The sequence below is a fragment of the Streptantibioticus silvisoli genome, assembly GCF_027947535.2.
Taxonomy (GTDB): Bacteria; Actinomycetota; Actinomycetes; order Streptomycetales; family Streptomycetaceae; genus Streptantibioticus_C; species Streptantibioticus_C silvisoli.
Genome location: NZ_JAAGKO020000029.1, coordinates 57,672 through 104,835 on the forward strand (window position 1 = coordinate 57,672; position 47,164 = coordinate 104,835).

At 72.5% G+C, this 47,164-nt stretch carries 38 protein-coding genes and 1 pseudogene; 20 read left to right on the forward strand and 19 right to left on the reverse strand.

Going from position 1 to position 47,164, the window contains the following annotated elements:
* Nucleotides 1-6: 6 nt before the first annotated feature.
* Both POF43_RS19990 and POF43_RS34930 read left to right on the forward strand, forming a co-directional pair.
* Nucleotides 7-345: pseudogene (locus POF43_RS19990) on the forward strand (MFS transporter); the annotation flags it as partial.
* A gap of 152 nt (nt 346-497) precedes the next feature.
* A complete protein-coding gene (locus POF43_RS34930) occupies nt 498-2,339 on the forward strand; it encodes a choice-of-anchor P family protein (protein WP_271323064.1) in 1,842 nt (613 codons plus the stop codon).
* A gap of 271 nt (nt 2,340-2,610) precedes the next feature.
* Here POF43_RS34930 and POF43_RS20000 read toward each other — a convergent pair whose 3' ends face one another.
* Together POF43_RS20000 and POF43_RS20005 are read right to left on the reverse strand one after the other, a co-directional pair.
* Nucleotides 2,611-2,967 (reverse strand): STAS domain-containing protein, encoded by a 357-nt coding sequence (locus POF43_RS20000; RefSeq protein WP_271323061.1) that lies wholly within the window; start codon nt 2,965-2,967, stop codon nt 2,611-2,613.
* A complete protein-coding gene (locus tag POF43_RS20005; protein WP_271323060.1) occupies nt 2,964-4,301 on the reverse strand; it encodes a PP2C family protein-serine/threonine phosphatase in 1,338 nt (445 codons plus the stop codon). Before POF43_RS20005 ends, POF43_RS20000 begins: the two co-directional genes overlap by 4 nt.
* Nucleotides 4,302-4,509: 208 nt before the next feature.
* Between POF43_RS20005 and POF43_RS20010 the strand changes: the two genes are divergently transcribed.
* From POF43_RS20010 to POF43_RS20020, 3 genes are all read left to right on the forward strand, one after another.
* On the forward strand, nt 4,510-8,682 hold the full coding sequence (locus tag POF43_RS20010; protein WP_271323059.1) for a SpoIIE family protein phosphatase: 4,173 nt from the start codon (nt 4,510-4,512) through the stop codon (nt 8,680-8,682).
* Nucleotides 8,682-8,969 (forward strand): STAS domain-containing protein, encoded by a 288-nt coding sequence (locus POF43_RS20015; RefSeq protein ID WP_271314111.1) that lies wholly within the window; start codon nt 8,682-8,684, stop codon nt 8,967-8,969. The genes POF43_RS20010 and POF43_RS20015 overlap by 1 nt, the downstream gene beginning before the upstream one ends.
* 181 nt (nt 8,970-9,150) lie before the next feature.
* Entirely contained in the window at nt 9,151-9,990 is an 840-nt protein-coding gene (locus POF43_RS20020; RefSeq protein WP_271323058.1) for a phytanoyl-CoA dioxygenase family protein, read from the forward strand.
* Between the two features lie 168 nt (nt 9,991-10,158).
* Here the strand turns inward: POF43_RS20020 and POF43_RS20025 are convergent, their stop codons facing one another.
* Nucleotides 10,159-10,851 (reverse strand): TetR/AcrR family transcriptional regulator, encoded by a 693-nt coding sequence (locus POF43_RS20025; protein ID WP_271323057.1) that lies wholly within the window; start codon nt 10,849-10,851, stop codon nt 10,159-10,161.
* Nucleotides 10,852-10,904: 53 nt separating this feature from the next.
* Here POF43_RS20025 and POF43_RS20030 point away from each other — a divergent pair, with 53 nt between their 5' ends.
* On the forward strand, nt 10,905-12,023 hold the full coding sequence (locus POF43_RS20030) for an FAD-dependent oxidoreductase (protein WP_271323056.1): 1,119 nt from the start codon (nt 10,905-10,907) through the stop codon (nt 12,021-12,023).
* Here POF43_RS20030 and POF43_RS20035 read toward each other — a convergent pair.
* On the reverse strand, nt 11,941-12,609 hold the full coding sequence (locus POF43_RS20035) for a TetR/AcrR family transcriptional regulator (protein WP_271323055.1): 669 nt from the start codon (nt 12,607-12,609) through the stop codon (nt 11,941-11,943). The two genes, POF43_RS20030 and POF43_RS20035, sit on opposite strands and share 83 nt — an antisense overlap.
* Before the next feature lie 109 nt (nt 12,610-12,718).
* Between POF43_RS20035 and POF43_RS20040 the strand changes: the two genes are divergently transcribed.
* From POF43_RS20040 to POF43_RS20050, 3 genes are all read left to right on the forward strand, one after another.
* Entirely contained in the window at nt 12,719-13,744 is a 1,026-nt protein-coding gene (locus POF43_RS20040) for an aldo/keto reductase (RefSeq protein ID WP_271314116.1), read from the forward strand.
* A 302-nt stretch (nt 13,745-14,046) separates the two neighbouring features.
* Nucleotides 14,047-14,232, forward strand: a complete 186-nt coding sequence (locus tag POF43_RS20045) for a hypothetical protein (RefSeq protein WP_271324930.1) — start codon at nt 14,047-14,049, stop codon at nt 14,230-14,232.
* A gap of 178 nt (nt 14,233-14,410) precedes the next feature.
* A complete protein-coding gene (locus POF43_RS20050) occupies nt 14,411-14,932 on the forward strand; it encodes an HAD domain-containing protein (protein WP_271324931.1) in 522 nt (173 codons plus the stop codon).
* A gap of 291 nt (nt 14,933-15,223) precedes the next feature.
* Here the strand turns inward: POF43_RS20050 and POF43_RS20055 are convergent, their stop codons facing one another.
* Nucleotides 15,224-15,859 (reverse strand): TetR/AcrR family transcriptional regulator, encoded by a 636-nt coding sequence (locus POF43_RS20055; RefSeq protein WP_271315246.1) that lies wholly within the window; start codon nt 15,857-15,859, stop codon nt 15,224-15,226.
* Nucleotides 15,860-15,946: 87 nt separating this feature from the next.
* Between POF43_RS20055 and POF43_RS20060 the strand changes: the two genes are divergently transcribed.
* Complete coding sequence (locus tag POF43_RS20060) at nt 15,947-16,363, forward strand: nuclear transport factor 2 family protein (protein ID WP_504993282.1); 417 nt, start codon at nt 15,947-15,949, stop codon at nt 16,361-16,363.
* Nucleotides 16,364-16,549: 186 nt separating this feature from the next.
* Here POF43_RS20060 and POF43_RS20065 read toward each other — a convergent pair whose 3' ends face one another.
* Nucleotides 16,550-17,374 carry a TetR/AcrR family transcriptional regulator gene (locus POF43_RS20065; RefSeq protein ID WP_271324933.1) on the reverse strand — a complete coding sequence of 275 codons (825 nt, stop codon included), beginning with the start codon at nt 17,372-17,374 and terminating at the stop codon, nt 16,550-16,552.
* Nucleotides 17,375-17,465: 91 nt separating this feature from the next.
* On the opposite strand from POF43_RS20065, the gene POF43_RS20070 reads away from it, so the two are divergent.
* On the forward strand, nt 17,466-18,509 hold the full coding sequence (locus POF43_RS20070) for a medium chain dehydrogenase/reductase family protein (protein WP_271324934.1): 1,044 nt from the start codon (nt 17,466-17,468) through the stop codon (nt 18,507-18,509).
* A gap of 492 nt (nt 18,510-19,001) precedes the next feature.
* A complete protein-coding gene (locus POF43_RS20075) occupies nt 19,002-19,289 on the forward strand; it encodes a hypothetical protein (RefSeq protein ID WP_271324935.1) in 288 nt (95 codons plus the stop codon).
* A gap of 406 nt (nt 19,290-19,695) precedes the next feature.
* Here the strand turns inward: POF43_RS20075 and POF43_RS20080 are convergent, their stop codons facing one another.
* The 5 genes from POF43_RS20080 to POF43_RS20100 all read right to left on the reverse strand — a co-directional run bounded on the left by POF43_RS20080 (nt 19,696) and on the right by POF43_RS20100 (nt 23,420).
* Complete coding sequence (locus POF43_RS20080; RefSeq protein WP_282704683.1) at nt 19,696-20,547, reverse strand: class I SAM-dependent methyltransferase; 852 nt, start codon at nt 20,545-20,547, stop codon at nt 19,696-19,698.
* A 156-nt stretch (nt 20,548-20,703) separates the two neighbouring features.
* Nucleotides 20,704-21,063 carry a hypothetical protein gene (locus tag POF43_RS20085; RefSeq protein WP_271315250.1) on the reverse strand — a complete coding sequence of 120 codons (360 nt, stop codon included), beginning with the start codon at nt 21,061-21,063 and terminating at the stop codon, nt 20,704-20,706.
* Nucleotides 21,064-21,293: 230 nt separating this feature from the next.
* Nucleotides 21,294-21,548 carry an alpha/beta hydrolase family protein gene (locus POF43_RS20090; protein WP_282704687.1) on the reverse strand — a complete coding sequence of 85 codons (255 nt, stop codon included), beginning with the start codon at nt 21,546-21,548 and terminating at the stop codon, nt 21,294-21,296.
* Complete coding sequence (locus POF43_RS20095) at nt 21,509-22,630, reverse strand: DPP IV N-terminal domain-containing protein (RefSeq protein WP_271323720.1); 1,122 nt, start codon at nt 22,628-22,630, stop codon at nt 21,509-21,511. The genes POF43_RS20090 and POF43_RS20095 overlap by 40 nt, the downstream gene beginning before the upstream one ends.
* A gap of 421 nt (nt 22,631-23,051) precedes the next feature.
* Complete coding sequence (locus tag POF43_RS20100; protein ID WP_271315252.1) at nt 23,052-23,420, reverse strand: VOC family protein; 369 nt, start codon at nt 23,418-23,420, stop codon at nt 23,052-23,054.
* Here POF43_RS20100 and POF43_RS20105 point away from each other — a divergent pair.
* Complete coding sequence (locus tag POF43_RS20105) at nt 23,410-23,625, forward strand: hypothetical protein (RefSeq protein ID WP_271323719.1); 216 nt, start codon at nt 23,410-23,412, stop codon at nt 23,623-23,625. The genes POF43_RS20100 and POF43_RS20105 overlap by 11 nt on opposite strands.
* On the opposite strand, the gene POF43_RS20110 is transcribed toward POF43_RS20105, so the two are convergent.
* Entirely contained in the window at nt 23,615-24,517 is a 903-nt protein-coding gene (locus POF43_RS20110) for a helix-turn-helix domain-containing protein (protein ID WP_308217749.1), read from the reverse strand. The two genes, POF43_RS20105 and POF43_RS20110, sit on opposite strands and share 11 nt — an antisense overlap.
* A gap of 853 nt (nt 24,518-25,370) precedes the next feature.
* Nucleotides 25,371-25,889 (reverse strand): P-loop NTPase family protein, encoded by a 519-nt coding sequence (locus POF43_RS20115; protein WP_271323717.1) that lies wholly within the window; start codon nt 25,887-25,889, stop codon nt 25,371-25,373.
* A gap of 471 nt (nt 25,890-26,360) precedes the next feature.
* Here POF43_RS20115 and POF43_RS20120 point away from each other — a divergent pair, with 471 nt between their 5' ends.
* A complete protein-coding gene (locus POF43_RS20120; RefSeq protein WP_271317293.1) occupies nt 26,361-26,915 on the forward strand; it encodes a methanogen output domain 1-containing protein in 555 nt (184 codons plus the stop codon).
* Entirely contained in the window at nt 26,912-28,510 is a 1,599-nt protein-coding gene (locus tag POF43_RS20125) for a PP2C family protein-serine/threonine phosphatase (RefSeq protein WP_271323716.1), read from the forward strand. The genes POF43_RS20120 and POF43_RS20125 overlap by 4 nt, the downstream gene beginning before the upstream one ends.
* 852 nt (nt 28,511-29,362) lie before the next feature.
* Here the strand turns inward: POF43_RS20125 and POF43_RS20130 are convergent.
* Nucleotides 29,363-29,758: a hypothetical protein gene (locus POF43_RS20130; RefSeq protein ID WP_271317291.1), complete on the reverse strand. Its 396-nt coding sequence runs from the start codon at nt 29,756-29,758 to the stop codon at nt 29,363-29,365.
* Nucleotides 29,759-31,320: 1,562 nt separating this feature from the next.
* Between POF43_RS20130 and POF43_RS20135 the strand changes: the two genes are divergently transcribed.
* From POF43_RS20135 to POF43_RS20155, 5 genes are all read left to right on the forward strand, one after another.
* Nucleotides 31,321-32,778, forward strand: coding sequence for an MFS transporter (locus POF43_RS20135; RefSeq protein ID WP_271325746.1), 1,458 nt, complete (start codon nt 31,321-31,323; stop codon nt 32,776-32,778).
* Between the two features lie 154 nt (nt 32,779-32,932).
* Nucleotides 32,933-34,939 carry an amino acid adenylation domain-containing protein gene (locus POF43_RS20140; RefSeq protein WP_282704684.1) on the forward strand — a complete coding sequence of 669 codons (2,007 nt, stop codon included), beginning with the start codon at nt 32,933-32,935 and terminating at the stop codon, nt 34,937-34,939.
* Nucleotide 34,940: 1 nt separating this feature from the next.
* Complete coding sequence (locus POF43_RS20145; RefSeq protein WP_282704685.1) at nt 34,941-35,750, forward strand: thioesterase II family protein; 810 nt, start codon at nt 34,941-34,943, stop codon at nt 35,748-35,750.
* Between the two features lie 54 nt (nt 35,751-35,804).
* Nucleotides 35,805-37,901 carry a cytochrome P450 gene (locus POF43_RS20150; RefSeq protein WP_282704686.1) on the forward strand — a complete coding sequence of 699 codons (2,097 nt, stop codon included), beginning with the start codon at nt 35,805-35,807 and terminating at the stop codon, nt 37,899-37,901.
* A 55-nt stretch (nt 37,902-37,956) separates the two neighbouring features.
* Nucleotides 37,957-38,613 carry an HD domain-containing protein gene (locus tag POF43_RS20155; protein WP_271326105.1) on the forward strand — a complete coding sequence of 219 codons (657 nt, stop codon included), beginning with the start codon at nt 37,957-37,959 and terminating at the stop codon, nt 38,611-38,613.
* A gap of 95 nt (nt 38,614-38,708) precedes the next feature.
* On the opposite strand, the gene POF43_RS20160 is transcribed toward POF43_RS20155, so the two are convergent.
* From POF43_RS20160 to POF43_RS20180, 5 genes are all read right to left on the reverse strand, one after another.
* Nucleotides 38,709-39,284: a cytochrome P450 gene (locus tag POF43_RS20160; RefSeq protein ID WP_271323989.1), complete on the reverse strand. Its 576-nt coding sequence runs from the start codon at nt 39,282-39,284 to the stop codon at nt 38,709-38,711.
* Nucleotides 39,285-39,461: 177 nt separating this feature from the next.
* Nucleotides 39,462-42,335 carry an RICIN domain-containing protein gene (locus POF43_RS20165; RefSeq protein WP_271323990.1) on the reverse strand — a complete coding sequence of 958 codons (2,874 nt, stop codon included), beginning with the start codon at nt 42,333-42,335 and terminating at the stop codon, nt 39,462-39,464.
* Between the two features lie 241 nt (nt 42,336-42,576).
* A complete protein-coding gene (locus POF43_RS20170; RefSeq protein WP_271315144.1) occupies nt 42,577-43,659 on the reverse strand; it encodes a Gfo/Idh/MocA family protein in 1,083 nt (360 codons plus the stop codon).
* A 445-nt stretch (nt 43,660-44,104) separates the two neighbouring features.
* On the reverse strand, nt 44,105-45,523 hold the full coding sequence (locus tag POF43_RS20175; RefSeq protein WP_271323991.1) for a glycoside hydrolase family 6 protein: 1,419 nt from the start codon (nt 45,521-45,523) through the stop codon (nt 44,105-44,107).
* Nucleotides 45,524-45,635: 112 nt separating this feature from the next.
* Nucleotides 45,636-46,967, reverse strand: a complete 1,332-nt coding sequence (locus tag POF43_RS20180; RefSeq protein ID WP_271323992.1) for a glycoside hydrolase family 5 protein — start codon at nt 46,965-46,967, stop codon at nt 45,636-45,638.
* Between the last annotated feature and the right edge of the window lie 197 nt (nt 46,968-47,164).

Consider the following 47,164-nt stretch of genomic DNA (forward strand, 5'->3'; position numbering starts at 1 on the left):
GCGCCCTTCCTCGACCTGGACTGGCGGTCGGTGTTCCTGATCAACCTGCCCATCGGAATCGCGGCACTGACCGTCGCCGCGAAGTTCGTGCCCCAGAAGGAGAGCGACCGAACGGTACGGGTCGACGTGACCGGCGCCGCCCTGGTCGTGGCGTCCTGTGCCCTGCTGGTGCTGCCGCTCGACCGGGGACAGCAGGAGGGCCGGCCGCTGTGGACGTGGCTGTCCATGGCCGCCTCGGTGATCGGTTTCGCCCTCTTCGCCCTCCAGCAGCGCCGCACGGCATCACCCCCGAAGCCGCGGCCGACCCCGCACGCCCCGGCTTGGCGCTGCGTGCGCGGGGGCGTGGGGCCGCAACGCGCGCCGGTGCCCCGCCTCCGTGAGCCGCCCGGCGACGGCGTGCGGACGGCCCCGGACGGAGAGTCCTGGAGCGGGCGCCCGTCACGCCGGTCCGCCGGGCCGGGGGAGTGCGCCGCGTCGTCGACCCGTGGAGGCACACCGTGCATCAGCCCGGACGCCGTATACCGCACCGCATACGCCGCAGAACCCCGCGCCGCCTCACCACCGCGGTCGCCCTGGCCGCCGCCCTCGCCGCCGCGCCCCTGGCCGCGGCCGGCCCCGCGATCGCCGCCACCGGAGTCCCCGCCACCGGAGTCCCCGCCACCGGAGTTCCCGCCACCGGCGCTCCCGCCGCCGCGACTTCGGCCACCACACCGGCCAACGCCCCCGGCCACCCCGGGAATCCGGCACCGCCGGTCCCGGTGTTCACCGAGGACTTCGAGCACGGCCAGGGCGCGGCGCCCTCGACGCTCACCGGCTACACCGGTGCGCCGCCGGTCGCCGAGACCTACACCGCCGACCCGGCGTGGCTCAGCGGGTGCAACGGCTACCTGGTGTCGGGCGGTACGACCGCCACCGACCCGCCCGGCAGCGGCTGCGGGCCGACCGCGTGGGCGGAGGTGAAGAAGCTCGCCGGCGCGCTGGGTACCTGGGCGGGGAGCGATCCCGCCACCAACCACGCCGTCACCGCGTACACCCAGGGCGACCCCGGGGCCGGCAAGGTCCAGCTCCAGACGGTCGGGCCGATTCCGCTGACCGACACCGGACGCTTCCTGACGTTCTCCGTGGACGTCGCCGCCGAGAACTGTTTCGCCGCGCACCCGCTCCTGTCGTTCTTCCTGCTCGACGGCGACCGCGCGCTGCCCACCTCGACCGCGCCCATCGACGCCTGCGCCCACCCGCAGTCCACCGTGGGCGGCATCGGGGTGGGCACGTACAGCAGCAACGGCTCGGTGTTGTTCGACGGCTCGTCCGCCGGCATCCGGCTCGTCAACGACCAGGCGAGCGGCGACGGCAACGACGGCGCGTTCGACAACGTGCGGCTGCTGGACGCCACACCGCAGCTCGACGTGGGCCTGAGCCCGTCGAGCGTGCCGGTGGGCGCACCGGCGACCCTCACGTTCACCGTGACGAACACCGATGAACTGGCCGCGAAGGACGGCTGGTCGTTCACCGCACAGCTGCCCGCCGGGTTGAGCCTCGCCGACGGCTCGACCACGGACTGCGGCGGCGGCACCCTCACCGCGGGTCCCGGCGGCGCACTGGCCGTCAGCGGTGATCTCGCCGCCGGGCAGGCATCCTGCGTGGTCACCGCGCACGTCACGTCGCTGACCCCCGGGTCCTACCAGGTGTGCGGTGCGAACATCACCGACCGGGTGGGCCTGGACGCACCCGGGTGCGCGGCGGTGACGTTCACCGCTCCGCTCTTCGACGCCCGCGCGAACGCCGCCGACGTCGTCTCCCCGCTCGCCGGTGTCGGACCGCTCGTGCCGTCGTCGCACTCGTGCGTGATCGCGCCGGGCACGGACTCGCACTCCCTGCTGACGGCCTCGCTCGGCGTCCTCGGGTCGCTCGGCGCGCTGAGCAGTGACGCCTCCGGCACGGTCGCGGCGGACGGCACGAGGACGGCGGCGGCGCACGCCTCGATCGCGAACGTGAGCCTGCTGGGCGGCCTGATCACCGCCGACGCGCTCACCACGCAGGCGTCGGCAGCCGTCGCGGTCACCGCGAACGGGCCCGGCGGCGTCACCCTCGCGGGGGACGCGACCTTCACCGGGCTGCGGATCGCCGGCGTCACGCTGCCCGTTCACCCGGCGCCGAACACCACGATCGCGCTGCCGCTGGTCGGCTCGGTCGTACTCAACGAGCACGTCACGCTCTCCGGGGGGCGGGGCATCACCGTCAACGCCCTGCACGTCACCTTGCTGACCGGCGTTCACCTCACCCTCAGCACGTCCACCGCCGCGCTGCCCACCGGCCCGGCGACCTGCCCCGCCGTCTGATCCCGCCAACCCCGAACCCCGCCGCGCCGTCCGGTGTCCGCCGGGCGGCGCGGTCGGGGCGCGGGTGCGTCACCGCGGCGCGGCACTCACCCTTGCGCTGTCGCAACGGCCTGTGCGCGTTGACGGCTCCGGCACGTGAACGACCGCCGCCGCCGCCGAGCGGGCGACGGCGGAAGCGGTGCCCGCCGGGGGCTCGCACCGGGCGCGGCTGCCCGGCGCGTGGTCACCGACCCCCGCGCCGCGCGCCGCTTCCCGATCCGCCGGGCAGACCCTAGGCCCGCAGGGCGTTGATCGCGTCGTCGACGGTGGGCTGGAAGGTGAAGAGCTGGTCGAGGCCCACGATGCCGAAGACCCGTGTCAGGTCGGCGTTCAGCCCGACGACGAACAGGCGGGTGCCGGTCTTCTGCGCGCGCTGGTAGGCGCTGACGAACACGGTGATGCCCGTGGAGTCGCAGTAGGTCAGCCCCGAGGCGTCGATCAGCACGGGGGCGTCGGGGCCGAAGGGCGTTTCCTGGACGACCCGGGTGAACTCCGGTGCGGTGTGGTGGTCGAGTTCGCCGGCCACGGCCAGCACGAGGGCGCCCTGGGAATGGGTGTGCCGGGTGGCGGTCAGAGTGCGGTCGGTCACCTGTTCTCCTGGGCGGACTGGGGAATGGAGCAGGGCGGGACGGACAGGGCGAGCAGCGCGGTGTCGTCGCTCACCCCGGTTCCCAGATCGGTGAAGAGTCCGTGCACCGTAGCAAGCAGGTCCTCGGCGCCTCGGGCCGCACGGGTGGCCAGGTGGCGGGTCAGACCCTCCTCGCCGAGCATGCTGCCGTCCGCGGTGCGGGCCTCGATGAGCCCGTCGGTGTACAGCAGCAGGGCGTCGCCGGGGGCCAGGCGCGTGGTGGTCTGCACGAAATGGGGGTCGGGCAGCAGCCCGATGAGTTGGCCGCCGGCGGTGGAGACCGGTTCGACGGTGCCGTCCGCGCGCACCGCCAGGGTCGGCGGATGGCCGCCGCCGGCCAGCGTCACGGTGAAGGACCCGTCGGGCTCGGCGTCGAGCACGCCGAACACGGCGGTGCAGAACCGGGGGGTGTCCCCCTGGTACTCGCCCTTGAGGACCGTGTCGAGGTTGGCCAGGGCGGTGCAGGGGTCGGGGTCGTAGATGGCGGCGGCACGCAGCGTGTAGCGGGTCAGCGAGGTCAGGGCGGCGGCGGCGGCGCCCTTGCCGCACACGTCGCCGAGGAAGAACGCCCACCGGCCGTCGTCGAGCGGGAACAGGTCGTAGAAGTCGCCGCCGACCTCGTCGACGGACGCGGTGTGGTAAGCGGCGGCCGCCCGGAGTCCGGGCACGGTGGGCAGCGCCGGGGGCAGCAGGGTCCGCTGGAGCGTGCGGGCCAGGCGTTCGGCGTCGGCGCGCCGCTCGCGTTCGGCCGCGACCGTGTGCTGGGCGGCCAAGCGCAGTTCGAGTTGGTCCATGACGAGCGCGGCCAGTTCCTGCAGGCCCGCGAGCTGGTCCTCGGTGGGCCGGCGGGGGCGGGTGTCGAGCACGTTCACGCTGCCCAGGCGGTGCCCGTCGGCCGTGGTGATCGGCGCGGCGGCGTAGAACCGCACTCCCAGCTCACCGCGGACGAGGGAACTGCCGGCGGTGCGCGGGTCGTCGAGGGCGTCGGTGACGACGTACGGCCCCTGGTGCGGGATGACGGGAGCCGACAGGTCCGGGTCGCGGGCGATCTCCGCCACGTCCCGGAGCCCGTGCGCGGCCTTGAACCACACCCGGTCGCTGTCCACGATCGCCACGGTGGCCATGGGGGCGTCGAAGATGCGGGCCGCGAGGGAGGCGATCTTGTCGAAGGTCCCGTCGGACGGGGTGTCCAGGATGTCGTAGCGGCTCACCGCGGCGAGCCGTCGCCGTTCGTCCGTCGCGGCGGCCGTGGCGGCCTCGACGTCGTGGAGGAAGGCGTCCTCGACCCCCGTCATGCGCCTTTCCGCCCCTTCTCGGTGGCCGCGCCCGGCAGTCCGGGGTGCGGCTGTCCTATTCTACGGATCACGTCAACGAGTTGTCCGGGTTACCCGGCCGCCGTGCGCCGTCTCACAGGCCGTGGATATCTTGACGCGCAGGGGGCCGCACAATGGATGCCGACGGGCGGCGCTCGGGCAGTGGCTGTCGTGAACGAAGGGGTGGGCAGTGACGCGTTCGGAGGACGCCGGGCCGCAGGTGGCGGGGCAGGTCGGGGCCGGCGTGTTCACCGCCGACCCGACGATAGGCCGGGACCTGGCCCTGGTGGACTGGGCGGCGACCACCCCGCTCGGTGATCCGGACAGCTGGCCGCAGAGCCTGAAGACGGCCGTGAGCATCCTGCTGTCGTCGAAGTTCCCGATGTGGATGGCCTGGGGGCCGGACCTCACCTTCTTCTGCAACGCCGCCTACCGGCGCGACACGCTGGGCCGCAAGTACCCGTGGGCGCTGGGACGCCCGGCGAGCGAGGTGTGGGCGGAGATCTGGAACGACATCGGCCCGCGCATCGACACCGTGCTCACCACCGGCGAGTCCACCTGGGACCAGGCGCTGCTGCTGTTCGTGGAGCGCTCCGGGTACCAGGAGGAGAGCTACCACACGTTCTCCTACAGCCCGTTGCGCGACGACACCGCCCAGGTGGTCGGCATGCTGTGCGTGGTCAGCGAGGAGACCGAACGGGTCATCGGCGAGCGGCGGATGGCCACGCTGCGCGACCTCGGCTCCGACCCCAGCGTGGTGCGTACCGAGCAGGAGATGCTCGACTTCGCCCGCCGCCAGCTGAGCCGCAACCCGGCCGACCTTCCGTTCACGCTGACCTACCTCTTCCAGGAAGACGGCAGCGCCCAGCTGGCCGCGGCCACCGGAATCCGGGCCGGCCACCTCGCCGCGGCGCGGACCCTGCCGCAGGGCTCCGAGGCGGTGTGGCCGGCGGCTGCCCCGGCCCGCGGCGAGCCCGCGCTGGTGGCGCTGGACGGCGCCGCGTTCACGGATCTGCCGACGGGGGAGTGGGCCGAGGCACCCCGTGAGGCGCTGGTGGTGCCGCTGCGGCAGCAGGGCGGCGCCCCGTACGGATTCATGGTGGTCGGCCTGAACCGGTACCGGACCCTGGACGACGCATACCGCGGCTTCGTCGAACTGATCGCCGGGCACGTCGCCACCGGAGTGGCCAGCGCCCGCAGTTACCAGGCGCAGCAGCGGCGCGCGGAGGAACTCACCGAACTGGACCGCGCGAAGACGACGTTCTTCTCCAACATCAGCCACGAGTTCCGCACCCCCCTGGCGCTGATCATGGGACCGGTGGAGGAGCTGCGGGACCGCCTCACCGGCGCTGACCCGGGCGTACGGGAGGAGTTGGAGGTCATCCACCGCAACGGGCTGCGGCTGGGCAAGCTGGTCAACACCCTGCTGGACTTCTCCCGCATCGAGGCCGGCCGGATGCAGGCGAGCTACGAGCCGGTCGACCTGGCCACGGTCACCGCCGAACTCGCCAGCGTCTTCCGCTCCGCCGTCGACCGGGCCGGCCTGGAGTTCCAGGTCGACTGCTCCCCGCTGCCCGAGCCGGTCTTCATCGACCGCAGCATGTGGGAGAAGGTCGTCCTCAACCTGCTCAGCAACGCGCTGAAGTTCACCTTCGACGGCTCGATCCGCGTCGCCGTGCGCGCCGGGGACGGCGCGGCGGTGGTGACCGTCACGGACACCGGCATCGGGGTCGCGGCGGACGAGATGCCCAGGCTGTTCGAACGATTCCACCGCATCGAGAACGCGCGCTCGCGCTCCAACGAGGGCAGCGGCATCGGCCTGGCCCTGGTGAAGGAACTGGTGGGGCTGCACGGCGGCGAGATCGACGCCGCGTCGACCGAGGGCCGGGGCACCCGGTTCACCATCCGGCTGCCGTTCGGCTCCGCGCACCTGCCCGCCGGTGTCCTGCTGCCCCGGGCGGACGGCGGCGCGGCCCCCGCCGTGACCGACCCCTTCGTGCAGGAAGCCCTGCGCTGGCTGCCCGGCGAGGAGATCGCCACCGCGCCCGCCGGGGTCAAGAGCGCCGCGGACGGCTGCGCCGACGCACCGGCCTCCGGCTCGTCGCTCCGGGCGGAGGTGCTGGTCGCCGACGACAACGCCGACATGCGCGAGTACCTCTCCCGCCTGCTGCGCGGCGCCGGCTACCGGGTCAGCACGGTCGATGACGGCCGGCAGGCCCTGGAGGCGGTACGGGCCAAGGCGTTCGACCTGGTGGTCAGCGACGTCATGATGCCCCACCTGGACGGTCTCGCCCTGGTCGCGGCGCTGCGCGGCGACCAGCGCACCGCCTCGCTCCCCGTGCTGCTGCTGTCCGCCCGGGCCGGGCAGGAGGCGTCCATCGAGGGCCTCCAGGCCGGCGCGGACGACTACCTCGTCAAGCCGTTCGCGGCCGCCGAACTCCTCGCCCGGGTGCGGGCGAACATCGAGCTGGCGCGGCTGCGCAACCACCACGCCCGCTGGCGCACCGCACTGGTCGACTCGTTGCAGGAGGCGTTCTTCGTCTGCGACGAGGAGGGCGCCGTCATCGAGATCAACGCGGCGTTCACCGACATCATCGGATACGGCCCCGAGGGTCTGCCCTACCGGCCGATCCACCCCTGGTGGCCGGACGCCGCCACCGACTCCGCGGCGCATCAGCAGGTCGGCGAGGCATTCGCCCTGCTGCTCGGCCGCACCAAGGGCTCCTACACCATCCCGATCACCCGTCGCGACGGACACCGGCTGTGGGTGACGGCCACCTTCAACCAGGTCGACGAGCCCGACACCGGGCGCCGGGTGACCGTCGGCACCTTCCGCGACGTCACCGCCGAGCACTTCGCCATCCAGCGCGAAAGCGCCCTGGCCGCCCTGAGCACCTGCCTGTCCCGCGCCACCAGCCTGCCGGAGGCCCTGGCCGGCGCGTTGGGCGAACTGCGGAAGATCTGGCGTGCCCGGTCGGTGGTGGCAGCGGTCTTCGACCACGGCGACGAACCCGTGCTGACCTCCACCGACGCCGCCCTGAGCTGGCCGACCCTGCCCGCCGGACGCCGGGAGACGGTCGACCAACTGCGCCGGGGGCCCGTTCTCACCCCGGTCGCCGACCACACCGGGGCCGGCATCCTGCTGGAGTACCCCGACGGCCCGCTCGCCCTGTGGATCGACCTGGGCGAGAACCGGCCCTTCACCGGTGAGGACCAGCTGCTGCTGTCCCTGCTGGCCGGCCACCTCGCCCAGGGGCTGAACCGCGCACACCAGATCGACCAGCAGCGCGAGACCGCCATCGCCCTCCAGCGCGCCATCCTCGGCCCCTCCCAGCTGCCCGACGGGTTCGCCGTCCGCTACGAGCCCGCCACCCAGCCCCTGGAGGTCGGCGGCGACTGGTACGACACCGTCACGCTGCCCGACGGCCGTATCGGCATCGTCGTGGGCGACTGCGTCGGCCGGGGCCTGGAAGCCGCCAGCGTCATGGGTCAACTGCGCAGCGCCTGCCGTGCGTTGCTGCTCCAGCAGGCCAGCCCCGCGCAGACGCTGATGGCCCTGGACCAGTTCGCCGCCGGCGTGCCCGGCGCGATCTGCACCACCGTCTTCTGCGGCGTCCTGAACGCGGACACCGGGCAGTTGACGTACTCCAGCGCCGGTCATCCGCCCGGCATCCTGGTCCAGCCCGACGGCACCACCCGGCTGCTGGAGGACGGCCGCTCCCTGCCGCTGGCCGTCCGCCCCGGCAACCCGCGCCCCGAGGGCGCCTGCACCATTCCGGCCCGCTCCACGCTGCTGCTGTACACCGACGGGCTCGTCGAGCGGCGCCGCCGTCCGCTCACCGCCGGCATCGACCAGGCGAGCGAAGCCCTCCAGGACGGCCGGGACACCGCGGTCGACGACCTGGCGACCGACGTCATGTCGCGGCTGGCCCCCGCCGACGGCTACGACGACGACGTCGCCCTGCTGCTCTACCGCCACCCGGCCCCGCTGGAGATGTCCTTCCCCGCGGAGTCGTCCCAGCTCGCCCCGGTCCGCAAGACGCTGCGCGGCTGGCTCGACCAGTGCGACCTGCCGCCCAACACCGTGCAGAACGTGCTGGTCGCCGCTGGCGAGGCGTGTGCCAACGCCATCGAGCACGGCCACCGCGACGCCCCCGGCGACACCATCTACTTCCGGGCTGAGGCGTACGTCGACAACCTGCGGCTGACCATCGCCGACACCGGGCGCTGGAAACCGCCGCAGCCCGAGCTCAACACGCACCGCGGTCGTGGGATGGGCCTGATGCGCGCACTGATGCAGCAGGTCACCGTCACCCCCGGCCCGTCCGGTACCACCGTCGACATGCACACGAGGATCGCCTGATGACCACGCCCTTGACCCTCACGTCCGGGCGACGGCCCGACGGCACCGCGCTGCTGACCGCGGTCGGCGAGATCGACATGAGCAACACCAAGGAGCTGGCCGCGGCGCTCGCGGACACCCCCGGCCTCCTCGTGCTCGATCTCACCGGCGTGGAGTACCTCGACAGCGCCGGCCTCAGCGTGCTGTTCCCGCACGCCGAGCGCATCGAACTCATCAGCAATCCCCTCCTGGACCCGGTCCTGAGCGTCTCGGGCCTTTCGGGCCTCACCAGGGGCCACGACGGGTAGCGGTCGCCGCGGCCGGGGCGGCACCGAACACCCCGCCCACCGCCGGGCGGTGCGGAACCGGGCGCGGCGGCCGAGGCGGTGTCGCCGCTTCCTTCCGCGCGGGGACTGCCGTTGTCAGACGCCTTACAACGTTGCAAGGTGGTAGCGCGCAGAGCCCGTACGTTCGCTCCAGGAGCCGCAGATGCCGATCCAGGACCGCCCCTCGAACGCCTTGCCGGAACTTGCCGCCGCCCTGGCCGAGTTGCGGGAGGCGGGCATCACCGCCTGCCGGGGTGCCTTCACCACCGCCTGGGCGGACCGGATGCGGGAGGACGTCGAGGCGGCGTTCGAGGCGGCGGCGGCCCGACCGGGCGGGGCCGTCGGCCGCGGCCCGCACCGCTACTACGTGGAGATCCACCCGGAGCAGCTGCGGGGCTTCGCCGAGCTGGCCGGGCACCCGTGGGTGCGGTCCGTCTGCGAGGCGGTCCTCGGGCCGGAGTACGAGATCGTGGAACTCGGGTTCGACATCCCCTTCGCCGGAGCCGTCGACCAGCCCTGGCACCGTGACTTCCCCTCCCCGCCAGCCACCTGGCGCGACCACGTTTACACCTCGCTGGCGTTCAACCTCACCGCGGTGGACACCCGTGAGGACATGGGCCCGTTCGAGATCGCCCCCGGAACGCAGTGGGAACGCGGCGACGACTTCGAGCACGCGATGTTCCCGTCCCGCGAGACGTACCCGCGGTACGCCGCCGCCGCCCGGCGCAAGCTCCCGCGGCGCGGCGACATCTCCGTCCGCTCGGCGCTGACCGTCCATCGCGGTACCGCCAACCGGTCGAGCGACGCGCGGCCGGTCCTGGTGCTCGGCGTCGACGCCCCGGGCGCGGGCAACGCCGGACACCACGACATGGCCGTCACCCCCGGCTACCGGGACGCGCTTCCCGCCGGCGTCCGCGACCATCTGCACTGCGCCGTCGTCGACCGGCTCACCCCGATCGTGCAGAAGCACACCATCGAAGGACTGGTCATGGGCGCCGACTGAAACCCCGCCCGCCGCCCTCGGACCCCGGGGCCACGGAGGCTTCGCCGGTGCCGTTCGTTTCGCACAGGCGGGTGGGGCCGGTTCGGGGGAGTGGCGTGCGGCCGGTGACGTCTGCGGTGCGGGCGATCCGCGCGGTCGGGCCCGCCTCGCCTTCGGCGGGTGCGCGGGTCACGCCGGCGGCCGGGTGAGCTTGGCGGCCACGGCGTCGAGGACCCAGTCCAGGCCGGTCGTGAAGGAAGCCTCGGCGTCCACGTCCGCGCCGTCGTGCACGGCCTTGGACAGCGCGGGGAAGCGGCCCGTGGCCAACATCCTTGTCACATGCGGGCCGGAGGCGCGCTGCCAGTCGCGCTTGGACAGGCCCGTGGCGCGCTCGGCTCGCAGGTTCGCGATCTCGCGCCTGATCGCGCCGGTGGTGTAGGCGCTGACCGTCTCCACGGCGCGCATGACGGTGTCGATGCCGGCGAGGCCGTCGAGCGCGGCCAGCCTGGCCTCGGTCACGGCGAGGCCGTTCGGGCCCAGGGCGGGACGGCCGCCGAGCAGGTCGGCCAGCCATTCGTGACGGAGGACGGCCTGCCTGGTGCGGAGAGCCAGGACGCGCAGCGCCTCCCGCCAGTCGGCGGGCCGTTCCGCGGGGAGGATCTCGGCCTGGGCGTCGTCCACCATGAGGTCGAACAGCTCCTGCTTGGTGGCGATGTATCCGTACAGCCGCATCGGGCCGGCGTTCAGCCGGGCGGCGACCTTGCGCAACGACACCGCCTCCAGCCCGCCGTCGTCGGCCAGCGCGACGGCGGCGGCGACGATCCGCTCACGGTCGAGCGGCACGGGGCCAGTCGGCGGCTCGGGCCGGTCCCACACAGTCATGGTCACACCGTTCTGTTGCGATGCATCGCCAGGGGCAAATACAGTGTATCGACATGAGACATCGTATCGCCGTGGTCGGCGGTGGCCCTGGCGGCCTCACCTTCGCCCGTGTCCTGCACCGCCACGGCCACCCCGTCACCGTCCTCGAACGCGATCCCGCCCGCGACGTCCGCCCCCCGGGCGGCACGCTGGACCTGCACGAAGGACTGGGGCAACTCGCGCTGGACAAGGCGGGGCTGCTGGCGGAGTTCGGGGCGCTGTCCCGTTCCGAGGGGCAGGCCATGCGCATCCTGGACACCGACGGGACCGTCCTGCGCGACTGGCGACCCGGACCGGACGAGCGGGCCAACCCCGAGATCGACCGCGGGCAACTCCGTGACCTGCTGCTCGGCCCTCTCTACGTCCAGTGGGGCCGCGGCGTGACGCAGGTGGTGCCGGGGACTCGGGACGGCGTGCTGGTGCGGTTCGCGGACGGGCGGCAGGAGGCGTTCGACCTCGTGGTCGGCGCGGACGGCGCCTGGTCCCGGGTCCGCCCGGCGGTCTCCGCGGTGACGCCGCACTACACCGGCGTCACCGCGGTCGAGACCTCCCTCGGCGACGTCTACACCCGCCACCGCGACCTCGCCCGGCTGGTCGGCGACGGTTCCGTGGCGGTGTACGGGGTGAACCGAAGCCTCGTCGCCCAGCGCAACAGCGGCGGCCACGTGAAGGTGTACGCCAAATTCCGCGCGCCGCTGGACTGGCTCGCGGACCTGGACCCGGCCGACGCCGGGGCCGTGCGGTCGAGCCTGCTGGCCCTGTTCGACGGCTGGGCCGCTCCCGTACTCGACCTCCTGCGCCAGGGCACCGCTTTCGTCCACCGGCCCGTTCACACCCTGCCGGTGTCCCGCACCTGGGCCCACGTCCCCGGGGTGACGCTCCTGGGCGACGCCGCCCATCTGATGCCCCCGCTGGGGGCGGGCGCGAACCTCGCGATGCTGGAGGGCGCCGAACTCGCCGAGACCGTCGCCGCCGGCCCGGCGGATCTGGACGAGGCCGTTCGCGCCTTCGAGGAGCGGATGTGGGCCCGGGCCGGCCGGTGGGCGAAGATCACGACGGCCGGTCTGGAACGCCTGGTGAGTCCGGACCCCGCCGAAGCCCTCGCCCTGTTCGATCAGGTCCAGCCGTCCTGACCGCCGGGGTCCGGCAAGACCCGACCTGGCCCTTCGCGCCGTAGCGCAAACCGTCGATCAGCAGGGCGACCATCCGGCCGGCGCGGGAGTGGTCGTCCGACCCGGGCGGCGGGATGCAGAGGTTGGCGACGGCGCCGAGCAGGTCGAGGGGGTCGACGTCCCCGCGTACGGCGCCCGCCGCTTCCGCGTCGCGCAGCAGCGTCCGGAGGGCCGGCCCGAGGTGTTCGTGGAAGTACGCCGGCAGCGCGCTGAAGGCGGGGTCGCCGGAGTGGAGGGCGGCGGCGAGCCCGTGCTTGGTGGCCACGAACTCCGTGTAGCGCCGGAGCCACCGGTCCAGCGCCTCGTCGGGTTCGTGCGCCGCCGCGAGTTGGGGTGCCGCGGCGGCGCAGGCGTCGATCTCGCGGCGGAACACCGCCGCGATCAGGTCCGACCGCAGCGGGAAGTTCCGGTACAGGGTCGCCGTGCCCACGCCGGCCCGCGCGGCGATCGCGCGCACGTTGACATCGACGCCCCGGGCGGCGAACTCCTCCTTCGCGGCGGCGAGGATCGCGTCCAGGTTCCGCTGCGCGTCAACGCGAGGCGGCATGCCCCTCCTTGCTAAGTGGGACACTGTCCCATATCGTGAAGTTGAAACGGGACGTTGTCCCACTTGTTAATCGTACGGCACCCGTCGTGATGCCGTGAGGAGATCACCAGTGCGCTACCGTACCCTCGGCCGGACCGGCATCAAGGTCAGCCCCTACGCGCTCGGGGCCATGATGTTCGGGACCATCGGCAACCCCGACCACGACGACTCGATCCGCATCATCCACAAGGCCCTGGACGCGGGGATCAACTTCGTCGACACCGCCGACATGTACTCCCGCGGCGAGTCCGAGGAGATCGTGGGCAAGGCGCTCAAGGGCCGCCGCGACAGCGTCGTCCTCGCGACCAAGCTGAACCGCCCCATGGGGGACGACCCCAACCAGCAGGGCAACTCGCGGCGCTGGATCATGACCGCGGTCGACAACTCGCTGCGCCGCCTGGGCACCGACCACATCGACCTCTACCAGATCCACCGGCCGGACCCCGCCACCGACATCGAGGAGACGCTCTCGGCGCTCTCGGACCTGATCCGCAGCGGCAAGGTGCGCGCCATCGGATCGTCCACGATGCCCGCCTCCGACATCGTCGAGGCGCAGTGGGTCTCCGAGCGCCGCGGTCTGGAGCGGTTCCGGACCGAACAGCCGACCTACTCCATCCTCAACCGCGGCATCGAGAACGAGGTCCTGCCCGTCGCCCAGCGCTACGGGATGGGCACGCTGGTCTGGAGCCCGCTGGCACAGGGCATGCTCACCGGACGCATCCGCAAGGGGCAGCAGACCGACCTGCGCCGCGCGGCCTACTTCAAGCACCTCAGCGACGAGCGCCGGCTCGACGCCGTCGAACAGATCATCGCCGTCGCCGAACAGGCCGGCTTGAAGATGACGCACCTGGCCATGGCGTTCGCCATCACCCACCCCGGCGTGACCTCCGCCATCATCGGCCCGCGCACCATGGAGCAACTCGACGACCTGCTCGCCGGCGCGGACCTCCGGCTCGGCGACGACGTCCTCGACCGGCTCGACGCGATCGTCCCCCCGGGCACCGACGTCGGCGCGCTCGACATGGCGTACCGCCCTCCGGCCGTGCAGCAGGCGAGTCTGCTGCGCCGCCCGGAGGCGGAGCGCACCGCGGCCTGAAGGCGGGGCGGTTGAGTGGGGTGCGGATCGGCCGGCCGGCCGGGGCGGGGCGGGGTTCGGGCGGCCGGGCGGAGTGGATCTGCGGGCGCGGTCGTGGTCGGCGGTGGCGTTCCGGTTGCCGGTTGCTTGTTACCGCATGACGGGCGGGGGCCGGCTCCGCCGCGGCGCCCGGACAGCACGGCGTGCGGTGGCTCCTGCGACACCACCGGCCCCGATCGCCCCGGACGCGCCGGCCGTTCCACCGTTGCGGTCGCCCGGGACGCGCCGGCCGTTTCGCCGCTGCGAAGGACCCTGGGCCCGACGTGACCACCGATCCGGCCGCCACCGGCCCCGACACCGTGATCGACACCGACGGCCACGCCCACCGCGCGTACCGGGTCACCGGCGACGAACTCGTCTTCGTCCGCCCCGACGGCTACGTCGCCGCCCGCCGCCCCGCCGACGACCTGGCCGCCGTGCTCGCCCTCGTCGCCACAAACGGCCTGTGACCTGACGGCTCCGGCCGGACGGCGGCCGGAGCAAGGGACGTGCAGCCAGGTGCCGGCGGCCGGAGCCGCAGCGCGGTGGTGGCCGCGTGGACGATGGGGGCGGCCGCGCGGACGGCGGGTGCGCGGGGCTTCGTCCATCGTGTCGATTCGCGGCGGGAACTGTCGCTATCGTGCTCCGGTGACCGGTTCGGTGTGGCGTCCGCTGCTGTTTCTCGATGTCGATGGACCGCTCATCCCCTTCGGTGCGCTGTCCCAGCCGTATCCGACCTTCGCGACGGGGTCCGAACCGCTCGGTGCCGACGCGAATCCGCTCCTGGCCAGGGTCGACCCAGAGCATGGGCCCCGGCTGGCGGCGCTCCCGTGCGAAGTGGTCTGGGCGACGACATGGATGGCTGACGCGAACGAATGCATCGCGCCCCGCATCGGTCTGCCGCAACTGGCGGTGGTGGACTGGCCGGAGCCGTCCGACATCGACGACCAGGACGAGCGGAGCGGACTGCACTGGAAGACCCGCACACTGGTCGCATGGGCTGCGGGGCGCCCGTTCGCCTGGGTCGACGACGAGGTCACCGACACCGATCGGGCCTGGATCGCCGCCCATCATCGGGGGCGAGCCCTGCTCCATCGTGTCGATCCCCGGCGTGGCCTGACCGGCAGCGACTACGCGGCTCTCGACTCGTGGCTGCGACGGCTGGTCTGATATTCGGACTGGAGACCGTGGCGAGACCACCGGAAAGCACTCCGCGGCATGCGGCGGACGGCTGGCCGCTCGTGGAGCACCGGCTCCGAGGCGACCGGAGACGGAACGCCGATCCCCGTCCCGCCTTCCACCTTCCGTCCTCCGCCTGCCGCCGCGGTTCTACGCCGCCGGCTCGGCCGCCCCGGTCCGTCGCGAAGGCGGACTCCACCGGATTCGCCGCCGCGGCAGCAGCCACTTCCCGCCGCGGCAGCAGCCGCCCAGACCTTCCGACGTGGCAGCGGCCCCCGGGACCTACCGGGGTTTCACCGACGCCGGTGGAGTGGGGGAGTCGTCGGCCTGCTGACCGCCTGCGGGTTCGGTCGGCGGGGGTGTGGCCAGGCTCTGGAAGCACGGGCGCAGCAGGTCGATGATCTGCTCGGGGGAGGCGTCCGCCAGGTGCGTGAGGCGCAGCAGGTACCGCTCCGCGATCACGCCGTGGACGATCGCGCTGAGCAGGCTCGCGCGCAGGTTGGCGTCGGACGTTGGTATCGCCTCGGTGAGCTGGTTGAGCTGCGGCTCCCCGGCGGCCCGGAAGCGGTCGGCCGCGTCGGCGTTGGTGAGCATCGAGCGCAGAACCGCCAGCGACGCCGTCGGCTCGTCGTTCAGGCGTCTGCCCAGCGAGGTGAGCAGTGCCTCGGCCACCTCTTCCGAGGTACCGCCGGGCAACTCGTCGGCGGGAACCTCGGCGGCCCGGGCGAAGAGCAGGTCCTTGCTGCCGAAGTAGTGCATGACCAGCCCGGCGTCGACACCGGCCGCCGACGCCACGGCCCGGATCGTGGTCCGGTCGTAGCCGAGTTCGGCGAAGATCCGGCGGGCCTCGGCGAGAATGCGCTCCTCGCTCCGGCGGCGCTGCTGCGCCCTGGTGGGGCGGGCGCTCGATTCAGTCACCCGTTCATTCTACGGCCGTTGACCGGCGCCCTCATTTCGTTCTACGGTCGTTCAGTCAACGAGCGTTCAACGAAAAAGGAGGTGGCCATGACCGCCACGTCACGTGAGGTCGTCGAGCAGGTCCTGCGCGCGGGCCGCGAGATGGACACCGAAAGGTTCGTGAGCTTGATCGCCCCGGACGGTTACGTCGAGTGGCCGTACCGACCGGCAGGCATGCCAGGCCGTCTGGAGGGCCGCGAACAGATCCGCGACTTCCTGACCGCGCAGGCCAAGGGCTTGGTGAGGTTCGACGAGTACCGCAACACGGTGATCCACGAGACCGCCGACCCGGAGGTGGTGATCGTCGAGTACGACGCCCACGGCACCGTGATCCCCACCGGCGCGCCCCTGCGCCAGACCATCATCGCGGTGCTGCGGATCAGGGACGGCCTGGTCGTGTCGTATCGCGACTACCTCAACCCGCTGGTGCTGGCCGAAACGCTGGCGAGCGTCGGCAACGCGTAGTCCGGTGGCCGCCGTGACGGTCGCCCGCCGGTGCCGTAACGCCGCCTGATCCTCCGGCGCGGCCGCCTTCGGCTCCGCCGTCCGGCGGCGTGGCCGGAGGTGCTCCCGGGGAACCGCTTCACCTTCACGTCACGGGCCACGGCCACCGGCGCGACCCCTGCGGAGCCGGCGTCCCCCGGCGGGGCGTCAGATCGCGCCGCCGAGGGAGGCGACCTCCGACGCGTACAGCAGGGCGGGATCGAACCCCATGCCGGTGAAGTGACCGGCGAGTTCGAGGCTGATCACGCCGTGTACGCGGGTCCAGAACGTGAGCGCCGCTCGGGCGGCGGCCGGTGCGGCCGGTGAGACGCCCGTCCAGGCCGGGCAATCGGACAGATGCCGCTCGAAGGCGGCTCCGGCGGCGTCGGCCGCCTCCGCGGGGGCCGGGGCTTCGGCGCCTGCGTCGGGATCGGTGCCATCGTCGGGGTCGGCGTCCTCGCCGGGGCTCGCGCCGTCACCGGAACCGGTGCCATCGGGGCCGACGCCTTCACCGGGCCCGGCGCCGTCGCCAGGGCCGGCGGCCGTCCGGCGGCGCGAGTCGATCTCGGCGTACGTCGTCACCAGCAGTTCCATGATGCCGCCGGCGACCGTGGTGGCCTCCGGTGGTGCCGAGTAGCCGGGGACTGGCGTGCCGTAGATGAGCAGGTAGCGGTGCGGGTTGGCCAGCGCCCAGCGGCGCGTGGCGGTGGCGAGGTCGGCCAGGCGGCGCTCGGGGATGGCGGCGGCCGCGGCGGCGCGGTTGACCTCGGCCAGCTCGCGATAGGCGTCGAGGACCAGCTCGGTGACCAGCTCGTCGCGGTTGGCGTAGTAGCGGTACAGGGCCGGGCCGCTGAGGCCCATGAGCTTGGCGATCGCGTTGAGGGAGAGCGCAGACGCGCCGCTCCCGGCGACCTGCGCCCAGGCGTGGCCCTTGATCTCCTCGCGTACCTGCTGGCGGTAGCGCTCGCGGGGGTTCACGGGTGCGCTGGCCATCGGGCCTCCTCATGGCTTGACATCAGCAGCGTGACAGCAACATACTCCAGTTATAACCTCTAACTAAAGCTACGGATCATAAGGAGTCGTCATGGCCGAAGAGAGGACGATCGACCAGCTCAGCGAGGTCGTGCTGCCGGGGATCGTCGAGCCCGACGCCCTGCGGCTGAGCCGGCGAGCGGTTCCGATGCCCGGACCGGGCCAGGTCCTCGTCCGGGTGGAGGCCACCGGGGTGTCGTTCGCCGAGCTGGCGATGCGCCGGGGCCGCTACTACGACCAGCCCTCCTTCCCGTTCGTGCCCGGCTACGACCTCGTCGGAGTGGTCGCCGGGCTGGGCGCCGGAGTGGACCCGGCCCTGACCGGCCGGCGGGTCGCCGCCCTGACCAAGATCGGCGGCTGGACCACTCACGCCCTCGTCGACGCCGCCGACCTGGTCGCCGTGCCCGACGGTGTCGACCCGGTGGCCGCCGAGACCGTGGTCGTCAACGGCATCACCGCCTGGCAGATGCTGCACCGCAAGGCCCGGATCCGCCGTGGGCACACGATCCTGGTGCACGGCGCCAACGGCGGCGTCGGATCCACGCTGGCGCAACTCGCCTCGGCCGTCGGCGTGCGCGTGATCGGCACCGCGTCCGCCCGGCACCACGACGTGCTCCGCGCGCTGGGCATCGACCCCGTCGACTACCGCACCGAGGACGTTCCCGCCCGGGTCCGCGAACTCGCGCCCGACGGGGTGGACGCGGTCTTCGACAACGTCGGCGGCCGGAACCTCACCGACGCCTGGCACCTCCTGCGGCGCGGCGGCACGCTCGTCTCCTACGGCGCCGCCAGCACGCTGGACGGTTCGGGGTCGGCCTTCCTGCCCATGATCAAGATCCTGGCCAGGATGTGGTGGTGGAACGCCGCCCCCAACGGGCGGCACGCCTACCTCTACAACCTGTGGGCCGGCCGCAAACTGACCCGCCGCAGCTTCACCGCCCGGCTGCGCACCGACCTCACCGCCGTCTACGAGCTGGTGGCCAGCGGTCGGCTCGTCCCGCAGGTCGCGGCCACGCTCCCGCTGTCGCGCACCGCCGAGGCGATGAAACTGGCGGAGTCCCGCACGGCGGTCGGCAAGGTCGTGCTGATCCCCTGATCCCCTGATCCCCTGATCCCCGACTCCCCGATCCCTTTACTTCCTGACTGCGGGACGTGGGCGGTAGCGGACGACGTTGCCGGTTCGTCGCCGCCGGTCTGACGCCGTCGCTCCGATGCCGCCGGTCTGACGCCGTCGCTCCGACGCCGCCGGTCTGACGCCATCGATCCGACGCCGCCGGTCCGATCCCCCGGCGCGAGGTACGCCCCCGTTCAACTGCCGGCCGGAGTGTGGCGGTGTGCCGAGATCCGGCAACGACCGCTGCCACCCCGTCATCCGGACCGGGGCCACTTCACCCGGGCGGGGACTACTTCACCCGGACGGAGGCTCTTTCACCCGGACGGAAGCCCTTTCACCCGGACGGAAGCCCTTTCACCCGACCAGGACCGCCGACGGAATTCTCCCCCTCCCACACCACCGTCAGGAGATACAGCCGCACGACACCGGATGAGACACTTGTTCCGGTCAAGGACACCAGGAAAGGCGCCTCTTATGTTCGCGCGGGTTCAGACTTTTCATCAGGCGGCCGAGAAGCTCGACGAACTCGCCACCCTGGTCCGTGACCAACTCGCGGTGGCGCAGCCCCTGGGTTACCAGGGATTCCAGTACCTCATCGACCGCGAGAACGGGAAGGCGCTGCTGATCTCCTTCTGGGACACCGAGGAGAACCTGCGCCGGTTGGAGGCGGACAACGCCTCTACGCGTGAGCACGTCAAATCAGCAGCCGGCGTCGAGTCACCGACGGCCGAGGTGTTCGAGGTGACCCTCCAGGCCCTCTGAACGCCGTTGCGACGGCGGTCGCCGGCTATGCGTACCGGAACGGGCGCTGGTCCACTTCGTGCGGTCGCGTGACTTCCGGTTATGTCAACAGGGTTATTTGGCACAGGAGTTGGAACCTGGCGCGGTCGAACATCCGGTGCTTGAGCAATCTGATCCGGTTGACATGACATTCCGCGACGCCGGAGTTCCAGGGAAGTATGCGGCTGGCGGTGACGGCGTCGAGTCGGCAGGTACGAGGAAAGCCGGTAGGAGCCGTGTATCCGCCCCGACCAGCCCCAGCCCCAGCACCCCGAACCCAGGACCGGCCGCATGACCGGCCGGCCGCGCATGAAGCTGGCTCCCCTCATCAGGTGCCCGTTCATCAGGCTCCCGTGGAACCGGTAATCCAGGGAACCGGGGACGCGCTCTACCGGCGGACCGCCGAGATCAGTCCGCCGGGCTGCTTCTCGCGCTGCGGCGGGGTGCTGACCGGGCGGCCGTAGGCGGCGGCGCGCTCGTGCAGGGTGTGGCTGTCGGCCTGCCAGCCGTGCCCGGCCAGCCAGCCCACCGGGTCGTCGGGCATCTCCGAGACCCACATGGACGCCGGCGATCCCGGCTCGGCGTCCGCGCCGATGCCCTCGATCACGCCGCGCGAGCCCAATGTCAGCCCCATCCGACTGCCTGGTGCCGACTGCGTGCTGATCCGGGCCAGCAGTAGTTCCACCGCGTCCTCGGGCAGGTAGATCAGTAGTCCTTCGGCGATCCAGACGGTCGGCGTGGCCGGGTCGTGCCCCGCGGCGGTCAGCGCGGCCGGCCAGTCCTCACGCAGGTCCACCGCGACGGTGATCCGCTCGCAACGCGCGACCGCCCGCTCCTGGCGCAGCACCGAGGCCTTGAAGTCCAGTGGCGCGGCGGTGTCGACCTCGAACAGCCGGGTGCCCTCGGGCCAGTCCATCCGGAAGGCCCGGCTGTCCATCCCGGCGCCGAGCAGCACGACCTGCCGGACCCCGGAGGCGGATGCCCGCAGCAACAGGTCGTCGAGGTACTTCGTTCTGATGACGATGGAGAACGACACGGCCAGCCGGCGGCGTCGCGCGGTCTCGTCATCGGGCAGCGGCGACGAGGAGGGCCACAGGCCGCCGGCGGCGGCGAAGGCCTGTGCCAGTGGATCGCGGAACAGGGCGTCCTCCCGTTCGCTCTCCAGCGCCCGCACCCTGGCCACCCCCACCGCCGTGGCCCACACACCCGACGGCTGCACCGGCTCCCGCTCATCAGTCACCGCGCCAGCCTAGGTGATCGATTCCAGCGGCCCGACGAGGGGAGCGGGCTTCATGCGCGGCCGGTCGTGCACGACCAACCGATCGCCCCGCCCAGCCGCGCGACCGATGACTCCGACCATCACCCCGTACCGTCGGCGAACCGACGGCGCACGGCATCAGGTGCAGGTGAACGACGCGGACTTCTGTGCCGTGCCGGTGCTGTCCGAGACGGTCAGCGTGACCTGCGTGGGCAGGCCCGCCTGGCAGTGCCCGAGCATGGCGTCGGGGAGGGAGTCCACCACGGTGATGTCGGTCCCGGTCCAGGTGTAGTCGTACGTTCCGGTGCCGCTCGTGACGTCCGCGGAGCAGTCGAAGGTGCCGCCGCCGTCCGCGGTACAGGTCAGGGCGCTGATCGTCAGCGCGGTCGCGGGCCGGACCGTGGCGTGTGCGGGGGCGGCGAGGCAGCCCAGCGCGAGCAGGGCGACGGACGCCGCGGGAACAACGCGCCGCAGACGGGGAATGGGCGTGCGGGCCATGTGTCCTCCAGGACAGCTCTCGTGCTCCGGGGGTATGACGAGCCTTCAGAATCCTGTGCGGTCCGGAAAGGTAAGGCAAGAGATCGCACGCACATCGCGGCGTACGGTTCGTTGCCGCTTGCCGCTTGATGCCCGCCACGTGGTCGCCGACCAGTACCTCTCGACACCGTCGCCCGATCAGGGTTCGCCCGGCCCGTCCACGGCGCGATCATCGGCGGCAACGGCCTTGATCACGACCCGAGTTGACGATCCGGTACGCCAAGATGCCGGCGGAGGAAGTCGCATTGGTGCCGGAGCAGTCCTTCGGTGACGCCCGGGGTCTGCATCGCCCGGTGGCCGGTGCCGGGGAGCAGCAGGACCTCGTGCGGACGGTCGGCGGCCAGCAGCGCGGCGGACAGCCGCAGGGAGTTGGCCGGGTGGACGTTGTCGTCGGCGAGCCTGTGCATCAGCAGCAGCGGGCGGCGCAGTCGGGGGGCCTGCCGGATGAGGGACGCGGCGGCGTAGCGATCGGGGAAGTCGGCCGACCCCGAGCACGAGCGGGGTCGCGCGTCCGCAGCACCGGTGGTTGCGTCAGCGAGGCGATGGACAGCGCCGGCCGGCCGTCGCGCGCCACGGTGACCCGGGGCCCGGGGCGGTCCCGGCGCCGGGCGGCCAGCACGAGGGTGCCGCCGGCGGCGGCGCCGGTGTGCAGGCCGGGGCCTTCGGTCAGCCGGACCGGGCCGCCGTTCGGGTCGTAACGCCACAGATGGGTCTCGGTCGGTTCCCCGCAGGCGGTGAACAGCACCTGTTCGCCCTCGACGCCGAGCACCGCGCGCAACTGGAGGCCGGGAGGGGTGACCGGGCTGCCGTCCACGGTGAGGTGGCGGGTGGCGCCGAGGTCGGTGTGGCCGACGAGGGCGCCGCCGGCGGTGCGTACGGGCAGGCCGGGGACCGGGTGCACCCAGCAGGCGTCGCGCTGTTGGGCCAGCACCGTGGTGCGGCCGTCGGCCGGGTCGATGCCGAGCAGCAGCACGGTGCGCTGGTCGCGCGACTGGACCAGGGCGTACGGGCCGTGCTCGTCCCAGCCGGCGCCGATGACGTACTCGAAGCCGGCCCGGTCCCAGCGGGCCTCGGTACGGGTGCCGTCGAGTTCCGTCAGCCACAGGGTGACGTCGGAGTTGGCCCGGCCGGCGGCGGCGTAACGGTAGGCGCGCGGCGGGTCTTCGGGGCGGGCCGGGTCGGCGAGGTACCAGTGGGCGACCCGGGCGGAGTCGGTGCGGGCCGCCAGCAGGCGGGTGTCGTCCGGCGACCACCACAAGCCGCGCGGGCCGTCGCAGGTCGCGGAGGTGTGCGGGGCGGTTCCGAACGCGGTGTCGGGCCGGTCCGGCGTGGCGAGCGCCCGGTCGCCGGTGCCGTCCGTGGCGACGACCCGCAGGGTGTCGCCGTCGCGGTAGGCGACACGCCGTCCCGTGGTCGGGGCGCGGGTCGGCGACCGTACCCGCGGTGGGCAGCCGGCGCGCCGGACCGCCGGCGACGTCCACCGTCCACAGTTCGCCGCCGCGGGCGAAGGCGGCCAGTCGCACCGCACGGTCGGTGGCGTAGTCGCTGACGTCCTCGGCCAGCAGGCGTTCCGTTCCGGTGCCGGTGTCCAACGCCCACAGCAGGCCGACCGGATCGACGCCGGAGCGGGACCGCAGGAACAGCACGGTGCCGCCGTGGGGCGCGACGGTGAAGCGTTCCGGGGCACCGAGGGTGAAGCACCGGGTGCGTACGAGCTGTGCGGGCAGCGAGTCGCCGGTCATATCGGGCAGTATGCGCTCCCAACAGCCCGTCGGACTTTCGGATCGGCCGCCTCCTGCCGACGGCAGCGTCTACGCTTTTGACCCGCCGCCACCGCACGAACGTGTGCCGTCACGTGCCGATGCCCGATGCCGGCCGCACCTGGCGGTCGCCCAGGGGCCATCCCTACCGCGGGTGGCCCACGATCAGCACACGCCCCCGGAACGGCGTCACCGGGCCGGGATCGGCTGAGTGAGGTTCACCGGGTTGCCGTCGGGGTCCTTGATGTGGGCGACGCGCTGTCCCCACGGCATGTCGTTGGGGCCGCCGCTGACCGAGCCGCCCAGCGCCACCACCCGGCCGAGCGTCTCGTCGACGTCGTCGACACCGATGCTGAGCAGAATCCGCGACGCTGCCCCGGCCCCCGCGTCCTCCTTGGCCACCAGCCCGAGGTCGGTGTCGCCGATGCGCAGACCGAGGTAGAAGGCCGGGCCTTCCGCCGGTACCCGGAAGATCTCCTCGGCGCCGAACAACTGCGTGTAGAAGCCGAGCAGAACGTCCTGGTCGGCAGTCACGATCACTGGCTGGATGGTGGACATGGCACTCCTGTCGAGAACGATCGTGTCGCCGGGCAGCCCGCTTGAGGATGGTGAACTCATCGACGGAACCACCCCGCCGGCCATTCAACAACACGGATCGCCGCCCAAGGCCAGCACGAGCACCCCGGAACGAGGTCACGCCACCCGCTGGCAAGCCGCTTCGACATGGCGCAGCCGCCTGGCCAACGCAGCATTCAGCCCGTGAGTTGTTCGATGCGTCGGGCGCTTTGGCTGCCGGGTCGCGGGGTGAAGATGAGCATGTGCTGTCCGGGAGCCGTGACGATCTCGAACGTACTGCAGTAGAGGTGGAGGTCGCCGACCAGGGGATGGTGCAGGAGCTGCTCCGATGGCAACGGGCTCAGCCGCAGTTCGTGCGCCGACCACAGTTCCGCGAAGTCCGCGCTGCCGGCGCTGAGTTCCCTTACGATGCCCGCGATCCGTGGGTCGTCGGGGTACCGGGTCGACGAGGCCCGCAGCCTCGCCACCGCCATGCGGGCGCTGGACTGCCACTCCCCGAAGAACGTCCGGGCCGCGGGGTCGCGGAACACCATCCGCAGGAGGTTGTCGGCCCTGGAGAACCCGTCGCAGAGGGCGGCGCCGGCCGGATTGAGGTCCACGACGTCGAGGCTGGGACCGATGACCACGACCGGGGCCCGGAGCAGCGGGGAACCGAGCAGGTCCTGGAGGGGGAGACCGAGGCCGGGGGCGGGGACGGTCGACCATGCCGCCAGGCCCGCCAGACGGAACAGGTGGCCGCTCTCGCTGTCGTTCAGGCGCAGCGCCCGGGCGATGGCCTTGAGGACCTGGGCGGAGGGGTGGCGCTCCCGGCCCTGCTCCAGGCGGGTGTAGTAGTCGGTGCTGATCCCCACCAGATGGGCGACCTCCTCGCGGCGCAGCCCCCGGACCTGGCGCCGGCGCTGGTCCATCACGACGTTCACCGTGCGGGGGTCGGTCCGTGCCCGCCAGGCTTTGAGGAAGTCACCGAGCCCGGGCGGCCGGGCGCCGCGCGCGCCGCGTCCGCCGGACGGGGCGGCAGTCGCGTCGGGCCGGTGTTCAGCGAGGGGAACGGGAGCCATGGCAGCCTCCGGTGTGATCATCTCCGAAGCGCGTGCGCGGTTCGGCCTGGAGTGGTGTTCGGACAGGGCCGGCGGTGACGTCCGGCCGCTGTGGCAGGTCCGGGCGCTGACGCCGGGCCGTTGCGGCAGGTCCGGGTGCCGGTGTCGGGCCGACGACGCGGTGCGGGTGCGGGGCGTCGGCCGGACGTACGGTGACGCGACGGGCGACCGCGCCGCGGACGAGGTCGAGTGTCAAACGCCGGGTGACGTGGCGCGCCGGATCGCCCGGCACGTCACCGGGCGGTCCGTGGCGGTGTCCGGTGGGACACCCTCAGCCGGACGCCGCTGTGCGCTCCCGGCGTGAGCGCGGGCCGTACCGGACGTTGATGTCGCCGAGGCGGCCGGGACGGCTGGGGCGGCTGGGGCGGTCGGGGTCGGGACGGAGGGCGTCGGGGTCGTTCGGCCGGTCGGACACCGCCACCGCCGACACGCCGGGCGGGTGTGGCCGCCAGCGGCAGAAGAGGCGCCGTGAGCAGCACCGATGGGTCTGCGGGAGAAGGCATGGCCATAGCCTTACAGCGGTCCTTTATTCAGGCAAAGACAGAAGTGAGGCCTTCCATGCGTTTCGGGCATGGGTTCGGGTGCCGCCGGTTTCCCTGCCTGCCGCGTGTCCGCACGCGATACGGCACACGAGCACGGTCAACCGTTGCGGCAGGTCAACGGCGCGGGCCTGACGCAGGCGGACCGGCGTCGGCCCCGGTATCCACGCCGGCCCCGGTATCCGCCCGGTACCTCATCCGGCGCCGGCCGGTATTCCGCCGGGGCCGGTATCCGCGGTGGTCGGCCGCACCTCCCGGGGACACCCGGGGCAGCGGTCCCGGGCGATCCTCGCGGGTCAGAGGGATGCCAGCCAGGCCGTCGTGTCGTCGGGGTGGCTGAAGCGGAGAGTGTCGAGAGGGACGAACCGGGGATCGTGGGCACGACGCTCGATCTCGCGGCGGCGGGCACCGTGTTGCGACCAGGCCCACCAGGCGGGGTGTTCACGGCTCAGCCAGCCCGTCCAGGTTTCCCTGTTGCCGCCGAAGACGGCCTCGCGTGTGACGGTGCGCCGGACGGATCGGCGCAGAACGCGAGGCATGATGACGCGCTTGGAATAGTCCAGCCAGATCACGGTGTCGGCCCGGTCCCACAGCAGGTCACGGACTTCCGGATAGCCGAGGGAGTCGATGATCCAGCGAGGCTCGGCGGTGAGCCGCGAAACATCCTCGGTCAGCTTGTCGTTGACTGCCCAGTTGGGACCGGTGAAGTACAGCGCGTCCATCTCGTGGTGGCGCAGGCCCAGGCGACCGCTCAATGTTCGGGCGAGGGTGGTCTTGCCCGCACCGGTCATCCCCACCACCAGCACCCGCTCCATGGGTGAACCCTATCCCGGCGCCCTGTGGGGAACGTTCCCGCGCACCTCACCCGCCGCCGAATGCCTGCGGAGAGCACTTCGGCATCGAGAACTCCGCTCGCCGCATCAGGGACGTCACCGTCGGAGGGTGGCCGGGGCGCGGGACGCGGTTCCGGTACCGGTGGACGGCGTGGCGTCGGCGAGGAACCGCGCACCGATCCCGGCCCGCCACCCGTGGCGGCTGCGGGAGTACGGCGGCGGCAACCCTCCGCGGGCCTTCCTGGAGGCCGGGACGTCGGGCATCGTCGACGGGCCTCCCGGCGAGGTGCGGGAAGCGCGGGATCACGCCCGGCGTATGCCGGACGGCGGCCGCGGTCGGGGTGCGCGACTGCCGGGGAGACGGGCGGTGAGTGCCTACCGGGAGCAGCGGTGCGCCATAGTGGTGGCTGCCGGGTGTTCGCGCGGCGCAGGCGATCAGAGAAGGTGCACGCTATGGGCCACCCGGTGGACGTGGAGATCGACCTGGACCGTGACGTGTTCCTGCGCACCCTGGTGCGTGAGTTGGCGACGTCGCTGGAGTCGGTGATCGGCCTGGAGGAGGCCTCGGGCTACATCAGTGTGGTGGGCCAGGCGGTGGGCACCCAGATCGACGAGATGTACCTCAAGGCCCTGGGCGTGGAGCGGTTGTCGCCCGAGCAGGTCGCGGCCGCGCTGGTGGACCTCAAGCGCCGCATCAAGGGCGACTTCTACGTGATCGAGCAGGACGAGGAAAAGATCGTGCTGGGCAACCGGGCCTGCCCGTTCGCGGAGAAGGTGCTGGGGCGCGAGTCGATGTGCATGATGACCTCGAATGTCTTCGGGACCATCGCCGCACGCAACCTGGGGTACGCCAGCGTGGAACTTCAGCAGACCATCGCCAGGGGCGACGCCGGCTGCCGCGTCGTGGTCCACCTGGTCCCCGGTGCCGAGGTGGGGCTCGGGCGCGAGTACTTCGCCGACGTCGACGCCCTGCCCCCGCACCCGGGCTCCGGTTCGGTGCCTGCGTGAGCCTGGGTCTCTTCGAGGCCATCACCAAAGCCCTGCCCACCGCCGTCCTGCTGTGCGCGGCCGACGGCACGGTCCTGGCGGCCAACCCCGCCGCCACCCGTGCCGCCGCCCAACTCACGGCAGGCACCAGCTTGTTGGAGCACACCCACGGCGACCCGCAGGCCCTGCGCGCGGCCCTGGCCGGCTGGCTGCGCTCCGGTACCCCGCTGCCCGGGGCGCTGGTGCTCAAGGACGGCCGGGGGACGGTTGCGCGGTTCCGCTGCCAGGGGGCACGGGCCTCGTGGTGGACCGGCCCGGGCCCGGCCGTCCAGCTCAACCTGCACCGGCTGGACCAGGGCGACCGGTTCGTGGCCCTGAACCAGCAGGTGGCCGCGCTGAACCGCGAGGTCGCCTACCGGCGCACCGCCGAAGCCCAACGCGAACGCCTCCTGGCCGCCGAACAGGCCGCCCGCCACCGGTTGCAGGACCTCTACCAGCTCACCGCCGCCCTGGCCGCAGCGGTGACCCTCGACCAGGTCGCCGACGCCGTGCAGACGGCCGCCCCCGCAACGCTGGGCGCCGAGCGGGTGGACATGCGTCTGCACGCCCAGCGCCTCATCCCGGACCTGGGACCGCACGACAGGACACCCGCGCCCGGGACCCCCGCCTGGACCAACCTCGACACCGCGTCGGCGACCGAAGCGCCGCGCCGGCAAGTGCCCGCGCCGCCGGGGACGTTCCGCGTGCGACTGACCTTCCAGCAGACCGTGCTCGGCGTACTGGACGTCCGCCACCCCGCACACACCGCACCGGCGGAGCCCGACCACGTACGGGCGGTGGCGCAGCAGATCGCACAGGCGGTACGCCGTGCCGGGCTGTACGAGCACGAGCACCGCCTGGCCGAACGTCTGCAACTGAGCCTGTTGCCCCGGCTGCCACCCGTCACCTCCCTGGAGACGGCCACCTGCTACGCCCCGGGCAGCGACCTGCTCCAGGTCGGCGGCGACTGGTACGACCTGTACGACCTGGACGAGAACCACGTGGCGCTGTCGATCGGCGACGTGGCCGGCCACGGACTGCCCGAGGCCGCCGTCATGGCCCGGACCACCGCGGCACTGCGCGCCATCGTCCAACGCTGCGGACACCACCCCGCCCAGGTCATGGACCGCCTCAACGCCTTCCTGCACCAGCACCACCACGGCGCCATGGCCACCGCCTGCTACCTGCTCCACCACCTGCCCACCCGTACCCTCACCTACGTCAAGGCCGGCCACCCCCCGCCGCTGCTCATCACCCCCGACGGCGGCAGCCGGTACCTGAACGGCCCCATCAGCCCACCCGTGGGCCCCATCGAAAAAGCGCGCTACCGCGAGGGCCGTACCACGTGGAGAGCCAGCGAGACGCTGCTGCTGTACACCGACGGGCTGATCGAACGCCGCGGTGAAAGCCTCGACACGGGCCTGGACCACCTCGCCCGCGCCCCCCGCGACGGCATGGGCCTGAGCCTGCGGGACCTGTGCCAGCACCTGCTGAACCACCGACCCCACACCCACTACCCCGACGACCGCGCCCTGCTCCTGGCCCGCCCCCGGCCCACCGGCAGCAGCTCGCCGTGAACCGTGCGGGTGGCCGGCGGACCACCTCCCCAGGCCCACCGGCAGAGCGGCGCCGCCCGCGTACGCCGGCAGCCAGCGCGTCGGTGGCCGCCGGGCAGTCCGCGACGGCGGTGTGTTCCTGGAGGTCGCGGGCGCTGCGCAGGTCGGCCCGTGCGCGGACCGGCATCGACATCGGAACACCCGCTCGGCTTCCCGACGCGGTCCGGCGACGGCTGAGGAAGGGGGCCGCTTCAGTGCCCGGGCGGGGCGGCGCCGGGCGCCGTACGGCCGCCGGCGCCCAGGGGACGCCGAACGGCGGTCGGCGGGATCACGGGAGGCGCCTGGCCTTCGGTCTCCGCGGCCGGCTCCTGCGCGGCGAGCCTGGCGGCCGGAGGCAGGCGTCCGTCCGGATCACCGCCCGCAGTCGGTAACTCGGTCGTCGGTCCGGTGCCCAGCGGGCGGCGGGAGTGCGGCACCGCACCAGGTTCCCACACCGCCCGGTGTGGGTCCGACGCGCCGTCAGCGGTTGACGCGTACGGCGATCAGGTGCCCGATCGTGCCCGGCGCCGCTGTGCCGCCGAGGCCGCTGATGCCGCGGAGCCCCCCGATGTCCCCCGAGGCCGCAGAGGTCGGGGGCAAGGGTGCGGGCATGGAACACCGGTCGCAGACACCGGTGTTGGGCGGACGGCGACCGGCGGGAGGGAGCCGGACGGGCCAAGTCCGCGTGCGCGCCCGGAGCGTGGACCCGCCGGCGAGACGGTGTGCGACGGCGGGAAGAGGCCCGCGGGAAGTTCCCCGGGATCAGGGGACGAGTAACCCGCCGGACGCCTGCGTGCGTTGTGCGCGCAGGCGTCCTGTTCGCCGTGCGGTGGGTCAGTTCTGCGGGCCGCAGTACACGAGGCCGCTGGTGGGCGAGGTGACGCAGACCTGGAGGATGTGTCCGGGGCCGTCGTAGTACCACTCGCTGCGGTCATGGCCCGTGGTGGTGATCGGGTTCCGGGACTCCAGGAGCGTCCCGCCGTCCGTGATCGACACCTTGCAGTTCAGGGAGTTCGCGGTGGTCTCCCACTTCATGTAGTCGTGCTTCGGGGACCCCTGGAGTTCGATCTCCTCACTGATGTGGCACCCCGGAGCGGTGATGGGGAAGGTGCCCTCCACCTTCGGCGTCACCACCTTCGGGGTCGCGGCGCCGGCCGCGCTCGCTCCGCCCAGCAGGGCCCCGGCGGCGAGCAGTGCCGCGGTGGCGATCGTGATCGCGTTTCTCTTCATGGTGGTTCCTCCCGTGCTGTGTTCGCTCGGATGGCCCGGCGAACTTCAACAACAGTGGCTTTTGGCAATACATAAACGATTAACGCCCTATTGAGACACTATGGCTTGGTCTGTGGGATGGTGAATCGGGTGCGGGCGTGCAGGGACCTCAAGGTGCGACGCCGGTGGTTCGGAAGGAGCGTCGGTGGCAGATGGGCAAACGTCTCGCTGGGACGGGCAAGTTGAAACGGGCCAGGAGCCGGCCACTCCAGCGGGCTGTGCCGCTCTGTCCGCCGGCCCGTCCCCGCGGGCCCGTCCCGCTCTGTCGCCGCCCCCGCCCCCGCAGCCGCGCCGCTCCGGCGCCGCCCGCCCCCGCATCCCCGCGCCGCTCAGCCGCCGTTCCGCCCGTCCGCCCGCCTGTCCCGTCCGCCTCGCGCAGCCCGCCTCGCCGCCTTCGCCTCGTTCGCCGCGAGCGGGACCCCAACGCCCGCCGCACGCCACCGCGCCCGTGGGAACGCGGCCGGTACTCCCAGACCAACACAGAACCGGGCTGTCCGAAATATCGGCGTTACGGTGCGGACCTGCTCAGGGCATTGGTCGGGCTATGCGCGTAGAGAACGGGAGTCGAATCTCGTTCACCTCGGGTTCGTTGACACGACTGTGACCATGGTGTTTGATCGTTTCGGTCCGTCGATGGAATGTGGGCCGATTGTTCGACTCTGTTCCACAGGTGATTTCGATGTCAGACCGATTCGGGTCGGCGTCGTTTTCGCGGCGGTGTTCCATAGGACGGCCGCCCGATGAAAGGAATGGACATGCGGAGATTCGTCCCCGGTGCCGGACGGCTCGGAATCCGGCCGCCGCGGTAGTCGGCGTTCCCGCCGGGGTCCTGGCCTGTGCGGCGAACCGTCCGGTCGCACTCCGTCGGCGTGCCATCCCCGCGACGATGGGCGATCCGACCCCTCCGCACGCTCTCGTGCCACGCCCGCCGCTGCCCGTTTCCGATCGCCGGTCGGCCGGTTCGGGCCGTCGTGCCGCCCGTTTCGCAGCCGGAATTCGCAAAGAACCCAGACCTTGGTGAACATTATTCACATGCGCCAACTGACCACTCCCCGCCGCTTCTTATTCTTCCGCGTCCCTGCGGAACGGCCGACGTCGGGAAGCCGGGCGGAGCGTCCGGTAACGGAACGCCCGCTGTTCTCGCACGGTACCCGTCGTGATCGGTCGAACCGGCTCTTACCGGTCTGCTCGAACCGCTTGTCACCGGTCCGTTCGAACCGGTCGTCGCCGGTCCGGTCGAATTGGATATTCCGCGACGCGCCCGAGACCGTTTCGGGGATTTCGGTGCCCGATTCAGCGCCGGTTGCGAACCGCCCCGGCAACCGGCCGGCCGAGCCCCGCGCCGCCCGCCCGTCCGCTTCCGCCCGGCTGTCCGCCAGTATCCCGTCCGCCTCGGCCCAGCCGTCCGCCGGCGCCTCGACCGCCTCCGCCCGGCCATGCGCCGACGCCCGGCCGACCCCCGGCACCCCGGCCGCGACCCGCCCCGACCCCGACCCCGACCATCACCGGGATCGTGCCGCGTGATGAACCCGGTGCAGCGGTCCACCCTCGTCGTGACCATGATCGCCACCTTCCTGGCGGTCATGGACCAGTTCGTCATCAACGTCGCCCTGCCGTCGGTGCGGCACGACCTGCACACCTCGGCGGCCCAGGCGGAGTTCGCGGTCGGCGGCTACGCGCTGGTCTACGGTGCTCTGCTGATCACCGGCGGCCGGCTCGGTGACCTGTACGGCCACCGGCGGGTCTTCACCGTCGGCGTGGCCACGTTCACCGTCGCCTCGCTGGGCTGCGGCCTGGCCCCCTCGGCCGACGCGCTGATCGTGCTGCGGGTCGTGCAGGGCACGGGCGCCGCGCTGTTCTACCCGCAGATCCTCTCCTTCCTCCAGACGCTGTTCGAAGGGCAGGCCAGGACCAAGGCGTTCGCGCTGTTCGGCGCGGCGGTCGGACTGGCCGCGGTCTGCGGGCAGGTGGTGGGCGGCGCGCTGGTCAGCCTCGACCTGTTCGGGCTCGGCTGGCGGCCCATCTTCCTGGTCAACGTCCCGCTGTGCCTGGTGGCCCTGGCCGGCGCCACCCGGCTGCCCGGCTACCGCGCCGCCGAACGCCCGCTGCTCGACACCCGCGGGGTCGTCCTGCTCACCACGACGCTGCTCCTGCTGTCACTGCCGCTGGTGGGCGGCCCCGGGTGGGGCTGGCCGTGGTGGAGCATCGCGCTGCTGTGCCTGTCGGCCCCCACGGCCCTCGCCCTCGTGGCGTGCGAACTGCGCGAGGCCCGCCTCGGCCGGATGCCGCTGATCCACCCGGAGCTGTTCCGGCGGCGGGTGTTCTCCGCCGGGACCTGCCTGGCGCTGGTCTTCTTCACCGGCAACGCCGGCCTGCTGTTCGTCATGACCCTCCACCTCCAGCAGGACCTGCATCTGACCGCCCTGCGCAGCGGACTGGCCTTCGCTCCGCTCACCGGCGCCTTCATCGTGGCCTCGCTGGCCGCCCCGCGCATCCAGCGCCGGGTCGGCCTGCACGTGCTGACCCTCGCCTACGGCGTCAACCTCCTGGGCGTACTCACCCTGCTGGCCGCCGCCCTGCTCGACGCGCCGGCCGCCCGCACCGCCGTGCCCTGGACCTGGCTCGCGGCCCTGACCGTGATCGGGGTCGGCCAGGGGCTCGGGGTCAGCCCGCTGATGGGCGCCGTGCTGTCGGACGTGCCCCACCGGCACGCCGGGGCCGCCTCCGGTGCCACCGAGACCACCGCCCAGGTCGGCGCCCTGCTCGGCACGGTCGTCGTGGGCCTGGTGTTCCAGTCGCCGCTGGGGCACGTGACCCGCTCCGCGGCCTTCACCCAGGCGCTGGTGGTCACCGCCGCGCTCGCCGTGACCGCCCTGCTGCTCATGGTGCCCCTCCTGCGGCCGCGCCCCGCGCCGCCCGCACCGCCCGGGCCGCCCGTCCCGGTGCCCGCCGATCCCGCCTACTCGGGCAGCCACTCGTGATGGCCCCGCACGGCCTGCCGCGCCCGCGTCCGGCCCGGCCGCCGCCGCGCCCGGCCGGCATCGCAGCGCCCGCCGGACCGGGGACGCCGGGCCCGTTCGCGGGGCCGCGACGGCCCTCCCCGTCCCGACCGTCAAATCGAGGAGACCGCGTACCGTGCCCGAACCGACCAGCGACGACCACCTCGTCCTGACCAACGCCGCAGGCCAGTACAGCCTGTGGGCCGCCCACCTCGACGTGCCCGACGGATGGCGGGTCGCGCTCGCGCGGACCGGCCGCCAGGAGTGCCTGGACCACGTCGAGAAGCACTGGAACGACCTCCGGCCGGCCGCCCCCGCGGACGACGGGCCGGCCGACCCCTGCCTGTACGCCCTGTTCGCCGAGCAGGCGGCACGCACCCCCGACGCGCCGGCCCTGCTCTGGCGCGACCGGCCGACCGGCTACCGCGAACTGGCGGACCGGGCCGGGGAGATCGCCCGCCTGCTGACCGAACGCGGCGTCGGCCCGGGCGACTTCGTCGGCCTGTGCGTGGAACGCTCACCGCTGATGGTGGCCGCGCTGCTGGGCATCCTCAGAGCCGGCGCCGCCTACGTCCCGCTCGACCCCGAGTACCCGGTCGGGCGGCTGCGGTACGTGCTGTCCGACACCGGCGCCACGGTCCTGCTGACCGAGGAGCACCTGGTCGGGCTCTTCCCCGACCACGACGGCCAGCTCCTCGTCCTCGACGCGCAGGACGGTGCGCCGCCCGCCGCCCCGGCCGGCCCGCCGCCCGCCGCCCGCGGCCACGACGTCGCCTACGTCATCCACACCTCCGGCTCCACCGGCCGCCCCAAGGGGGTCATGGTCACCCACCGGTCGCTGGCCAACCACAGCCGGGCCGTCAACCGCACCTTCCGACTCGGCCCCGGCGACCGGGTGTTGCAGTGCAGGTCGCTCAGCTTCGACGCCGCCGCCGAGGAGCTGTTCCCGCCGCTGCTGCACGGCGCCGCCCTGGTGCTCGGCGACGACCCGCTGCGCCAGACCTTCCGCGCCCTCACCCAGCAGATCATCGACACCGGGACGACGTTCGTCAGCGTCCCCACCGCCTTCTGGCACAGCTGGGTGCTGGAGGAGGACTGCCTGGAGCGGCTGGCCTCGGAATCCTCGCTGCGGCTGATGATCGTCGCCGGCGAGCAGGCCCGGCTCCAGGCGCTGTCGACCTGGAACAAGTGGGTCGGACCCGCCGTCCGCTGGTGCAACGTCTACGGGCCCACCGAGGGCACCATCACCTCCACGATCTTCGAACCGGGCGCCTCCTGGAGCGACGACGACTGCGCCTCCGTGCCCGTCGGCCACCCCGTCGACAACGTGCAGGCCCACGTCCTGGACGCGGACCTGGCGCCGGTGCCGCCCGGCACGGTCGGCGAACTGTTCCTCGGCGGCGCGGGGGTGGCCGTCGGCTACCTCGGCCGGCCGGCGACGACCGCCGAGAGCTTCCCCGCCGACCCCTTCGCCACCGAGCCCGGCCAGCGCCTCTACCGCACCGGCGACCTGGTCCGGGCGACGGCCGACGGCCGCATCGAGTTCGTCGGCCGCCGCGACCACCAGGTGAAGGTCCGCGGCTACCGCATCGAACTCGGCGAGGTCGAGACCGTCGCCTGCGACCACCCCGCCGTCCGCGCCTGCGTCACCCTCGTCGAGGGCACCGACGCCGCCGACACCAGCCTCGTCGCGCACGTCGTCCCCGCCGCGTCGGACCCCTTCCCCACCGCCGACCTGCTGGCCCACCTGCGCCGGGAACTGCCCTGGTACATGATCCCCGCCGCCGTCGTGGTCGTCGACGCCTTCCCGCTGACGCCCAACGGCAAGATCGACCGGGAGGCGCTGCGCTCCCTCGACCACGAGGCCGCCCCGCAGAGCGGCCACCTCGCACCGCGCACCCCCGTGGAGGCCGAACTGGCCGCCATCTGGCGGGACGTGCTCAACCTCGAGAGCGTCAGCGTCGACGCCGACTTCTTCCAGGTCGGCGGCCACTCCCTGCTGGCGGCCGGCCTGATATCGCGGATGCGTTCGGCCTTCGGCGTGAGCGTCCCGGCCCGGGTGCTGTTCGAGGCCCCGACGATCGAGGGACTCGCCGCCGCGGTCACCCGGCTGCGCGCGCAGGCCGCCACCGGGGAGGCGTGAGGTGACCGAACAGCCCCGGCTGGCGCGACCGGCCCCGACCGTCGCCCCGTTGCGGCCGGACAGCCGGTGGATCCGCCCGCTGCGCCCGCTGCCCGCGGCCCGGCTGCGGCTGGTGTGCCTGCCGCACGCCGGCGGCACCGCCGGCTACTTCCGCGACTGGGCCGACCTGCTGCCGCCCGACGTGGAGCTGTGGGCGGTCCAGTACCCCGGACGAGAGAACCGGATCGCCGAACCCTTCGTCGACCGGATGGCCCCGCTCGCCGACCACGTCGCCCGGGAGCTGGCCCCGTTCCCCGACCCGCCCCTGGTCCTGTTCGGCCACAGCATGGGCGCCGTGCTCGCCCACGAGGTCGCCCGCCGGCTCACCGCCGCCGCCGGCCCCCGGGCCGTCCACCACCTGGTGGTCTCCGGTTGCGCCGCCCCGCACCTGGTGCGCCCGCTCGCCGGCCAGGAGGGGGCCCACCTGCTGCCCGACGACGACCTGGTCGCCGTCCTGCGGCGCCTGGACCCCGACGGCACCGCGCTGCTCGAAGACCCCGACATGCGGTCCGTGCTGCTGCCGGCCGTCCGCAACGACTACGAGCTGATCCAGTCCTACCGCGGCAGCCCCCACCCGCCGCTGCGCGCCGGCATCACCGCGTTCGCCGGCCGGCAGGACGACGCGGTCGACGACGACGCCCTGGACGCCTGGGCGCAGGCGACCCGCGGGAGGTTCGACCGCCGGTCCTTCCCCGGCGGCCACTTCTACCTCTCGCACCACCGCGACGAGGTCGTCAGCGCCCTCGGCGACGTGCTGCGGGCGCTGCGCTGACGCCGGCCCGCCCCCGTCCCCGACCCGAACCACCGCGACAACCAGGAGCCAGTGATGACCGTTGACCTGTCCGACCCGATCTTCTACCAGGAATCCGACCCCGGGCCGGTCTGGGCCCGGCTGCGCGCCGAACAGCCGGTCCACCGCAACGTCCGGGCGAACGGCGAGTACTTCTGGGCGGTGATGAACCACCGCCTGTGCACCGAGATGCTCACCGACCCGGCGGTCTACAGCTCCGAGAACGGGATGCGGCTGGACTCCGACCCGCGGGTGCTGGCCGCGGCCGCCGGGCGGATGCTCAACGTCACCGACCCGCCCCGGCACGACAAGATGCGCAAGGTCATCAGCGCCGCGTTCACCCGCCGGATGGTCGACCGGCTGGAGGCGACCATGCGCCGCACCGCCGCCGCCGCCATCGACGAGGCGATCGAGGAGGGCGAGTGCGAGTTCACCACCGTCGCCCAGAAACTCCCGGTCTCGGTCATCTGCGACATGATGGGCGTGCCGCAGGAGGACTGGGGCTTCATGGTCGAACGCACCCGCTTCGCCTGGAGCTCCACCGCGCTGGACAAGGCCGAGGAGGCGCGCAAGGTCCAGGCGCACACCGAGATCCTGATCTACTTCCAGGAACTGGCCGAACGCCGTCGCGCCGACCCGCAGGACGACCTGATGAGCGCCCTGGTCCACGGGGAGATCGACGGCGCCCGGCTCAGCGAGCAGGAGGTCTTCTACAACTGCGACGCCCTGATATCCGGCGGCAACGAGACGACCCGGCACGCCACGGTCGGCGGCCTGCTGGCGTTCGTCGACAACCCCGGCCAGTGGCAGACGCTGCGTGACGAACCGTCCTTGATGGAGTCGGCGATCCAGGAGGTGGTCCGCTACACCACCCCGGTCATGCACGCGCTGCGCACCGCCACCACCGACGTCGAACTCGGCGGGGAGCGGATCAGCGCCGGCGACCACGTGGTGGCCTGGCTGCCGTCGGCCAACCGCGACGAGGAGGTCTTCGCCGACCCCGACCGCTTCCTCATCGACCGCAGCCCCAACCGCCACCTCGGCTTCATCCAGGGCAACCACTACTGCATCGGTTCGGCGCTCGCCAAGCTCGAACTGACCGTGATGTTCGACGAACTCCAGCGCCGCGTCGAGGTGGCCGAACTCACCGGCCCGGTCCGCCGGCTGCGGTCGAACCTGCTGTGGGGCTTCGACTCCCTCCCGGTGCGTCTGCTGCCCAGGAAGCACGGCACCGGCGCCCGCGCCACGACCTCCGCCGCCTCCGCGATGCGCTGCCCGGTCGACCACACCCCCGCCACGACCGCCCGGCGGCTGCACCGTGCCGAACTGTCACCGCAGGCCCGGCGGACCGTGGAGGACTACGAGGGCCGCTACCGCACGAGCTTCGACCACCTGCTGCACTTCGACCCGCAGGTCCTGCGCACGCTCCACGGTTCGGCCCAGGGTTCCGGCGACCTGCCGTCCAGCGTCCGCGTCGCCTCCGCCACCAACCCCGAGGCGGCCGAACGGATGGCCGTGGTCACCGCCGTCGCCAACCTCCCGCAGCAGCAGGACGCCGACCGCGAGCGCTACCTGCAGGCGCTGCTCGACATCTACGGCCTGCTCCCCGTCCAGGTGGCCACCGCCGCGGCCGTCCCCGGCACCACCGTCCTGGCGCCGGAACGCGAGGGCCGCATCCTCGCCGACCTGCTCGGCGTCACCCCGCACCCGGACCGCTGGGCGCCGCAGGTCAAGCGGATGCCGGTGGACGGCGGCCTGCTCGTCGGCGTCGACGCGCTGCCGTCGGCCGGCGCCGACCGGCTGGTGGTCGTCGACGGCGTGGTGGCCAGCGGCGTCACCCTCATGGCGACGCTCCAGCTGGTCGCCAACCCCGGGGCCACCGTCGACGTCTTCACCTGCCACGCCACCGCGGAGGGCGCCCGCGCCCTGACCCGGTACGCCGAGCACCTCGGGCTGTCGCTGACCCTGCACGTCGGCCACGTGTCCGGAATGCTCAACGAGAAGTTCTACTCGGTGGAGCCCGACGCCCCCGCCACCCTGGTCCTGGGCGACATCGGGGACACCATCAGCCCCGTCGCCGCGACCACGGGCGCCCGGCCCGCCGCGCCCGACCCCGCCTCCGAGCCCGCGTGAGGCACCGCCTCGCCCCGCCCGGACCCCCATCCGCCCCCGACCCCGGGAGTCAGCCATGCCGCAGGACGCCCCCTCCCCGCTCGACACACCGGTGACCCTGCCCGACGGCACGCCCGAAAGGCTGCGCCGGCAGATCGAGTTCGTCATGGAGGTCGACCGGCTCAAGAACGTCTTCCGGCAGAGCCCGCTGCTGTCGGCCGGCCGCAAGGAGAACGACGCCGAACACTCCTGGCACCTCGCCCTGATGACGCTGGTCCTCGCCGAGTACGCCGACGAGCCGGTCGACGTCGGCCGGGTCATGTCGCTGGTGGTGGTCCACGACCTGGTGGAGATCTACGCGGGCGACACCTTCATCTACGACACCGAGGCCCTGCGCGACCAGGACGAACGCGAACAGCGGGCCGCCGACCGGCTGTTCATCCTGCTGCCCGCCGAGCAGGGCGAGTGGTTCCGCGCCCTGTGGGACGAGTTCGAGGCGCGGGTCACCCCCGAGGCCCGGTTCGCCAAGGCCATGGACCGGCTCCAGCCGATGCTGCTCAACTACGGCAACCGCGGCGGCACCTGGCGCACCCCGGGCGTGACCGAGGACGACGTGCTCGCCCGCAAGTCCCTCATCCAGGACGCCTCCGCACAGCTGTGGAGCTTCGCCCAGTCGGCGATCCGCACCGGCGCCGACAACGGCTGGGTCCCGCGCGGCACCGCCACGGACTGACCGGCCCCCGCCCGTCCCTCCGCAAGGAAAACCGACCGGCGGCGATGACGCGAGCGCCGTCCCAGGTCAGCGGGGGAGGGGAACGAGGGGGTCCGTCACGCGGGGACCAGGCGGACGGGCAGTGAGGAGAACTTCCGCACCGCCTGGTTGGCGCTGCGCACCGCCTCCCCGGTCCGCTCGAAGCGGCGTACCCGCCCGGCCAGCGCGGTCAGGAACTCCACGGTCTCCAGCCGGGCCACCGGCGCGCCCAGGCACAGGTGGATCGAGGCGCCGAACGCCAGGTGGGCCCTGGCGTCGGGACGCGTGATGTCGAACCGGTCCGGATCGGCGAACCGGTCGGGGTCCCGGTTGGCGGGGCGCAACCGGGCCATGGCGGCCGGGCTGAACTGGTTCTGGACCGCGCGGCGGGCCCGCGTGTGTTCCGGAGGGTCGTTGTCCACCAGCGGATAGCGATATCCGTGCTCCGTGACCCGGGTATATCCCACGCCCAGACTGGAACTGAAAGCACGATAATTCCGCAGAGCGTAGGAAGCGCTCTCATAACGCGTAACCAGCCAAATCCCGCGTTTTTCCAGGAAGGTGGCCGGGCCCAGCTCCCGAAGTCTTCCGTAGAACGGATAGGGGTCTTCGAGATGATCCGGGTGATAGGGATCGAGGTCCGTGGCGAGCATGGGCCGATGCTATGGCCCGAACTCGAACGATCGGTCATCGTCGTCGGGTGGCAGCCCCGCCGGCGGCGGCCACCCCTCTCGTTGCGGAGAACGAATCTCCGATGCCGTGGGAAAACGTCAGTCGTACGCCTTCGCCGGCCGGCCGATGACGATGACGCTCGTGAAAGGAAAGGAGCTTCAGGACAAGGTGACGACCGTGACCGAATTCGCCGCGAACGTCAGGTTCAGCGCGTTGCCGGCGAGGGTGTAGGCACTCGTGCTGTTCTGCGGTGTCACCTGGTCGACGTTTCCGGCGTCGTTCTGGTCGGTGCGTGCGCCGCTGAGGCTGGTGATCTGAGCCGTCCCGCTCGTCGGTGTGAAACCGGTGAGCGCGATCGTGGGCGACTGGGCGCTCGCCGACTCGTTCGTCACGTTGAGGACCAGCTTGCTGCCGTTGAACTGCGCGCTCACGGCCAGCGACGGGTTATTGGTCTCCGCGTGCACGACGGTTCCCAGGTTGCCGTCGGAGAACATCCTGGTGACGTATCCGGGTGGCTGGAGCCAGCTGCGGTGGGTGTCGAAGAAGACCAGACCCTGGTTCCAGCCGTTGTCGTTCTGCCCGTCCGGTTGCAGGGCGTTGGCCGACGCGACCACGGTCACCCGGTCCCCGTACTGCTGGAGCAGCGAGATCGCCTTCGCGTTCGCCAGCGCGCGTTCCATGTTGTGCTGCCCGGAGTTGAGCTCGAAGACGTTGATGTGGTAATTGGCGTCCGGATTGTACTGGTAGAGCCAGTGGTCGAAGCTCCGCAGCGCGTCGATCGACTGCTGGACCGGCTCGGGGGCGTCGTCGGAGATGTGGAGGTCGATCGCGATCTGCGCGTTGCCGGCGACCGCGTTGCTCAGGATCGACTGGTAGGCCGACAGGGAGCCGAGCCCGCTCGTCGAGCCGGTCACGTGGTCGGGGTCGGTGATGACGTCGGTGTACCCCACGTCGGCGACCGTCACGATGATCGACGGGTCCCTCGCCCAGATCGCGTTCGCGGCGTTGTTGAACCGAGTGGCGTAGTCCGAGTCGACTTTCTCCTCGTTGCCGAACTCGATCTGCCGGAACGCGTAGGGGGCCGGATGCCCGTCAGCGGCGCGCTGGGCACCCCAGGTGGTGCTGGTGGAGCCGGTGAGGTAGTCGGCGAAGTCGGCCATGTCCTGCGGGGACTCGTAGGAGTTGAACGTGGCGATGGCGTCGATGCCCAGCGCCTCGGCGAAGTTGAGGAAGTCCGGGATACCCCAGCCGTTCGACTCGTGCGCGTACCACCACCCGGTGTAGTCCGGCCGGTTCTCCCGCGGGCCGACCATGTTCTTCCACCGGTAGTTGGTCCACGTGCCGGGACCGAACACCCCCGGGTCCGCGCTCGAACCGCCGTAGCGGAGCACGGTGTTGTGCTGTGACTGCATCGCGTTCGCGATGTCGCCCCGGACCGGCAGCCCGGCGAACCGCCCCCAGGAACCCGGCTCCAGGTACACGTACCCGACGTTCACGGTTGCCGGGCCGGTCAGTTTGATCGTGAACCGGCCGGCCTCGTCCGTCGTGTCCGGGGTGAAGGAGAAGGAGTACTTCGTCCACCCGGTGCCGTTCACCGTCAGCGACTGCGACCCGTAGACGGTGCCGGCGCTGCTCTCGGCGGCCACCTGCACGGCGGCCGTACCGGTGCTTCGCAGGTAGGCGTAGCCGTCGTAGGACTTGCCCGCCTGCCAGTTGATCCCCCAGCGGTTGAGGCCCATGTTGTCGACACCCACCGAGCCGGAGCCGCCGGTGAAGGTGATCTGCTGGCTCTGCGAGCCCTTGAAGGGATCGCTGGTGTCCAGGGCGAACGATCCGCTCGCCCCGCCCGAGACCGCCGTGCGCCACATGCCGCTGACCCCGGTGTCGCTCTGCGGTTCCGCGAAGCTCTCCCCGAACACCAGTTGGCTGTAGATGCCGCCGTAGATCTCGTGGTTGACGTCCTCCATGCCGACGCCGGTCATCCGCGTCGAGTTCACCGCCTGGTTGTTGATCGCGTTCACACTGATCGAGTTGCCCACCGGGACGATCGTCCAGTACTGGTCGTTCGCGCCGATGTCGTCCCAGAGCTGGGCCTGGGTGCTGTTCGCGGTGCCGGCACCCACGACGGACAGCACTCCCGTGGGACGGCGTTGGTTGGTGAACTTGTAGTAGCCGTTCGGCTGGGCCGTGATCGTCCATGCCTGGTCGGAGGCGCTGACGTTGTCGTAGATCATGGCGATCGTGCCGTTGCCGGTGGCCCCCGATGTCAGTGACAGCAGCCGGCCGCTCTTGTTGTTGAGCAGGTGGTAGTAGCCGCCGCCGATGTCCTGGATCGTCCAGTACTGGTCCGGTGCGGTGATGTCGGAGTAGACGATGGCCGGGGAGTCGTTCGTGGTGCCCCCGCCCTGTACCGACAGCGAGGAGCCGCTGTTCTTGTTCACGATCTGGTAGAGCACGCTCGGGTCCTCGAACGTCTGCACCGGGATGATCTGCCACGACTGGTCCGCGGCGCCGATGCTGTCCCAGACCTGCACGAGGGTGTTGTTCGCCGTACCGGCGCCCACCGTGGACAGCACCGCGTCGGCCCTCTTGCGGTTCGTGATCGTCACCGTGTCCGCGGTGGCGCCCGGCGCCACCAGCCAGTCCTGATCGGGGGAGCCGTTCAGGTACTGCCAGAGGTGGACCTGGGTGCCGTTCGCCGTGGCGCCCTGGTCCAGCGACAACGCGCGTCCGCTGCGCACGTTGATGAACTTCTGGTAGCCCTGGGCCGCGTCCTGGAGGTACCAGAACTGGTCGGTGGCATTCACGTCGTCGTAGAGGATGTCGTTGTCGCCGTTGTCGGTGCCGCCCCCGAGCACGGACAGCAACCGTCCGGACGCGGTGTTTTTGATCTTGTAGTACACGGTCGGGCTGTAACCCGTGTCGGCGTAGGCCGGCGGCGCCGCCGCCACCGTTCTGACGCCGCCGGCCAGCAGTGTGGCGCCCGCTGCGACGAGGACCTGCCTGCGCGAGAAGTTCAGGGGGGACATCATGACTCGCTTTCGGGGTGGGCGGTGCCGGCGTGGGGCGGTCGGGCGGACGGCCGGGGCTGGTCGACGTACCGCGGTGGCGCCTGTCCGGTCCTCAGTACGGGTCGGGGTCGAGGTCGGCCGGTGCGCGGGGCCGGTGCCGTGGCCGCCCCGCGGGAGCTCGCGCGGACCCGGCTGCTGGCACGGCTCCCCGACGGGTGCGGCGCGGTGGTTCCCGGCCGCGGCGCACAGCGGTCCGCAACGGTCAGCCCCCGACGATCTCGGCGACGTCGACGAAGCCACCGCCGTGCCGCAGGGAGGCCGCCGCGGCGAGCACGACCGCGAGATCGGCCGCGGCGTCGGCGAAGGTCACCAGCGGCCGGCGCCGCTCGGTGATCGCCGCCACCCAGTCGTCGACCATGAGCCGGTGGCTGTCGTAGTAGTTCTCCGGCGCGCTGATGGCGGTGCCCTGCGGCGTCCCCGGGTCGAAGAGGCGGGCGTGGCCGAGGTCGGCCTCGTAGCTGACGCGCACGTCGATACGGGCCTTCGAACCGAAGACCGTGGCTTCGGCCTCGTCGGCCAGGGCGGCGGCACCCCAGGAGTACACGCAGTGGCCGACGAGCCCGGAGGCGAACCGGACGGTGAGCAGGACGGTTTCCACCGCACCGTCCCCGGCGTCCTCGGGCGCGGTGCTGTGCTGGGCGGCCACCGCGCTGATCCGTCCGCCGAGCCGGCGCAGCAGCGACGTGTGGTGGGTGCCCTGGTCCAGCATGATCCCGGAGGACGGTCCCGCGCCGGTGCGCCAGCCGTCGCGGAGCCAGGCGCCGCCCAGGGTGTAGGCGCGGGTGGTGCGCAGCGCCCGGACCGTACCGGCCCGCCCGGCCGCGATGGCGTGGCGCGCGGCCCGGACCGCCGACAGGTGCGGGTAGTTCTCCGCGACCGCCGCCACCGCGCCACTGTCCTGACTGGCGGCGACCATGCGGACGGCGTCGGCGGCCGACGTGGCCAGGGGCTTTTCCACCAGGACGTGCCGGCCGGCGGCCAGTACCTCCACGGCGGCGTCGGCGTGCAGGTGGTGCGGCAGGCGCTGGTCGACGGCGTCGAACGCGACTCCGGCGGCCAGCACTTCGGCGAGGGAGGCGAAGGCCGGTACGCCCAGCAGGTCGCCGACGGCGCCGGCCCGGTCGGCGTGCGGGTCGACGGCTGCCACGAGGCGATAGCGGCCGCCGGTCGGCTGTGCGTAGACCCGGGAGGCCACCTCCCAGCCGATCGCTCCGCAGCCGACCAGAACGATCCGCACGGTCGCGGGACCGGCCTGGTCCGATGGCACGGCGGATGCGGTGTTCACAGGTTGAACGTCCTTTGTCTTGTGCGCCGGGGATGCGGGGGTCACCGGGGGAGTCTTCCAGGAGACGCCGGGGGCCCGGCCGTTGTTGGCGACTTGTTTGTCGCCGGCCCGTGCCGCACCCCGCGGTCCAGCGCTCGGCACCGCCGCCGGCCGCCCCGCCGCACGGGGACGATGGCGGAGCGCCCGCCGCCCCGGTCCTGCGTGACGGCGCGGCGACGCGACGAAACGGTGCACCGGAGGCGTCACCACTTCCGCAGGAGCGGTGGTGCGGCCGGCGCCGCGGGACGCGGCCGAAGTGATTCCGGCCGCGTCCCGGGCCTTGACCGTGGGGTGCGCCGTGCCCGCCGTCAGACCGCTGTCCGGGGAGGCATTCCGGGCCGGGGTGACGCCGGTGCCGGTGCTGGCGCCGGCCCGCGGTGTGGCCGGGGCGGGCGGCGCCGTGCTGTCACCGCTCGGTCGCGCTGCCGGTGTCCGTGGAGCCGACGGCCGGGTAGGCGTTCTGCACCAGCTGCTGGAACTCGGCGCCGAACCACTGCCCCGCCGGAACGTCGTAGCCCGGAATGGCGTCGGTGGGGTAGGTGTTGGTGCCGTCGGTCTGCGTACCGGCCGGGTCGCAGTGCGGGTCGCCGTGCGCGTTCGTACCGCTGGGGTAGTCGCCGTCGGACTCACCCGGCGGCTTGATCCACACGAAGCCGATGATGTGGCTGTCGGCACCGTACGGCTGCGCCTGCGGCGGCGCGCCCAGGCCCGCGCCGTTGATGTTGCACCAGTCGCCGCGGAACGGCCGCTGGTCGATCTTGTTCGCCTGCACGTAGGCGTTGACCGTGGTGGGGCTGGAGTCGAGCTGGGTGGGCCGGCCGGCGCCTCCCCAGCCGTCGCGCGAGGTGTCGATCAGGAACCCGATGCGCGCGGGGAAGCCGGACTGCACGAGCGCCGCGTACATGGCGTTGTCGTAGTCGTACTCGTCGAACATCGGGTTGTACTGGTAGAAGTCGGCCGACTCCACCTGGTTCCCGCCGACGTTCAGAGTGGGATCGGTGAGGAAGGGCTCCTGGACGGGTGTGTAGTTGGCGGTGTCGCTGATGAACCCGTCGACGGAGGCGTAGCCGGCCGTCGTCGCGCCCACCACCTTGGCGAACTCCTGCGCCGCCGGCCCCAGGTTGCTCGACCAGCCGAGCCACCCGGAGTGACCCGCGTCCAGGTAGGTGTAGACGTTGGGAACGGCGTGCAGCGCGTTCAGCGCGTACTCCACGCCCTGCTCGTACAGCGGGGCGGCCGTGGCGCAGGCCGGCTTGCTGGTGTTGGTGACGGCGTTGGGCAGCGAGTCCGGTTCGACGATCGTGGAGATCCGCAGGTCGGCGTACGCGCTGTCGCCGAGGATCGACGCGATCGGGTCGATGTAGTCGGACTCGTAGGAGCTCAGGCCGGCGGCGGTGGCCGGCAGTTCGCCGTTGGAGGCGAGCGCGGCGCAGTCACGGCCGGGCAGGTCGTAGATGACCACCTCGACCAGCACGGGCTGCGACGACGTCGCGGCCTGCGCCTCGGCCTTGTCGAGCTGCGCCTTCAGGCCCAGGCGCCCGCCGTCGCCCGCGATGGCGCCGATGTGGTCCATCCAGATGGCGGTCTGGTAGCCGGCCACCTGCTTCTCCGCCGCGCCCAGCGTGCCGCCGTCGGCGTCGGCCTGCGCGGTGACCTCGGCGGTGTAGTCGGGGTTGAGGTAGGGGGCGGCGCCGACGTACGGGTCGGCCACGTGGCCGGTGTCGGCGTGCGCGGCCGGAGCCGCGGCGATCGGGACGAGCGCCGCCGCGCCGAGGGCCGCGGCGACAGCGCCGGCTCTCAACCTGGCGAGGGTGGACTGGAACACGGGTGCTTCCTCTCGTGGGGGTGTGCCGGACGGCGTGCGGTGGTGCGGTGCGCCGCGCCGGACGGCCCGTCGGGGTGGTGCGGGGACGGGCCCGTCCGGCGCGACGGACGGCTCAGGGGGTGCGGGCGGAGCCGTGGCGCGGGAATCCGGCCGGTGCGGTGGCGCCGCCCAGCGGGAACTCCAGGGCCGCCAGGGCCGACTGCTTGGCCGCCAGGGCCGGGGCGAGGTCGTACTGGCTGTCGAGCAGACCGTAGGAGTCCTCGCCGTTGAGGGCCCAGTAGGTCCAGCTCAGCTGGTTGGAGCCGATGTAGCCGAGCAGGTCGGAGAACCACTGGCCCTGGGAGCCGGGCGTGGTGTCCGAGACGTCGGCGGCGGTGTTACCGGTGCCGAACTCCCCGACCCAGACCGGGGCGATGCCCTGCTGGGCGATGTAGCCCCAGTGCTTGGTCCACACGGCGTCGAGCGAGGCCGCCGTGGTGGTGGAGTTGAACCAGGTCTGCTGGAACTCCTGCGGACCGTAGTCGTGGGCGGAGTAGACGACGTGGCCGGGCGAGGAGAGCGTGACGGGCGCGGTGGCGACGCCGTCGAGGTTGCCGCCCCACCAGTCCGTGGAGTAGCCGCCGGAGACCGAGGCGTCGGGGTAGTTGCTGATCCCCTCGACGAAGACCAGCGCCCCGGGATCGTCCGCGACGACCTCGTTGCCGGCCGTGGTCGCCGCCAGCCGCCAGTCGGTGGCCGGGTCACCGGTTCCCCAGGTGGCGCCCTGGGCGTAGGTCGCGCCGGCCGGTGTGTGCGGTTCGTTGCGCAGGTCGAAGCCGATGACCGTGGGGTTGCCGGCGTACCGCTGGGCGACGGTGTCCCAGTCCTTGAGCCAACTCGTCTGCGGGTACTGGTCGGTGTACCACAGGCCGTTCTGCTCGGCGCTGTTGCCCGCCTCGGAGCGGTGGTTGTCCAGGATGATCTTCAGGCCGTCGCTGCCGGCGTAGTCGATGATCTTGTCGAGGATCTGCAGGGAGTCGAGACCCTTCAGATCGGTGTTCACCGGTCCCGACTGGCCGTAGAAGCCGACCGCGCTGGGCACGATGGGCGACTCGACGACCTGGTCGGACAGCGGGATGCGGATGGTGTTGTAGCCGAGCTGGGCGATGTCGTCGATGACCGACTTGTAGTCGGTGTTCCACAGGCCGTGGACCACCTCGTCCGTCGTCTCGAAGCCGTACCAGTTGATGCCGGCGATCCTGACCGGGTTGCCGGCCGCGTCGAGGATCGTGCTGCCGGAGGTGTGCCAGTAGCCGTCGCCGGTGCCCGCGTCGGCCACCGGTGCCCGGGGCAGGCGGACCGCGGCCGCCGCGGGAGCGGCGGCGGGGCCGGCGAGGCCGATGGCGGCGAGGGCGGACACCACGATCGCGAGAAGTGGCCGCACGTGCCGTGGGAGCGCTTCCATATCCGTGCCTTCCGTAGGGGGTGGGCGAAAGGTTGGACGGTGACCCGGGCGGCCTCGGCGCCGCGGAACCGGACGGTTCCGCGGCGCCTGGGTGCCGTGCCGCCCCGGGTGGGGGGAAAGCGGCGCGCCGCCGGACGGCGCGCCCGCGGCCGTCCCCGCCGGACCCGTGCGGCCGGTCCTCCGCCGAGGCGGAGGAC

Coding starts and splice junctions, on each gene's coding strand:
- POF43_RS20025 (WP_271323057.1), bottom strand. CDS start 10,851: ATGACTGTGTGGGACCGGCCCGAGCCGCCGACTGGCCCCGTGCCGCTC.
- POF43_RS20085 (WP_271315250.1), bottom strand. CDS start 21,063: ATGGCCCGCACGCCCATTCCCCGTCTGCGGCGCGTTGTTCCCGCGGCG.
- POF43_RS20150 (WP_282704686.1), top strand. CDS start 35,805: ATGACCGTTGACCTGTCCGACCCGATCTTCTACCAGGAATCCGACCCC.
- POF43_RS20130 (WP_271317291.1), bottom strand. CDS start 29,758: ATGAAGAGAAACGCGATCACGATCGCCACCGCGGCACTGCTCGCCGCC.
- POF43_RS20030 (WP_271323056.1), top strand. CDS start 10,905: ATGAGACATCGTATCGCCGTGGTCGGCGGTGGCCCTGGCGGCCTCACC.
- POF43_RS20020 (WP_271323058.1), top strand. CDS start 9,151: ATGCCGATCCAGGACCGCCCCTCGAACGCCTTGCCGGAACTTGCCGCC.
- POF43_RS20065 (WP_271324933.1), bottom strand. CDS start 17,374: ATGGCCAGCGCACCCGTGAACCCCCGCGAGCGCTACCGCCAGCAGGTA.
- POF43_RS20070 (WP_271324934.1), top strand. CDS start 17,466: ATGGCCGAAGAGAGGACGATCGACCAGCTCAGCGAGGTCGTGCTGCCG.
- POF43_RS20180 (WP_271323992.1), bottom strand. CDS start 46,967: ATGGAAGCGCTCCCACGGCACGTGCGGCCACTTCTCGCGATCGTGGTG.
- POF43_RS20115 (WP_271323717.1), bottom strand. CDS start 25,889: ATGGAGCGGGTGCTGGTGGTGGGGATGACCGGTGCGGGCAAGACCACC.
- POF43_RS20005 (WP_271323060.1), bottom strand. CDS start 4,301: ATGACGGGGGTCGAGGACGCCTTCCTCCACGACGTCGAGGCCGCCACG.
- POF43_RS20120 (WP_271317293.1), top strand. CDS start 26,361: ATGGGCCACCCGGTGGACGTGGAGATCGACCTGGACCGTGACGTGTTC.
- POF43_RS20155 (WP_271326105.1), top strand. CDS start 37,957: ATGCCGCAGGACGCCCCCTCCCCGCTCGACACACCGGTGACCCTGCCC.
- POF43_RS20075 (WP_271324935.1), top strand. CDS start 19,002: ATGTTCGCGCGGGTTCAGACTTTTCATCAGGCGGCCGAGAAGCTCGAC.
- POF43_RS20035 (WP_271323055.1), bottom strand. CDS start 12,609: ATGCCGCCTCGCGTTGACGCGCAGCGGAACCTGGACGCGATCCTCGCC.
- POF43_RS20135 (WP_271325746.1), top strand. CDS start 31,321: ATGAACCCGGTGCAGCGGTCCACCCTCGTCGTGACCATGATCGCCACC.
- POF43_RS20105 (WP_271323719.1), top strand. CDS start 23,410: ATGGTGGACATGGCACTCCTGTCGAGAACGATCGTGTCGCCGGGCAGC.
- POF43_RS20060 (WP_504993282.1), top strand. CDS start 15,947: ATGACCGCCACGTCACGTGAGGTCGTCGAGCAGGTCCTGCGCGCGGGC.
- POF43_RS20165 (WP_271323990.1), bottom strand. CDS start 42,335: ATGATGTCCCCCCTGAACTTCTCGCGCAGGCAGGTCCTCGTCGCAGCG.
- POF43_RS20015 (WP_271314111.1), top strand. CDS start 8,682: ATGACCACGCCCTTGACCCTCACGTCCGGGCGACGGCCCGACGGCACC.
- POF43_RS20100 (WP_271315252.1), bottom strand. CDS start 23,420: ATGTCCACCATCCAGCCAGTGATCGTGACTGCCGACCAGGACGTTCTG.
- POF43_RS20110 (WP_308217749.1), bottom strand. CDS start 24,517: ATGATCACACCGGAGGCTGCCATGGCTCCCGTTCCCCTCGCTGAACAC.
- POF43_RS20160 (WP_271323989.1), bottom strand. CDS start 39,284: ATGCTCGCCACGGACCTCGATCCCTATCACCCGGATCATCTCGAAGAC.